This is a genomic window from Streptococcus devriesei DSM 19639, from assembly GCF_000423725.1.
In the GTDB taxonomy this organism is placed as follows: Bacteria; Bacillota; Bacilli; order Lactobacillales; family Streptococcaceae; genus Streptococcus; species Streptococcus devriesei.
The window spans coordinates 57672-110186 of record NZ_AUIN01000019.1; the positions used below are offsets into that span (position 1 = coordinate 57672).

41 protein-coding genes and 1 pseudogene (1 of these 42 cut by a window edge) are annotated in these 52515 nt (G+C 43.2%); 31 read left to right on the plus strand and 11 right to left on the minus strand.

All coding sequences use genetic code 11. The features are described 5' to 3' along the window. From G573_RS0105000 to G573_RS0105030, 7 genes are all read left to right on the plus strand, one after another. Nucleotides 1–510, plus strand: partial view of a F0F1 ATP synthase subunit gamma gene (locus G573_RS0105000; protein ID WP_027975682.1) — the 3' portion only. Its footprint begins 369 nt before the window's first position; the window shows 510 of its 879 coding nt (coding positions 370–879); its start codon lies beyond the left edge, outside the window; the stop codon is at nt 508–510. Nucleotides 511–884: 374 nt separating this feature from the next. Beyond that, nucleotides 885–2291, plus strand: coding sequence for a F0F1 ATP synthase subunit beta (gene atpD / locus G573_RS0105005; RefSeq protein WP_027975683.1), 1407 nt, complete (start codon nt 885–887; stop codon nt 2289–2291). A gap of 12 nt (nt 2292–2303) precedes the next feature. Further along, complete coding sequence (locus G573_RS0105010; RefSeq protein ID WP_027975684.1) at nt 2304–2720, plus strand: F0F1 ATP synthase subunit epsilon; 417 nt, start codon at nt 2304–2306, stop codon at nt 2718–2720. Between the two features lie 208 nt (nt 2721–2928). Continuing rightward, nucleotides 2929–3162, plus strand: coding sequence for a DUF1146 family protein (locus G573_RS0105015; RefSeq protein ID WP_037586774.1), 234 nt, complete (start codon nt 2929–2931; stop codon nt 3160–3162). Nucleotides 3163–3229: 67 nt separating this feature from the next. Then, on the plus strand, nt 3230–4501 hold the full coding sequence (gene murA / locus G573_RS0105020) for a UDP-N-acetylglucosamine 1-carboxyvinyltransferase (RefSeq protein WP_027975686.1): 1272 nt from the start codon (nt 3230–3232) through the stop codon (nt 4499–4501). 2 nt (nt 4502–4503) lie between these two features. Beyond that, nucleotides 4504–4692, plus strand: a complete 189-nt coding sequence (locus tag G573_RS0105025; RefSeq protein WP_027975687.1) for a DNA-directed RNA polymerase subunit beta — start codon at nt 4504–4506, stop codon at nt 4690–4692. 48 nt (nt 4693–4740) lie between these two features. Continuing rightward, entirely contained in the window at nt 4741–5622 is an 882-nt protein-coding gene (locus G573_RS0105030) for a DNA/RNA non-specific endonuclease (RefSeq protein WP_027975688.1), read from the plus strand. An 85-nt stretch (nt 5623–5707) separates the two neighbouring features. Here the strand turns inward: G573_RS0105030 and G573_RS0105035 are convergent, their stop codons facing one another. The 4 genes from G573_RS0105035 to G573_RS0105050 all read right to left on the minus strand — a co-directional run bounded on the left by G573_RS0105035 (nt 5708) and on the right by G573_RS0105050 (nt 8993). Next, nucleotides 5708–6358, minus strand: coding sequence for an amino acid ABC transporter permease (locus tag G573_RS0105035; protein WP_027975689.1), 651 nt, complete (start codon nt 6356–6358; stop codon nt 5708–5710). A gap of 13 nt (nt 6359–6371) precedes the next feature. Beyond that, nucleotides 6372–7076, minus strand: coding sequence for an amino acid ABC transporter permease (locus tag G573_RS0105040; protein WP_027975690.1), 705 nt, complete (start codon nt 7074–7076; stop codon nt 6372–6374). Between the two features lie 310 nt (nt 7077–7386). Beyond that, nucleotides 7387–8205 carry a transporter substrate-binding domain-containing protein gene (locus G573_RS0105045; RefSeq protein ID WP_027975691.1) on the minus strand — a complete coding sequence of 273 codons (819 nt, stop codon included), beginning with the start codon at nt 8203–8205 and terminating at the stop codon, nt 7387–7389. Nucleotides 8206–8225: 20 nt separating this feature from the next. Continuing rightward, nucleotides 8226–8993, minus strand: coding sequence for an amino acid ABC transporter ATP-binding protein (locus G573_RS0105050; protein WP_027975692.1), 768 nt, complete (start codon nt 8991–8993; stop codon nt 8226–8228). A 349-nt stretch (nt 8994–9342) separates the two neighbouring features. On the opposite strand from G573_RS0105050, the gene yycF reads away from it, so the two are divergent. The 10 genes from yycF to pheT all read left to right on the plus strand — a co-directional run bounded on the left by yycF (nt 9343) and on the right by pheT (nt 21421). Next, nucleotides 9343–10050: a response regulator YycF gene (gene yycF, locus G573_RS0105055; RefSeq protein ID WP_027975693.1), complete on the plus strand. Its 708-nt coding sequence runs from the start codon at nt 9343–9345 to the stop codon at nt 10048–10050. Further along, nucleotides 10043–11395 (plus strand): cell wall metabolism sensor histidine kinase VicK, encoded by a 1353-nt coding sequence (gene vicK / locus G573_RS0105060; protein ID WP_027975694.1) that lies wholly within the window; start codon nt 10043–10045, stop codon nt 11393–11395. Before yycF ends, vicK begins: the two co-directional genes overlap by 8 nt. Then, nucleotides 11392–12195, plus strand: coding sequence for an MBL fold metallo-hydrolase (locus G573_RS0105065; RefSeq protein ID WP_027975695.1), 804 nt, complete (start codon nt 11392–11394; stop codon nt 12193–12195). The genes vicK and G573_RS0105065 overlap by 4 nt, the downstream gene beginning before the upstream one ends. Before the next feature lie 11 nt (nt 12196–12206). Next, on the plus strand, nt 12207–12572 hold the full coding sequence (locus tag G573_RS0105070) for a YbaN family protein (protein WP_027975696.1): 366 nt from the start codon (nt 12207–12209) through the stop codon (nt 12570–12572). 85 nt (nt 12573–12657) lie between these two features. After that, entirely contained in the window at nt 12658–13353 is a 696-nt protein-coding gene (rnc, locus tag G573_RS0105075) for a ribonuclease III (RefSeq protein WP_027975697.1), read from the plus strand. After that, nucleotides 13353–16889, plus strand: a complete 3537-nt coding sequence (smc, locus tag G573_RS0105080) for a chromosome segregation protein SMC (protein WP_027975698.1) — start codon at nt 13353–13355, stop codon at nt 16887–16889. The genes rnc and smc overlap by 1 nt, the downstream gene beginning before the upstream one ends. A 173-nt stretch (nt 16890–17062) precedes the next feature. Further along, entirely contained in the window at nt 17063–17185 is a 123-nt protein-coding gene (locus tag G573_RS11705; protein ID WP_281168696.1) for a hypothetical protein, read from the plus strand. Nucleotides 17186–17290: 105 nt separating this feature from the next. After that, on the plus strand, nt 17291–18334 hold the full coding sequence (gene pheS / locus G573_RS0105090; protein WP_027975699.1) for a phenylalanine--tRNA ligase subunit alpha: 1044 nt from the start codon (nt 17291–17293) through the stop codon (nt 18332–18334). Further along, nucleotides 18331–18846 carry a GNAT family N-acetyltransferase gene (locus G573_RS0105095; RefSeq protein WP_037586777.1) on the plus strand — a complete coding sequence of 172 codons (516 nt, stop codon included), beginning with the start codon at nt 18331–18333 and terminating at the stop codon, nt 18844–18846. The genes pheS and G573_RS0105095 overlap by 4 nt, the downstream gene beginning before the upstream one ends. Before the next feature lie 169 nt (nt 18847–19015). Next, nucleotides 19016–21421: a phenylalanine--tRNA ligase subunit beta gene (gene pheT / locus G573_RS0105100; RefSeq protein ID WP_027975701.1), complete on the plus strand. Its 2406-nt coding sequence runs from the start codon at nt 19016–19018 to the stop codon at nt 21419–21421. A gap of 108 nt (nt 21422–21529) precedes the next feature. On the opposite strand, the gene G573_RS0105105 is transcribed toward pheT, so the two are convergent. Further along, on the minus strand, nt 21530–24079 hold the full coding sequence (locus G573_RS0105105; protein WP_027975702.1) for a bifunctional 2',3'-cyclic-nucleotide 2'-phosphodiesterase/3'-nucleotidase: 2550 nt from the start codon (nt 24077–24079) through the stop codon (nt 21530–21532). Nucleotides 24080–24336: 257 nt separating this feature from the next. Continuing rightward, nucleotides 24337–24885, minus strand: coding sequence for a TetR/AcrR family transcriptional regulator (locus tag G573_RS0105110; RefSeq protein ID WP_027975703.1), 549 nt, complete (start codon nt 24883–24885; stop codon nt 24337–24339). 274 nt (nt 24886–25159) lie between these two features. Between G573_RS0105110 and G573_RS0105115 the strand changes: the two genes are divergently transcribed. Beyond that, nucleotides 25160–25861, plus strand: coding sequence for an ABC transporter ATP-binding protein (locus tag G573_RS0105115; protein ID WP_027975704.1), 702 nt, complete (start codon nt 25160–25162; stop codon nt 25859–25861). 13 nt (nt 25862–25874) lie between these two features. Then, nucleotides 25875–28511: an ABC transporter permease gene (locus tag G573_RS0105120; RefSeq protein ID WP_037586779.1), complete on the plus strand. Its 2637-nt coding sequence runs from the start codon at nt 25875–25877 to the stop codon at nt 28509–28511. A gap of 88 nt (nt 28512–28599) precedes the next feature. Here G573_RS0105120 and ypfJ read toward each other — a convergent pair whose 3' ends face one another. The 3 genes and pseudogenes from ypfJ to G573_RS0105135 all read right to left on the minus strand — a co-directional run bounded on the left by ypfJ (nt 28600) and on the right by G573_RS0105135 (nt 30305). Next, a complete protein-coding gene (gene ypfJ / locus G573_RS0105125) occupies nt 28600–29517 on the minus strand; it encodes a KPN_02809 family neutral zinc metallopeptidase (RefSeq protein ID WP_027975706.1) in 918 nt (305 codons plus the stop codon). 238 nt (nt 29518–29755) lie between these two features. After that, nucleotides 29756–30032 (minus strand): annotated as a pseudogene (locus G573_RS10920) (type II toxin-antitoxin system YafQ family toxin). Then, nucleotides 30033–30305, minus strand: a complete 273-nt coding sequence (locus G573_RS0105135; RefSeq protein WP_027975707.1) for a type II toxin-antitoxin system RelB/DinJ family antitoxin — start codon at nt 30303–30305, stop codon at nt 30033–30035. Between the two features lie 350 nt (nt 30306–30655). Between G573_RS0105135 and rexB the strand changes: the two genes are divergently transcribed. The 4 genes from rexB to G573_RS0105155 all read left to right on the plus strand — a co-directional run bounded on the left by rexB (nt 30656) and on the right by G573_RS0105155 (nt 40057). After that, nucleotides 30656–33895 carry an ATP-dependent nuclease subunit B gene (gene rexB / locus G573_RS0105140; RefSeq protein ID WP_027975708.1) on the plus strand — a complete coding sequence of 1080 codons (3240 nt, stop codon included), beginning with the start codon at nt 30656–30658 and terminating at the stop codon, nt 33893–33895. Then, entirely contained in the window at nt 33885–37517 is a 3633-nt protein-coding gene (gene addA / locus G573_RS0105145) for a helicase-exonuclease AddAB subunit AddA (RefSeq protein WP_027975709.1), read from the plus strand. The genes rexB and addA overlap by 11 nt, the downstream gene beginning before the upstream one ends. Nucleotides 37518–37756: 239 nt before the next feature. Continuing rightward, nucleotides 37757–38713, plus strand: a complete 957-nt coding sequence (locus tag G573_RS0105150) for an alpha/beta hydrolase (protein WP_084522376.1) — start codon at nt 37757–37759, stop codon at nt 38711–38713. 27 nt (nt 38714–38740) lie between these two features. Continuing rightward, a complete protein-coding gene (locus G573_RS0105155; protein ID WP_027975711.1) occupies nt 38741–40057 on the plus strand; it encodes an SLC13 family permease in 1317 nt (438 codons plus the stop codon). Between the two features lie 211 nt (nt 40058–40268). Here G573_RS0105155 and G573_RS0105165 read toward each other — a convergent pair whose 3' ends face one another. Beyond that, entirely contained in the window at nt 40269–41267 is a 999-nt protein-coding gene (locus tag G573_RS0105165) for a LacI family DNA-binding transcriptional regulator (protein ID WP_027975712.1), read from the minus strand. A gap of 272 nt (nt 41268–41539) precedes the next feature. Between G573_RS0105165 and G573_RS0105170 the strand changes: the two genes are divergently transcribed. The 3 genes from G573_RS0105170 (at nt 41540) to galE (ending at nt 45375) form a co-directional block, all read left to right on the plus strand. Continuing rightward, nucleotides 41540–42712: a galactokinase gene (locus G573_RS0105170; RefSeq protein ID WP_027975713.1), complete on the plus strand. Its 1173-nt coding sequence runs from the start codon at nt 41540–41542 to the stop codon at nt 42710–42712. 4 nt (nt 42713–42716) lie between these two features. After that, complete coding sequence (gene galT / locus G573_RS0105175) at nt 42717–44186, plus strand: UDP-glucose--hexose-1-phosphate uridylyltransferase (protein WP_027975714.1); 1470 nt, start codon at nt 42717–42719, stop codon at nt 44184–44186. 193 nt (nt 44187–44379) lie between these two features. Beyond that, nucleotides 44380–45375, plus strand: coding sequence for a UDP-glucose 4-epimerase GalE (gene galE, locus G573_RS0105185; protein WP_027975715.1), 996 nt, complete (start codon nt 44380–44382; stop codon nt 45373–45375). Nucleotides 45376–45920: 545 nt separating this feature from the next. On the opposite strand, the gene G573_RS0105190 is transcribed toward galE, so the two are convergent. Beyond that, nucleotides 45921–46745 carry an AraC family transcriptional regulator gene (locus tag G573_RS0105190; protein WP_027975716.1) on the minus strand — a complete coding sequence of 275 codons (825 nt, stop codon included), beginning with the start codon at nt 46743–46745 and terminating at the stop codon, nt 45921–45923. A gap of 110 nt (nt 46746–46855) precedes the next feature. On the opposite strand from G573_RS0105190, the gene G573_RS0105195 reads away from it, so the two are divergent. From G573_RS0105195 to G573_RS0105215, 5 genes are all read left to right on the plus strand, one after another. Next, a complete protein-coding gene (locus tag G573_RS0105195; RefSeq protein ID WP_027975717.1) occupies nt 46856–49018 on the plus strand; it encodes an alpha-galactosidase in 2163 nt (720 codons plus the stop codon). Between the two features lie 13 nt (nt 49019–49031). Continuing rightward, on the plus strand, nt 49032–50285 hold the full coding sequence (locus tag G573_RS0105200; protein WP_027975718.1) for an extracellular solute-binding protein: 1254 nt from the start codon (nt 49032–49034) through the stop codon (nt 50283–50285). Nucleotides 50286–50296: 11 nt separating this feature from the next. Continuing rightward, nucleotides 50297–51169 carry a carbohydrate ABC transporter permease gene (locus G573_RS0105205; RefSeq protein WP_027975719.1) on the plus strand — a complete coding sequence of 291 codons (873 nt, stop codon included), beginning with the start codon at nt 50297–50299 and terminating at the stop codon, nt 51167–51169. A 16-nt stretch (nt 51170–51185) separates the two neighbouring features. Further along, the gene (locus tag G573_RS0105210) at nt 51186–52019 is read left to right on the plus strand and encodes a carbohydrate ABC transporter permease (protein ID WP_027975720.1); all 834 of its coding nucleotides are present in this window, start codon (nt 51186–51188) and stop codon (nt 52017–52019) included. 60 nt (nt 52020–52079) lie between these two features. After that, a partial coding sequence (locus tag G573_RS0105215; protein WP_027975721.1) for an alpha-amylase family glycosyl hydrolase occupies nt 52080–52515 on the plus strand: 436 nt, incomplete at its 3' end.

The window sequence follows — 52515 nt, forward strand, 5'->3', positions numbered from 1 at the left end:
ATGGGCTCTGATTTTTTCAAGGCTCGCAATATTCCCGTTGCTTTTGAACTGCGCGGATTGGAAGACAATCCCAGTTTTGAAGAAGTTAACCGGATTATCTCAAAGTCGGTTGAAATGTACAAAAATGAAATCTTTGATGAACTCTATGTCTGTTACACACACCATATTAACAGTTTGACCAGTCAAGTGCGTGTTGAAAAAATGCTTCCTATTTCAGATTTAGACGCAGACGAAGCCAGCGAAGGCAATGTCACAGGATTTGAATTAGAACCCAATCGGGAAGCTATTTTGGAACAGCTTTTGCCCCAGTATGCTGAAAGTCTGATTTACGGTGCCATTATTGATGCTAAGACAGCAGAGCATGCAGCAGGTATGACAGCTATGCAGACAGCGACAGATAATGCTGATAAGGTCATTAAAGATTTGACGAAATTATACAATCGTGTGCGTCAGGCCGCGATTACACAAGAAATTACAGAGATTGTCGCGGGTGCCAACGCCTTAGATTAATCTCTCTGCAAAATAGAACAGGGGCTAAAATCCTAGTAAAAAAGATAAACGTTCTTGTGTCTTAGCGACACAGCGTCCGTTTCTTATTTTTATACGGATTTGACACGCCCTTTGCGACACTTCGTTTGGTTAGTCGATTTTACTAAGCAAACGACGTTAGCGGGAGAGGCAGCCAAATCACTATGGTGATTGGCGTTTGTTATCAAGTGCATAGCACTTAGATAACAATCCTCTGCCGTATCTTAGTAATAGAACAGGGGCTAAAATCCTAGTAAAAAAGATAAACGTCCTTGTGTCTTGGAGACACAGCGTCCGTTTCCTATTTTTATACGGATTTCTTCACGCCCTTAGTATCTTAATTAAAGGAGAAGAAAATGAGCACAGGCAAAATTGCTCAGGTGGTCGGTCCTGTTGTCGATGTTGCATTTGCAGCAGATGATAAACTTCCTGAGATTAATAATGCATTGATTGTTTATAAAGATGGCGATAAAAAACAAAGAATCGTTCTCGAAGTGGCTCTTGAACTTGGCGATGGCCTTGTGCGTACCATTGCCATGGAGTCAACGGACGGTCTGACACGCGGTCTTGAGGTCCTTGACACAGGCCGTGCCATCAGTGTCCCGGTTGGTAAGGAAACGCTGGGCCGTGTCTTTAATGTTCTTGGAGATACAATTGACCTTGACAGGCCGTTTCCAGAAGATGCTGAGCGGCAGCCCATTCATAAAAAGGCTCCTTCATTTGATGACCTGTCTACCTCAACTGAAATTTTAGAAACAGGTATCAAGGTAATTGACCTCTTGGCCCCTTATCTTAAAGGCGGGAAGGTCGGCCTCTTTGGCGGTGCCGGGGTCGGCAAGACCGTTTTGATTCAGGAGCTAATCCACAATATTGCCCAAGAGCACGGAGGGATTTCAGTCTTTACCGGTGTGGGTGAACGTACGCGTGAAGGTAATGACCTCTACTGGGAAATGAAGGAATCCGGTGTCATCGAAAAGACTGCCATGGTCTTTGGTCAGATGAATGAACCGCCCGGAGCACGGATGCGGGTTGCTCTTACCGGCCTTACCATCGCCGAATATTTCCGTGATGTTGAAGGTCAGGATGTGCTGCTCTTTATTGATAATATCTTCCGCTTTACTCAAGCGGGTTCTGAAGTTTCAGCCCTCCTTGGCCGTATGCCTTCAGCCGTTGGTTATCAGCCGACGCTGGCAACAGAAATGGGGCAGCTGCAGGAACGGATTACATCAACGAAAAAGGGTTCTGTTACCTCTATTCAGGCCATCTATGTGCCTGCCGATGACTACACTGACCCGGCACCGGCAACAGCCTTTGCTCACTTGGACTCAACCACCAATCTTGAACGCCGTCTGACTCAGATGGGGATTTATCCGGCAGTTGACCCTTTGGCATCAAGTTCTCGTGCGCTTTCTCCGGAAATTGTCGGTCAGGAGCACTATGATGTGGCAACAGAAGTGCAGCATGTGCTGCAGCGCTATCGTGAATTACAGGACATCATCGCTATTTTGGGGATGGATGAACTGTCTGATGAAGAAAAGACCTTGGTTGGCCGTGCCCGCCGTATTCAATTTTTCCTTTCGCAAAACTTTAACGTTGCGGAACAATTTACCGGTCAGCCTGGTTCTTATGTACCGGTTGCCGAAACAGTCCGCGGCTTTAAAGAAATTCTTGAAGGAAAATACGATGACCTTCCGGAAGATGCCTTCCGCAGTGTCGGCGCTATTGAGGATGTTGTTGAAAAAGCGAAAAAGATGGGCTTTTAATGAGGTGACCAAATGGCAGAAATGACTGTACAAATCGTGACACCTGACGGTTTAAAATACGACCATCATGCTAAATTTATTCTGGTCAAGACGCCCGATGGGGAAATGGGTATCTTAGCTAACCATGAAAATTTGATGGCACCGCTGGAAGTTCACGAAATGAAAATCCGGCGCATTGATGATGATAAGCATGTGGACTGGGTAGCGGTTAATGGCGGCATTATTGAGATTAAGAATAATCTTGTGACCATTGTTGCTGACTCAGCTGAGCGTGAACGTGATATTGATGTGTCTCGGGCTGAGCGGGCTAAAATCCGGGCTGAAAAAGAAATCGAAAAAGCTAAAGAAGAACATCGCATTGATGAAGTACAGCGTGCACAGGTTGCTCTTAGACGAGCCCTTAATCGTATCAATGTCGGTTCCAAATAGCAGCATGAAACGTATAAAGGACAGCTATTATGGCTGTCTTTTCTGCTTTTTGCCGAAGTAACAGGGCACTAAGAGACAGTGCTTTAATCCCTTTTTTGACCTTCGCAAGAGTGCAAAATTCAACTGTTCTTGGTGAAACTTGAGTGTGACTCCAAAATCTTTATTTTTCTAAGTACAGTCCAATCCTCTTTTTTGGTATAATAGATTCATGGATATTTTAAATAATGCTGTCATGCTGACAAGCCACTTGATTTTCATTGCTATTTTTTATCATTTGCTCATCAATCTGTTTGATTGGGGAAAAATTATTAAAAACAGCTCTGAGAATGTGAGCCGCTTAAAGTTATTTTTATTATTTGTCAGTATTGCCGTTGGTTATATGACCAGCAGCTTTATCTGGTCTGTGATTTCCTTGAGTCAGGATCTCTTTTTTGCGGTTTAATTAATTCGTCCTGATGGGTTTATTATGGTATAATGCAAGAATAACAATACAGTGAATGGAGAAATTCGTGGATAAAATTATTATTGAAGGCGGAAAAACGCAGCTTAAGGGTGACGTTATTATTGAGGGGGCTAAAAATGCTGTTTTGCCCCTTTTAGCAGCTGCTATTTTGCCGACAGAAGGACAGACTCTGCTGGAAAATGTTCCGATTCTGTCAGATGTGTTTACAATGAATAATGTGGTACGCGGCCTCAATGTCAAAGTGGATTTTAACGAGGCTAACAACCAGGTCTCGCTTGATGCGACGGGAGATATTCTTGATGTGGCGCCTTATGAATATGTCAGCCAAATGCGTGCCTCAATTGTTGTTTTGGGGCCTATTTTGGCCAGAAACGGTCATGCTAAAGTTTCTATGCCGGGCGGCTGTACCATCGGAAGCCGTCCTATTGATCTGCATCTTAAAGGCTTGGAGGCCATGGGAGCTAAGATTGAGCAGGCTGGCGGCGATATTACGGCAACAGCTGAGCGTCTCAAGGGAGCCAATATCTACATGGACTTTCCAAGTGTCGGTGCAACGCAGAATCTGATGATGGCTGCTACCTTGGCAGAAGGAACGACCATTATTGAAAATGCTGCGCGTGAACCTGAGATTGTTGATTTGGCCAATCTCCTCAATAAAATGGGAGCAAGGGTCATCGGTGCGGGGACCGAAACTTTGACTATTATTGGTGTTGACAAGATGCACGGTGCTAAGCACAGTGTTGTTCAAGACCGGATTGAAGCCGGAACTTTTATGGTGGCAGCTGCTATGACCAGCGGCAATGTCTTAATCAGAGATGCTGTCTGGGAGCATAACCGCCCGCTCATTTCTAAGTTAAGAGAAATGGGAGTGCAGGTTACGGAAGAAGACGAAGGGATTCGTGTGGTTTCTGATGTGACTAAATTAAAACCAGTTACTGTTAAAACCATGCCGCATCCCGGTTTCCCAACAGATATGCAGGCCCAGTTTACAGCCTTGATGGCTGTTGTTCAAGGGGAGTCTACTATGATTGAGACTGTCTTTGAAAATCGTTTCCAGCATTTGGAAGAAATGCGCCGCATGGGACTGACATCAGAGATCTTAAGAGATACTGCTATGATTCACGGCGGCCGCCGGCTTCAGGGAGCACAGGTGATGTCAACCGATCTGCGTGCCAGTGCTGCGCTTATCTTGACAGGCATGGTAGCAGATGGCCGTACGATTGTTGGCAATTTGAATCATTTGGATCGCGGTTATTTTCAATTTCATGAAAAATTAGCTAAATTAGGTGCAAGTATTCAGCGTGTTAATGGAGACTGACAATGAACAGCGGATGGAAATATGTTCGTAATCAATTAGCTTTTGTTATTCTGATAGCTATTTTATGCCTTATCTTTTTAGCGGTCGGGCTGATGTTTGGCTACAGTTTCATCGGCGAAGGCAAGGATCCTTTGTCTGTTTTATCTTGGGATAAGTGGCAGTCGCTGATTGATAAATTTACAGGAAAGTAGGGGTTCCCTGCTTTTTTGCTGACATATTTAGGATAATGAGGAAACTTTATGGCGAGAAAGACTTATAGAACTAAGAAACAGACCAAACTGCTGATCTCTGTACTCGCTGCCTTGCTCTTGCTGCTTTTGACCTATATTGCAACGGATGAGCGGATTGCCGACAGCAATCCGATAAAGCAGGCGGCTCAGCTGGTGACAGGGAAAAAAGAAACTCCGGAAATTCCCTCAAATGGCTCCCAAAGCAATCAGGTTGCTCCCAGTCAAGAGCTGGCTAATACAGTCCTAACGGCTTCTGTTAAAAAAGCATTGGGTTCTCATATTGAATGGAATGGTGCGGGTGCTTTTATCATTAATCATAATAAGACCGCCCTTAAGGCTGATGTTGCCAGTCTCCCTTATGCCAACAATAAAACAAAGACAGTGCAGGGGGAGACCGTTCCGACAGTAGCCAATGCACTGTTGACCAAGGCAACACGTCAATACAGAAATCGCGCAGAGACAGGAAATGGGACAACTGACTGGCAGCCTGCGGGCTGGCATCAGCTGTATCGCCTGAGCGGCGATTATGATCATGCGGTTGACCGCGGACATTTACTGGGGTATGCTTTGGTTGGCGGTCTAAAAAGCTTTGATGCATCAACAAGTAATCCTCGGAATGTAGCGACACAAACAGCCTGGTCCAATCAAGCCAGCCGTTCGGATTCAACCGGGCAAAATTATTATGAGACAATAATCAGAAGAGCTCTGGACAGCCGTAAGCGTGTTCGCTACCGCGTAACTCTTCTCTATGAAGGCAATAATATTTTGGCGAGCGGCAGCCATTTAGAGGCTAAATCTTCTGATGGCAGCTTAGAATTTAATGTTTTCATTCCAAACGTTCAAAGCGGTCTGACCTTTGATTATGCCACGGGTCAGGTTAGAACCAATTGAAAATCAAAAAAGTGCTGGATTAACAGAGGTTATCACTGTGAGTCCGGCACTTTTTAGTGTATTTGAAAATGAAAAATTTATATTTTTAGTCAGCAGCCTGTTCCCACCGTTTAGCAAGGCGGCGTGAGAAGCTTGAAATGATAAAGTTGATAACAAAATAGGTTGCTGCAACGATACCATAAAGCGTAAAGACTTGATCAGCTTCAAAATACTGCCCCATGAGAATCTGGCTCTTGCCAAACAGCTCTTGGAGAGCGATAACAGAATAAAGGAAGGAAGTATCCTTAATCACAGTAACGAACTGAGAAATGATAGCAGGCAGCATCTTTCGGACAGCTTGCGGGAAAACGATGTAAATGAAAATCTGGAAATGCGTGAATCCCTGAGCCAGACCTGCTTCTGTCTGTCCATTATCAATAGCGTTTAAACCGCCGCGGACAATTTCTGCCAAAGCAGCAGAGGTAAATACAGTAAAAGCAGTAATACCGGCAGGTGTTGATTTCATCTGAAAGACTAAGAAAACAATGAATATCCACAAAAGATTGGGAACATTTCTGACAAATTCGATGTAAATGCTGGCTATCCATCTGAGCAGTTTATTTTTACCATTGCGCATAACGGCTAAAATAGTGCCGAAAATCGTTGACAGGACAATAGAAATAAAGGAGATATAAAGCGTTAACCATAAACCCTGAAGTAAGAAATTAATATTTGTTGATGTTAAGAGTTCTTTCATGTGTTAACCTCCTTTATAAATTGTAAGCCTTTTTGTTGGCCTCTTCTTTGCGGCGTGCCCAAGTTGCAAGCGGGAAACACATGATAAAGTAAAGAAGAGCGGCACCGGCAAAGGCCGGAACATAGTTGGTGGTATCATAGGCCCAGGCCTTGGCTGTAAACATAATATCTGCACCGGAGATGATGGCCACCGTTGATGTGTTCTTGATGAGATTGACCACTTGGTTTGTCATCGGCGGTAAAATGGTGCGAATAGCCTGTGGCAGAATAATCAGACTCATTGTTTCACGATAGCTGAAACCTTGAGACAGAGCTGCTTCTGTCTGTCCTTTAGGAACAGACTCAATGCCGGAACGAATGACTTCTGCGATGTAGGCACCATGGTAAATGCCCACACAGAGAACGGCGGTGAAAAAGGCAGAAATCATAAGAGCTCCGCTTGTTAGAATGGCTAAGCCATAATAAACAAAAACAAACTGCACCAGCAAGGGGGTATTTTGAAAAACTTCAACATAGATACGAGCCAGTCCTTTAAGGACCTTACTTTTAGAAGATCCCATTGCCCCGAAGATAATGCCTAAAAGCAAAGACAGAAGCAGGGCAAGAATTGACATTTCAAGGGTATAAAGGAAACCTTTTAAGAATTCTCCAAAGTTGGCAAAGAAGGCTCCCCAGCGGCTCAAAGCAAAAGGCCCAGAGGCGGTTGTGAGTAATATCATAATGTCTCCTTTAATTAAGATACAAAGAGCGTGAAGAAATCCGTATAAAAATAGGAAACGGACGCCGTGTCGTTAAGACACAAGGACGTTTATCTTTTTTACTAGGATTTTAGCTCGTGTTCAATTAACAAGATACGGCAGAGGATTGTTATCTAAGTGCTTTGCACTTGATAACAAACGCCAATCACCATAGTGAATTGGCTGCCTCTCCCGCTAACGTCGTTTGGTTAGTAAGATCGACCAACTAAACGACGTGTCGCAAAGGGCGTTTCACATTCGTATAAAAATAGGAAATGGACGCCGTGTTCAGTTACTTCTGAGTGTCCGGCTCGGCAGATTCAAGATTGTATTTGTCATAAATCTTTTCCAGACTCTTGTCAGCAGACCATTTATCAAGTAATTGATTGACGTATTTAGTCAATCCGGTGTTTGATTTTTTAGTAGCAATTCCATACTCTTGTGTGTTGAAACCTGCCTTAAGCAGCCGTGACTGCTTGCTGACATAGCCGGTCAGGATTGACTTGTCAACCGAGAAGGCATTGATACGCTTAGAGTAAAGAGAAATGGCTAATTCCGGAAAACTTCCCAGCTGAACATATTTAAATTTTAAATGATGTTCCTTAGCATAGACCTCAAGACTGGCCTTGGTCGTTGCTCCCTGAGAAACACCGATAGTCAGACCGTCCAGATCAGAGATTTTTGAGATTTTGCTGGATTTGCGAACCAAAAAACCAATCTGGTCGTAATAATACGGCTTAGATATACTGTAAGAAGCCTGACGCTCCGGCGTGATGGTATAAGTGGCGATTACCAGATCAACCTGCCCATTATCCATAAGCGGTTCACGCGTCTGTGTGGTAACAGGGACAAGCTCCAGTTTAACGCCGATTGATTTGGCAATCTTGCGGGCAACATCAATCTCCATTCCTTCATACTTGCCAGTTTCAGCACTGTAGTATCCAAAATTAGGTACATCTTGCTTAACACCGACTTTTAGGACGCCGGCTTTTTTAATTTTCTGGACTTCTTTCACAGAAGATGTGTCCGCAGAAACCTTTGAGACACCTGCAAAGCTGACAAACAAGATGAGAAGGAGACTGATTGCAGCTATTATTTTTTTAACATTCATAGACTTTCTCCTTAAATACCCTAATCTTTAGTAGTCACACGGTCGCTGGTGTGGTTGATGACCTTGCTTAGGAATTGTTTGGCACGCGGATCTTTTGGATCTTCAAAGAAACCTTTGACATCCGTTGTGTCTTCCAGAATTTCTCCGTCTGCCATGAAGATAATGCGGTCGGCAACCTCCCGGGCAAATCCCATTTCGTGGGTTACCACAATCATATTCATGCCTTCCAAAGCGAGATTTTTCATAACGGCCAGAACATCACCAATCGTTTCAGGGTCAAGGGCAGAAGTCGGCTCATCAAAGAGCAGAAGCTCTGGGTTCATGGCAAGTCCGCGGGCAATAGCAATCCGCTGTTTTTGTCCGCCGGAGAGCATACCCGGATAGGAATCCTTGCGATCCCACATATTAACATAGGTTAAATATTTTTCAGCGATAGCATTGGCCTTATCCTTGTTCATGCCTAATACTTTTATAGGAGCCAATGTAACATTTTCTAGCACAGTTTTGTGAGGATAGAGGTTGAAATGCTGGAATACCATGCCAACTTCCTTACGCAGCTGAACCAAATCTTTATTAGAAGCGTTAGTGAGTTCATGCCCGTTAACAATGAGTTCACCAGAGTTAATCGATTCGAGGGCGTTTATGGTGCGAATCAGCGTGGACTTGCCGGAACCAGACGGCCCAAGCAAAACGACGACCTGCCCTTTTTCAATTTCTAGGTTAATGTTGCGAAGGGCGTGGTAATCCCCGTAATATTTTTCGACATTTTTGAAGGTAATCAGCGCCATAGTCTTCTCCTTGTTTAACATAAATTCATTGTTAGCTTTTCTAACATTGTATAAATATACTACCATACAAATTTTTTCTTGTCAAATGTTATCAGAAAATTCAGTAAGATAACTTTTTATAATATTTGAAATAAACTTGTTGGTTTTCATTTGTTAGTGATTTTGGTATAATCGAATGGAGATTACTTTGAACAATAAGGTTTGAAGTAAAATAAGAATGGTTCTGATGCCGGGAGAATTCTAATCAGTTTGAAATAAAAGTCAGATAATTATTAAAAAGTATTCTGATTTCTGAAATTTCTTACTTATTTAATGAAGCCTGGTTAGAACCATAAGTGAGGTATTCATAATGAAGAAAATTTTAATCGTTGATGATGAAAAACCAATTTCTGATATTATCAAGTTTAACTTAGCCAAGGAAGGTTACGATACGATTACGGCCTTTGACGGGCGTGAAGCGCTGAGTAAGTATGAAGAGGAAAATCCTGATTTGATTATTCTTGATTTGATGCTGCCGGAATTAGACGGCCTGGAAGTGGCCAAAGAAGTTAGAAAAAGCAGCCATGTGCCGATTATCATGCTTTCGGCCAAGGACAGCGAGTTTGACAAGGTCATCGGACTGGAAATCGGTGCGGATGACTATGTGACAAAACCTTTCTCAAACCGTGAGCTGCTGGCTCGCATCAAAGCTCATCTTCGCAGAACGGAAAATATTGAAACAGCTGTGGCTGAAGAAAATGCTTCAGGTATGCCAGAGATTGTTATCGGTGATTTGCAGATTTTGCCGGATGCCTTTGTTGCTAAAAAGCATGGTGAAGAAGTAGAACTGACGCATCGGGAGTTTGAACTTCTGCATCATCTGGCAACCCATACGGGTCAGGTGATGACGCGTGAGCATTTGCTGGAAACAGTTTGGGGATATGACTACTTTGGCGACGTCAGAACTGTTGATGTGACTGTCCGCCGCCTGCGTGAAAAAATTGAAGATACACCGAGCCGTCCGGAATATATCCTGACGAGACGCGGTGTTGGTTATTATATGAAATCATATGACTAATACGTTTGACTCAAGTCCTTTATTTTTACGAATATTATTAGCAGTTTTACTCATTCTGCTTTTTATTTATTTTGTCTTTTTAAATTACAGAGAGTATAAGAACAACAATCACATTAAGCTGTTAAATGCTAAGGTCCGTTCTTTGATTGCCGGGGATTATACCGAAAAGTTAAAGATCAAGGCCAATCCGGAATTATCGGAGCTGGTCAGAAATGTCAATGATTTGTCTGAGGTTTTTCGTTTGACCCATGAAAATCTGGCTCAGGAAAAAAACCGTCTGACTAGTATTTTGGCCTATATGACGGATGGTGTGCTGGCGACAGACCGCAGCGGAAAAATCACCATGATTAACGATATGGCTCAAAAGCAGCTCAACTTAACCCGTGAACAGGCTTTGGAATACAATATTCTTGATATCCTGGATGATGACAGCTATACTTATAATGATCTGATTACTAAAACGCCGGAGATTGTTTTGAACCGCCGCGATGAGTATGATGAATTTATTACCCTGCGGATTCGCTTTGCCCTCAATCGGCGTGAGAGCGGCTTTATTTCGGGTTTGATTGCTGTTTTGCACGATGCTACTGAACAGGAAAAAGAAGAGCGTGAACGCCGCCTCTTTGTTTCCAATGTCAGCCATGAACTGCGCACACCGCTGACTTCTGTAAAATCATACTTGGAAGCCTTGGATGACGGTGCGCTGACCGAATCGGTCGCTCCCAGTTTCATCAAAGTTTCACTGGATGAGACTAATCGAATGATGCGGATGATTACCGACCTGCTCAGTCTGTCGCGTATTGATAACCAAACCAGCCGCTTGGATGTTGAGCTGACTAATTTTACGGCTTTTATGGACTATATTCTCGATCGTTTTGATCAAATTCAAAGCCAGCAGTCCGGCGGTAAGGTCTATGAGATTGTCAGAGATTATTCTGACAGCTCTGTCTGGATTGAAATTGATACCGACAAGATGACTCAGGTGGTTGATAACATTTTGAACAATGCTATTAAATACTCTCCTGACGGCGGTAAGATTACGGTCAATATGAAGACAACCGATACACAGGTCATTCTCTCCATATCGGATCAGGGTCTGGGAATTCCTAAGAAAGACCTTCCTCTTATTTTTGATCGTTTTTATCGAGTTGATAAAGCGAGAAGCCGGGCACAGGGCGGCAGCGGTTTGGGACTTGCGATTGCCAAAGAAATTATTAAACAGCATAACGGCTTTATTTGGGCCAACAGTGAAGAAGGCAAGGGCTCAACATTTACCATTGTTCTGCCTTATGAAAGTGATAATGGTACAATTGATGAATGGGAGGAAGATGAAGACGAATCATGACAGAAACAGGTTTTAAATACAGTATTCTGGCTTCTGGCTCAAGCGGCAATAGTTTTTATCTTGAAACTCCTCAGAAAAAAATATTAGTGGATGCAGGGCTCTCCGGTAAAAAAATCAGTCAGCTGATGGCGGGGATTGACCGAAAATTAGATGATGTCGATGCTATCTTGATTACGCACGAACACAAGGATCATATCCATGGTGTCGGTGTTTTGGCCAGAAAATACGGCTTGGATATTTATGCCAATGAAGAAACCTGGCAGGCGATGGACGGCCTCATCGGCAAGGTTGATACCAGTCAAAAGCATCTTTTTGAAATGGGGAAAACACTGACCTTTGGCGATATTGATATTGAGAGTTTTGGTGTCAGCCATGATGCGGTTAAACCGCAGTTTTACCGTTTTATGAAAGATGGAAAGAGCTTTGTCATGCTGACAGATACCGGTTATGTCAGTGACCGAATGGCAGGTCTTATTGAAAATGCTGACGGTTATCTGATCGAGTCCAATCATGATATTGAAATTTTACGCTCCGGTGTTTATCCATGGCGGCTGAAACAGCGGATTTTGTCAGATAAGGGCCACCTTTCAAACGATGACGGTGCAGAAACCATGATCAGAACGCTGGGCAATAAAACGAAGAAAATCTATTTGGGCCACCTCAGTAAGGAAAATAATATTAAGGAACTTGCTCATATGACAATGGAAAATGCTCTCATGCAGGCGGATTTGGCTGTGGGTCACGATTTTAAAATTTATGATACCTCGCCTGATACACCTCTGCCTTTAACCAAAATTTAGACAGACAGGCTATGAAAAGTTTATTTTATTTAATTGCAGGCTGTATGAGTTTTGCTGCAGGTTTGATCGGTATAGTGCTCCCTGTCATTCCGACAACACCTCTTTTGCTGTTAGCCGGTTTTTGCTTTGCCAGAAGTTCCAAGCGGTTTGAAAAATGGCTGCGTTCCAGCAACATTTATCAATTCTATGTAGCTGATTATGCAGAAAGTAAAAGTATTTCTGCTAGCCGTAAGAAAAAGATTGTCCTGCAAATTTATCTGCTGATGGGCATTTCCATTTATTTTGCCCCTCTCATCTGGGTGAAAATAGGCCTCTTTTGCTTAACCCTATTTATCACCTACTATCTTTTCAGGGTCATTCCTGATAAGGAAGAATAAAGAAAGAGGATTACTCAGAATTAGCCGTTCTGGGTAATTTTTGCTATAATAGAATGGTCTAACGACAAGAAGAGAAAGGAATTATATGAAAGCATTAGAAAAAAAATTAGCCAAAGATTTTAATATCATCTTTGCTGATAAGGAACTGCTGGGAACTGCTTTTACGCATACCAGCTACGCTAACGAACATCGCCTCCTAAACATTTCACACAATGAACGCTTGGAATTTTTAGGAGACGCCGTTCTGCAACTGACGATTTCGCGTTACCTGTTTGAAAGATATCCGCAAAAGGCAGAAGGGGACTTATCTAAAATGCGTTCAATGATTGTCCGTGAAGAAAGTCTGGCCGGTTTTTCCCGAGACTGTGAATTTGATCGCTACATCAAATTGGGCAGGGGTGAAGAAAAATCAGGCGGCCGTAAGCGCGATACCATCTTAGGTGATCTATTCGAAGCCTTTTTGGGTGCACTTTTATTGGATGCAGGCATTGAAGCTGTTGAGGCTTTCCTCAATCAGGTAGTCATTCCGCAGGTTGAAAACGGCAATTATGAGCGTGTTACCGATTATAAGACAGCCTTGCAGGAACTTTTGCAGGTAGATGGTGATGTTTTCATTGATTATGAAGTCTTAAAAGAATCAGGGCCGGCTCATGCCAAGTATTTCGAGGTCGCTGTTGCTGTCAATCATGAACAATTAAGCAGCGGGTCAGGCCGTTCTAAAAAGTTAGCAGAGCAAGAAGCAGCCAAAAATGCGCTTGAAAAACTTCAACGAGGTTCCTAATGTTTTTAAAAGAAATTGAAATGCAGGGATTTAAGTCTTTTGCTGACAAGACCAAGGTTGAATTCGACAGAGGCGTAACGGCCGTTGTCGGTCCCAATGGTTCCGGCAAAAGCAATATTACCGAAAGTCTGCGCTGGGCTTTGGGGGAGTCAAGTGCCAAGAGTCTGCGCGGCGGTAAAATGCCGGATGTTATTTTTGCCGGGACTGAAAACCGCAAGCCTCTCAACTATGCCCAGGTAACGGTTGTCTTAGACAACAGCGATGCCTTTATCAAGAACGCTCAGGAAGAAATTCGGGTGGAGCGTCATATTTACCGCAACGGAGACAGTGATTATCTGATTGACGGTAAAAAGGTCCGTCTGCGTGATATTCATGATTTATTTATGGATACCGGCTTAGGCCGGGATTCTTTTTCAATTATTTCGCAAGGGCGGGTTGAAGAGATCTTCAACAGTAAGCCTGAAGAACGCCGTGCTATTTTTGAAGAGGCAGCCGGTGTTTTAAAATACAAAACACGTAAAAAAGAAACCGAGTCTAAACTCAATCAAACCCAAGACAATCTAGACCGTCTGGATGATATTATCTATGAGCTGGAAACACAGATTAAGCCGCTGGAGAAACAGGCTAAAACGGCCAAGGAATTTTTAGTCTTAGAAGCAGAGCGTAAGGAAAAGCAGCTGGATTTACTGGTTTATCAGATTTTACATCATAAAGAGCAGCTGAATGATCATCAAGACCGCCTAACAGCGATCAAACAAGCTCTTCAGACCTATTACCAAGAGCGCGAGCAGCTGGAGGCTGGGAACCAGCAGTTAAAAGGAAAACGCCATAATCTATCCCAGCAGATCGACCAAAAACAAAGCGAACTTCTTGAAGTGACCCGCCTCATCAGTGATTATGAACGTCAGATTGAGCTTATCAAGCTTGAATCCAGTCAAAAGGCAGAAAAGAAACAATCCACTCAGGAAGCACTGTCTCAGCTGCTTAGTCAAAAGGATGCTCTTAAAAGTGAAGTTGCTGAGAAAGAGCGTGCTTTAGCTGATTTGGAAATGCAAGGTCAGCAAAAGAAACAGGCTATCGAGGATTTAGAGGCTGAATTGTCGCGTTTTTCAGCGGATCCTGATCAGATGATTGAAAACCTGCGTGAAGATTTTGTCAAGCTCATGCAGGAAGAAGCAGATGTGTCCAATCAGCTGACTATTTTAACAACGGAAATTGAAAGTCAAAAGCAGGAGTCAGAAACTAAGACTGCTGAAGTCAAGCAGTTAAAAGCAGACTTAGATAAGACCAATCGGCAGGCGGAGAAAGAGGCAGAGACCCTAAAAGCTGCCAAGGACAAAGTCCAAAAACTGCTGGCAGATTATCAAGAAAAAGCTCAGCTCGTCCAAAATCTGGAAACTGATTACAACAAACAGCAGGATCTGATGTTTGCCCTGCTGGATGAGCTGAAAGAAAAAAGAGCTCGTCAGCACAGTTTAGAGTCCATTCTAAAAAGTCATAGTAATTTTTACGCCGGGGTCAGGTCAGTCTTGCAGCAGGCAGATCACATTCAAGGTATTATCGGTGCGGTCAGTGAGCACCTGACCTTTGACAAAAAATATCAGACGGCTCTGGAAATTGCTCTGGGGGGCAGCAGCCAGAATATCATTGTAGAAGATGAGGCGGCAGCTAAACGTTCCATCAATTTCTTGAAGCAAAACCGTCAGGGCCGTGCAACCTTTTTGCCCCTGACAACGATTAAGCCGCGGCGGCTGTCTGAACAAAATCAAAGCATTTTGACATCCAGCCAAGGTTTTCTTGGTTTAGCCCGTGACTTGGTGAGTTTTGATGCGCGTCTGGCCGGTATTTTTGGCAACTTGCTGGGAGTTACGGCTATCTTTGACAGTGTCGATCATGCTAATCAGGCTGCGCGAAAACTGCGTTATCAGGTGCGCCTTGTGACACTGGACGGGACAGAAATTCGTCCGGGAGGTTCATTTTCAGGAGGTGCTAACCGTCACAATAACAGCACTTTTATCAAACCTGAATTAGACAGTCTGACCAAAGAATTAACGGCTTTAGAAGACAAGCAGAGCCGACAGGAAAAAAAGGTCAGCCAGCTTAAGCAAGACTTAGACGGTCAAAGAGCCGGGCTTTTGGAGCTCCGGGAAGAGGGAAACCAAGCCAGATTGTCTGAACAAAAAGCCGATTTGGAATACCAGCAGCTAAAAGCCCGCTTAGAGGAGCAAAGTCTCCTTTATCAGCAGCTGACGCAGGCTGACAGGCTGGATTCTGCACTCAATTTAGAAAAAGAAAAAGAAGAGCTGGAAGCAAGTCTTCAAAAAATAACTGACGCTAAGGAAAAGCTCAGCCAAGAAATTGCCCGGTTCAAGGAAGACAAGGACAGCATTCAGCAAAAGACTGCTGATCTTAGTCAGCAATTATCTGCACTGCGTCTGTCCGAACGCGATTTAGCCAATACACAGAGATTTGAAAAAAGCAATTTAAACCGACTGCTTACGAACTTATCTGAGCTGGAAAACCAGGAAACTACCATGGCTCAGCTTCTCAGCAGTCAGGAAGAAGACTTGGATGAACAGCGCCTGCCAAGGCTCAAAGACCAGCTGGCAGCCAGTCAGGCTAAAAAAGAAGACAATGAAAAAGCTTTGGTTCGCCATCGTTTTGAATTGGAAGACTGTGAAGCGCAGCTGGAAGAAGTTGAAACCAGTCTCCTTAAGGCCAACCAAAAAAATGAAGAACTCATCCGCAGCCAAACTCAGCTGGAAGCTAAAATTGATCAGATATCCGATCAGCTGCGCCGCTTTGCAGGCAGTTTGGCTGAGGATTATCAGCTGAGTTTAGATGAGGCGAAAAAGCAGGCTCAGGCGGTAGACAATCCAGAAGCAGCCAAGGCTCATTTAAGGCAGCTAGAAAAACAAATTAAGCAGCTGGGTCCGGTGAATCTGGATGCCATTGATCAGTATGAGGAAGTTTTCGAGCGCTTGAACTTTTTGAATGGGCAAAAGGATGACTTGGTTCGTGCCAAAGATCTTTTGCTGAGCACGATTCATGACATGGATAATGAGGTGAAGGCGCGCTTTAAGACGACTTTTGAGGCCATTCGGGAGAGCTTTAAGATGACCTTTACGCAGATGTTTGGCGGCGGAAGTGCCGATTTGCTGCTGACTGACGGCGATTTGCTGACAGCTGGTATTGATATTTCGGTGCAGCCGCCCGGCAAGAAAATTCAATCCCTCAATCTGATGTCAGGGGGGGAGAAAGCTCTGTCAGCCTTAGCCCTTTTGTTTGCCATTATCCGCGTGAAGACGATTCCTTTTGTGATTTTGGATGAGGTTGAGGCGGCCCTTGATGAAGCCAATGTCAAACGCTTTGGCGATTACCTCAATCGTTTTGACAAATCCAGCCAGTTCATCGTTGTTACTCACCGCAAAGGAACCATGTCTGCGGCTGACAGCATCTACGGAGTAACCATGCAGGAATCGGGCGTTTCAAAGATTGTCTCGGTTAAACTTAAAGACGTTGATACCGTTTCTTAAGCAGGACCATGGATTTTTTGCTGAAGGAGCGTACCTGATTTTTGTTCTTTGCTGAGCAATAATTTTAAGGCGGCTATTGTGAAAGTCTTTGAAATTTGATAAAATGATAACAATTGAATAAAAAAGTCTATGAGATTAGTAACTTTATGGCAGTCTGACAGGGAATGCGAGCCGTGACTGGAAGCTCGCTGGATGAAAGTTTAGTGAATTCACTCAGGCATAAAGACTTGGAAATTAAGGTCTGGCAGATGCTGGATAAAAAACGGATGGTACCGCGTGTCAACGCTCCGATGTGAGCAGTGACAGGCGGTTTTTTAATGGATCGGCAAAGCCGGTATATCATTAAAAATTCCTTACAGCCAGTTCAGAACCGCTTATTTATACCTTATACGGAGGGAAGTATGGATTTACAAGAACAGTTAGAAGAATTACGAACGAGCACACAGGCGCAGCTGCAGGCCATTAAGGCTGAAAATGCCAAGGAACTGCAGGATCTGCGGGTCAAGGTTCTGGGGAAAAAAGGCTCCCTGACCGAACTTTTAAAAGGTCTCAAAGATCTGCCCAATGAACTGCGTCCGGTTGTTGGTAAACAAGTGAATGAAGTTCGCGATGTCTTGACCAAGGCCTTTGAAGAGCAGGGCAGGATTCTTGAGCAAGCTCAGATTCAAGCTCAATTGGAGTCGGAGTCTCTGGATGTCACCCTGCCGGGGCGTCAGATTTCGATTGGCAACAGGCACGTGCTCAGTCAGACCAGCCAAGAGATTGAAGATATATTCTTAGGTATGGGCTATCAGGTTGTTGATGGGCTTGAAGTGGAGCAGGACTACTATAACTTTGAACGGATGAATCTGCCTAAAGACCATCCGGCGCGTGATATGCAGGATACTTTCTATATTTCTGAAGATATTTTGCTTCGGACGCACACCAGTCCTGTGCAGGCTCGTACTCTGGATAAGCATGATTTTTCAAAAGGTCCGCTTAAGATGATTTCACCGGGGCGTGTTTTCCGCCGCGATACTGATGATGCGACCCACTCACATCAGTTTCATCAGATTGAAGGCTTAGTCGTCGGGAAAAATATTTCTATGGGCGACCTTAAGGGAACGCTTGAGCTGATTAGTAAAAAGATGTTTGGTGAGGACCGCAGTATTCGTCTGCGTCCGTCTTATTTCCCATTCACGGAACCTTCTGTGGAAGTGGATGTTTCCTGCTTTAAGTGCGGGGGCGAAGGCTGCAATGTCTGCAAGAAAACCGGCTGGATTGAAATTCTGGGCGCCGGCATGGTTCACCCAAGGGTTTTGGAGATGGCAGGTGTGGACGCTGAAGAATACTCAGGCTTTGCCTTTGGTCTCGGTCAGGAGCGGATCGCCATGCTCCGCTACGGTATCAATGATATCCGCGGTTTCTACCAAGGCGACAGCCGCTTTACGGAGCAGTTTAAATGATAACAATTGAACCGATTTTATTAGAAGAAGTTGAGACTTTAAGAGAGCTTGCCATAAAAACCTTTCGTGAAACCTTTGAGCACGATAATACGGAGGAGCAGCTGCAAGCACTTTTTGATTCGGATTTTTCAATTGATGTTTTGTCTAAAGAGCTGGTGAATCCTGAATCTCATAACTATTTTCTTAAAGTAGACGGCAGTATTGCTGGTTTTATCAAGATGAATCAAGGATCAGCTCAGACAGAACAGAAGCTTGATAATGCTATTGAAATTCAGCGAGTCTACATTCTCAAAGCTTTTCAAGGGCAGGGTCTTGGAAAGAAACTTCTGGAATTTGCTCTTGAGAAAGCCTATGCTTCAGGCTGTGACTGGGCTTGGCTGGGCGTTTGGGAATATAATTTTAAGGCTCAGGCCTTATACAAGAAATACGGTTTTGAGCGTTTCAGTCAGCACACTTTTATGGTCGGTGATAAGGCCGATACGGATTGGCTGCTGAAAAAAAGTCTCAAATAAGCATCAATCTGCCAATCAGATTTCAAAACTAAGAAGGAAGGAAGAAAAAAACCTCTTGCGGAAAGTTGACTGTTAAAAACTTTCTTGCTTGACATGGAGCTGTCTTTATCACTAAAGATGGACTATTTTCGCCTTGTCACAAGGCAGGAGGTTTTTTAACGTTTTTATTATGTTAGTAAGTTATAAATGGTTAAAAAAATTGGTTGACATTGATGTTCCCAGTCAGGAATTGGCTGAGAAGATGTCAACAACAGGTATTGAAGTTGAGGGGGTTGAAGTACCGGCACAAGGGCTTTCTAAGCTTGTTGTCGGTCAGGTGCTTTCTTGTGAGGATGTTCCCGAGACCCATCTGCACCTTTGTCAGGTAGATACCGGCGATGAGGAACCTCGGCAAATTGTTTGCGGGGCTCCTAATATAAGAGCTGGCATCAAGGTAATCGTAGCACTGCCGGGAGCGCGCATTGCGGATAATTACAAGATCAAAAAGGGTAAGATCCGCGGCATGGAATCGCTCGGCATGATCTGCTCTCTCCAAGAGCTGGGACTGCCTGATTCCATTATTCCTAAGGAATTTGCGGACGGTATTCAAATTTTGCCGGATGAGGCTGCAGCTGGAGACAGTATTTTCCCTTATCTTGATTTGGATGATGAAATTATTGAGCTGTCCATTACGCCTAACAGAGCAGATGCCCTGTCCATGCGCGGTGTCGCCCACGAAGTGGCTGCTATCTATGATAAAACCGTTCATTTTGAAGAGAAGACGCTGCATGAAAGCGAGCAAAAGGCAGCTGACCGTATCAAGGTGGCTATTGAATCTGATGGTGTTCTGACCTATAAGGCTCGTGTCCTTGAAAATGTTACGATCAAACCAAGTCCCCAGTGGCTGCAAAATGTATTGATGAATGCCGGTATCCGTCCAATTAATAATGTTGTTGATGTGACCAATTATGTTTTGCTGTATTTTGGTCAGCCCATGCATGCCTTTGATCTGGATAAGTTTGAGGCTGATACGATTACTGCCCGTCAGGCGCGTGAGGGTGAAAAACTCGTGACCCTTGACGGTGAAGAGCGCGACTTAATTGATGAAGACCTTGTTATCACCGTAGCAGACAAGCCGGTCGCTCTGGCAGGTGTCATGGGCGGTGCCTCAACTGAAATTAGCGCTGCTTCTAAAAATGTGGTTCTTGAGGCTGCTGTCTTTGACGGTAAGGCTGTCCGCAAGACCAGCAGCCGCCTAAATTTGCGCTCTGAGAGTTCATCGCGGTTTGAAAAGGGTGTTAACTACAGTGATGTCGCCAAGGCTCTTGATTTTGCGGCTGCCATGATTGCTGAATTAGCTGACGCTCAAGTTCTGTCCGGTCAAGTGAGCGCAGGTTCTGTACCAACAGACGATGTGGAAGTGTCAACAACCCTTGATTATGTTAATGTTCGTCTGGGAACAGAATTGACTTTTTCTGATATCGAAACCATCTTTGCCCGTTTAGGATTTAGCCTTAGCGGAAATGAGACAGCTTTTAGCGTTTCTGTTCCGCGCCGCCGCTGGGATATCAGCATTCAGGCAGATTTGGTTGAGGAAATTGCTCGGATTTACGGCTACGATAACTTACCAACAACACTGCCAAAAGCTGACGGAACCGTGGGGGAACTGACCCAGGCACAAAAACTCCGCCGCAAGGTAAGAAGTCTGGCGGAGAGTGCCGGACTGTCAGAAATGATTTCTTATGCTCTGACAACTCCGGAAAAGGCGGTAGCTTTCACACCCCATCCGACAAAACTAACAGAACTGCTCTGGCCGATGACGGTTGAACGCTCAGTCCTGCGTCAAAACATGGTCTCGGGTATGCTTGACACCATTGCCTATAATGCAGCCCGTAAGAGCAGCAATCTTGCTCTCTATGAGATTGGTAAGGTATTTGAACAGACGGCTGATCCTAAAAGGGATCTGCCTAAGGAAGTTGATACCTTTGCCATGGCTCTGACAGGCTTGACTGCGGCAAAAGATTTTCAAACACAGGCGACCCCAGTTGATTTCTTCTATGCCAAGGGTATTGTTGAAGCCATTTTGGACAAACTTGGTGTCAGCGCCCAATTTACAGCGACAAAAGAAATGGCTAATATGCATCCGGGCCGCACAGCCCTGATTGAACTTGACGGACAGGTTATTGGCTATCTGGGCCAAGTTCACCCGCAGGCCGCTAAAGATTACAATGTTCCTGAAACTTATGTGGCAGAACTGAATCTAGGTGCTCTGCAAGCAGCTCTGAAAACAGATATCGTCTTTGAAGATATCAGTAAATTCCCGGCTGTTTCCCGTGATATTGCCTTGCTGCTGGATGAAGCTGTCAGCCATCAAGAAATTGTTGATGCTATCCAATCAGCAGGTGTGAAACGCTTGAGTGCTATCAAACTCTTTGATGTGTACGCCGGCATCAATCTTGGACAGGGTAAAAAATCCATGGCTTACAGCCTGACCTTCCAAAATCCTGAAGCCAGTCTAACCGACGAAGAAGTTGCCAACTATATGGCTAAAATCACTAAATCTCTGACAGAAGTGCTCGGGGCAGAAGTACGCTAAAGTAAACTAACTGATGCTGATAATGAAAAAAGGGTGGAGAAGAACCTGCAACATTGTGGTTCTTCTCCACCCTTTATCATGTTTTATCTCGCTTGTAAGGACTAGGGGTTAGTCTTTCTTATTTTTCTTAATAAAGAGGCCTGCCAAAGCGACGAAAGTGCAGCCGAATAAACTGTATAAAACACTGCTAGATGAGCTTGTGTGCGGCAAAGATGATTTGCTTGCTGCTTGGAGACCGCTGGTTTGAGCCGGGTCTGCTGTTCTCAAGGATGTATCAGTACTGATAGGTTTAGCAGCGGCTGCTTGGGTTTGCGCGTAAGCCTTGGCAACCAGATTGTAGATGTCTTGCTGTCTGTCCGGAGTAAGAGAAATCGTCATTTCCGGCTTAGTATTTGCTGGAGCGGGTACTTTAGGCTCCATGTAGGTATAGCGATATTCTCCGAAACCTTGAGAAGCTGACGAGCCGACATAGGAAATATCAGCATGGTCTGCTAGGTATTTGCGGGCATTCTCAGACGAGAGAAAACGGATATCTAAGCCTTTGATACTGTCCGTAAATGACCAGTTGTTATCAGCCGATGGATTGATGGTTTTTTCAGAGACAATATAGTCAATGATGACTTGGCGGTTTTCCAGATTGAGCAGGCGTTTTTCTGCAGCATCTCTGACACCTGGGAAATTGCCTGTTGCCCGGTAGTTATTGCTGATGACGATAAAGGTTTGGTTAGGGTCAATAGGCTGCCCTTTATACTTGAGTTCACGGACACGGCTGGCAGCAGGATTGATTAGCTTACCCTCCTCATCATATTTGTTGGGCTGCGTGACATCAAATTGATAGGTCAGCCCGTCAATCACGTCAAAGTTATAGGAGCGGTAGTTACTGTTAATCAGCTGCTGCGGTTCGCTCTTATTAGGATCAATTTGATTAAATTGTCCGGCAGACATTTCCAGCCATTCCTTAATCTGAGCCCCTGTCAGTTTAATAATGGCAGTGACATTATCGTAGAGGTAGAGATCGGCAACGTTTTTAATAGCAAGCGCCCCGGCTGGAATATCGGTATAGTAGCTTGCATCTCCGCGTGTACCGGCTTTAAATGGTGCAGCGGCTGAGAGGATTGGAAGGTTGGCATCAGCAGTGCCGGCTAATTCTTTCTTACCGTACCAGAGCTGTGCATTATTGACAATTTGAATAGACGGATCATCAAGCACTTGAGCAAAGTAGCTGTTAATTGGTGCAGTTGTTTGGCCAACTTTTTGACGGACATAGTCGATGGTGCCTTGGTGCTCTTCTTTGACCATATCAATTAATTCTTGATCTGCAATAGGAGAAGCCGTATCAATTTTGCGGAGCTTAGATTTGCTGCTTGTTACCTGCCACTTACCCTCTTTATAAGTGAGGGTCAAGTCCATAATGCCAAGGTGGTCGCCAAATTTTCCGGCCATGACCACCGGTTTGCCGTTAATGAGGCCGTTGATATCATCAACGCCGCTGTATTTAGCATAAAAGCTTGTTCCGTCACCATTAGGGAAATCAGCGTGCGAATGTCCGGTAGCAACAGCGTCAACACCATCGATACCCGCAAGGAAATAGCCTTCATTTTCTTCGCCGTTTTCATACTGGTCATCACCAATACCGGAATGCGCCAGAACCAAAACGATATCAGCGCCAGCGTCTTTCATGCTTGGGACAATAGCTCTAACAGCTTCAACCGGGTCATCAACAGTCACCTTGCCTTCAAGATTGGCCTTATCCCAGACCAAAATCTGCCTTGGCAGAACGCCCGTAATCCCGACTTTAACGGTCGTTTGCCGGCCTGCTGTGTCTGTAAAGACTTTGTTGAGAATGATATAAGGCTGGAAATAATACTGGCCTGTTCGCGCATCACGGACATTGGCGTTGATGATAGGGACGTCTGACGTATTGACCATGCGGTTAAGAAAATCAAGTCCGTAGTTAAACTCGTGGTTGCCCAGAGTTTCGGCATCGTAGCCCAGTTTTTCAAAAGCCTCATACATAGGGTGGGTCTGGCCCTCTTTAACCGGATTGATGAGAGCCTTGTAGGTACCAAAAGGTGTTCCTTGAATGGTATCCCCGCTGTCAACGAGGACGATGTTGCTGTTTTCCTTGCGGGCTTCTTCAATAAGTATGGCTGTCTTAGCAAGCCCCACCGTCTGAGAGACCTTATCCTGATAATAGTCGTAGTTGACCAGATTGGTGTGGAGGTCAGTTGTTGAGAGGATGCGCATGTCAACGGTTTGCCCTTCAACCGGATCAGGGGTTTTAACAGCTTCTTTGACCGGAGCAGCTGCGGTAACCGGTGTACTTACTTTAGGCGCAGGCTCAGCAGCTTCATTTGTCGCAGTTTCTGCGCTCTTTTCAGCTGAGGGAAGAGGCTCGGCAGCGGAGGTTTCAGCTGTTTGGGCTTGTACAGGAGTTGGGGATGCCTGTGCAGGTGCACTGTCAGGAACTTCCGGAGCCGGTAAAGCAGTGTTTCCCTGATTATCTGCAACGGCTGTGTTGCTGCTTGCTGCCGGTGAAGCAGCACTGATGTCATTGGCAGCAGGTGTTTCATCGGCTTTAGCGATGAGGCCTGCACCGCTGGCTGCAGCAAAGAGAGAAAGCACTAAGACGCTCTTAGACAAATAATGTTTCGACATAGTAATCTCCTTTATTTAAAAATGATCCTTTGCTTTTTATTATACAAAAAGAAAACCCTCTCAGAAAGATGAAAAGCGAAAAAAGGTGTAAAAAATAGGTAAAAGCCGGATTTCTGTCCAAATTTTTGGAAGGTCAAGATAGAGATTAGTGTTTTGCGGAAATAAAAATTAAACTAGGAAGACCAAACAAAAAGGCTGAAAGCAAAACCATCAGCCCTTTCATTTGTCATCAGAGGATTCTCAATTTTTAGTACTGTCTAATAAAGGCCGAAGATATGATCAATTTTGGTAATCATTGCGGCAATGTCTTCCGGTGCTTCGCGGACGCCATTTCTTATCCAGAGGACAACAATGCTCTCAATAGCTGCGCACAGGCTGCTGATCGCATAGGTTTCAGGCAGATGAATGCCGTTTTGAAGTCTTTTGACCGAAGATGGATTGCTGCGAATAACTTCTTCTAAAAAATGGCGAACCTTCTTGGGAAAATCAATAAAAGACAGGTGGGAAACAATTTTGAAGAAACCTTCATAATCTTCTTTGACATGATACAGAGCTTTGATGATGGACTCTTGGTCGGCGAAACTGTTGTTGGTGAAAATAGCAGCGAAACGGTGGGTGACCTCCTGAGCGATGGAATTTGTCAGATCGTTTTTATCTAAGTAATGCAGGTAAAAAGTACCGCGGTTAATGCCGGCCAGATCTGTAATGTCACTGATGGTAATTTCAGCTAAACTTTTTTTCTCAAGCAGGGTAATAAAAGCTGCTTTTATTTTTTCTTCACTTTGCGTTTGACGCGCTTGGCTCATTGATGACTCCTTTTAACTAAGATACTAAGGCGTAACCGGCACAAAGCAAAATAGGAGGTTCGACGAAGCGTCACAGGACGCTAGGAGAAGCTGTCTTTTTGCACAGTGTCGTAGCCGTGTTCGATTACATAAGAAATGCAGGACTTGAAAAAATAATTTCTTAAATCAACAGAATGTTTATTTTTGTTCTTGTCATTTTGTCACGAGCATTATACAATAAGCACCGTATTAAATCAACAGGCTGTTCAGCCTGACTATTGGAAAGGAAATTCCTATGGCTTATATCGAAGTGAAAAATACTTATAAACGCTATCAAACAGGCGATACAGAGATTATGGCTAATAACAATGTTAATTTTACAATTGAAAAAGGCGAGCTGGTTATCATTTTAGGCGCTTCAGGCGCCGGCAAGTCAACAGTGCTGAATATTTTAGGAGGCATGGATACCAGTGATGAAGGGCAGGTTATCATTGATGGCAAAGACATTGCCGGCTACAATGCCAAACAGCGCACAAGCTATCGCCGCACAGATGTCGGTTTTGTTTTTCAGTTTTACAATCTGGTGCCCAATTTAACAGCTAAAGAAAATGTGGAGCTTGCTTCAGAAATTGTCTCTCATGCGCGTGATGCTGCAGCTACACTTGAGAGTGTGGGTCTGGGAAAACGTCTCAATAATTTTCCGGCGCAGCTCTCTGGCGGTGAGCAGCAGCGTGTAGCTATTGCACGGGCTGTGGCTAAAAATCCTAAGATTCTGCTCTGCGATGAACCGACAGGAGCACTTGACTACAAGACAGGCAAGCAAGTGTTAAAAATTTTGCAGGATATGTCGCGCAAACAAGGCGCAACGGTCATTATCGTTACGCATAACAGCTCGCTTGCGCCGATTGCTGACCGTGTCATTTATATGCATGATGCCCAAGTGACGGACGTTAAAACGAATCCCTCTCCGCAGGATATTGACCTGATTGAATATTAGGAGGCAGGAAACGATGAAGAAAACTTACTGGAAAGATATTTGGCAGTCAATTCGAAAATCCAAGGGCCGTTTTCTGTCTATCTTGCTTTTGCTGATGCTGGGCTCCTTTGCCCTCGTAGGTCTCAAGGTGACCGGTCCTGATATGAAACAATCAGCAATTGGCTATTTAGATAAGCATAAAACTCTGGATTTAGCGGTTATTGCTGATTACGGACTGAGTAAGGACGACGAGCAGGAATTAAACCGCCTGAAACAGGCTCAGGTGAGCTATGGTTTCATGACTGATGTAACCATTAAAGATACTGATTCTGCCGTCCGTGTCTGCTCTAAGGCTGATAAGATATCAACTTACACCGTCAATTCAGGGCGTCTGCCTAAAAGCAGCGATGAAATTGCGCTGGATATAACACTGAAAAAGGACTATAAAATCGGTGACAGCATTTCCTTTACACAATCTGAAAAAGGTCTGTTAAAGAAGACGGTTTACCGAGTTGTCGGATTCGTGACCTCATCTGAAATCTGGTCCCGAACCAATATGGGAACATCAACGGCTGGAGACGGTTCTCTGTCCAACTATGCTGTAGTAGCTGATACGGCTTTTAACAGTGATATTCCGACGATTGCCCGTATCCGCTATGACGATTTAAAGAAGCTTAATCCTTTTTCGGATGCCCACAGCAAAAAACTGAGAGCGCATCAGGATGATTTGGACCGCATTCTTAGTGATAATGGCCAACAGCGCTTAGAAAAGATGCAGGCAGCTGCTCAGAAAAAAGTTGATGACAGTCAAAAACAGCTAAAAACAGCTAAAGATCAGCTGATGCTTCAAAAAAGTGCTCTTTCTTATTTGTCCGGCAGTCCATTAGCCGCTGCGCAAAAAGCTGTTGCAGAAGCGGAAAAGAAAATTAGCAAGAGTGAGGCTGACATCAAGAAGGCTAAAGCCGATATTGCTGCCATGCCCGAGCCGTCATATCATACTTACAACCGCTCGACTCTGCCGGGAGGAGGAGGCTATCAGACTTTTTCTTCCAGCTCTGACAATGTCAGTGCAATCGGCAATCTTTTTCCGGTTGTCCTCTATCTTGTCGCTGTTTTGGTAACTCTTACGACGATGACGCGTTTTGTGGATGAGGAGCGAACAAATTCAGGTGTTCTGAAAGCTTTGGGTTACTCAGATAAGGATATTATCAGAAAGTTTGTCATCTATGGGGCCATAGCCGGCTTGATTGGTACGGTTTTAGGCATCTTAGCAGGTCACTATGTTTTAGCGCCCATTGTTGCCAACACGACAACCAGCAGCCTGACGTTTAATCAGATGCATTACTATTTTTACTGGAATTATAGTTTGCTGGCGCTTGCAGTCGCTTTCTTAAGTACTGTTTTGCCGGCTTTCTTGGTCGCCAAAAGAGAACTGACAGAAAATCCTGCTCAGCTCTTGCTGCCTAAACCGCCTGCTAAGGGGGCTAAAATTTTATTGGAAAGACTTCCTTTTATCTGGAATCGTCTGAGCTTTACCTATAAAGTAACCGTCAGAAATATTTTCCGCTACAAACAGCGTATGTTCATGACAGTGTTCGGAGTTGCCGGCTCAGTTGCCCTGCTCTTTGCCGGACTGGGGATTCAGTCTTCTTTAGGAAAGGTGATCGATAATCAATTTAAGCAGATTACGCCTTATAATTTATTACTTGTAAAGAACAGTAGAGCGGCAGAAACAAAGGAAAAAGCTCTTGCTGAGGCTTTGGATGATAAAGCTATTTCACAAAAGATGGCTGTTTTCTATAAACAAATTGATGAGGAGATTTCAGGGCTTACTGACAAACAGACCGTTTCTCTGGAAGTGACTGACCGTAACAATCTGGACGGTTTCATTAATCTCAAAAATGTAACAAACGATCAAAAACTCAATCTGACTGACAGCGGGGTCGTTATAACGGAACTTTTAGCCAGATATTATCATGTTCAGGCCGGTGACAGCTTCAACTTCAGAGATGAAAACGGGAAAAAGATTCGTTTGAAAGTTTCAGCAGTAGCCAAGATGAATGTCGGACATTATCTCTTTATGACAGACGATTACTACCAAAAGAAGTTTGGTGAAAGAGCTGAGAAGAACGCCTGCCTTATCAATCTCAAAGATGATCGTCCAGCCAATATTTCCGATCAGGCAACAAAACTGCTGGCTATGGAGGGTGTCGCTGCAGTTTCCCAAAACTTATCCATTATTGACACCGTTGAGGTAGTTGTGATGTCTCTCAATGGGGCTATGACCGTTTTGGTTGTGACATCCATGCTGTTAGCTATAGTGATTCTCTATAATTTGACTAACATCAATGTAGCTGAGCGTATTCGTGAACTCTCAACCATCAAGGTGCTTGGTTTTTATAATCAAGAGGTTACCATGTATATTTACCGGGAGACGGTATCTCTGTCCTTCATCGGTATTTTGCTGGGGCTGTTGGCCGGTCACTATCTTCACCAAGTTATTATGCGCATGATTGGCAATGATAATATTATGTTTAGCAATATTATTGACGGTTACATTTACGCTGTTCCGGTGCTTACCGTTGCTTTCATTCTGCTGGCTTTGGGATTGTTAGTCAACCGCCGCTTAAAGCATCTGGATATGCTGGAAGCACTGAAATCAGTTGACTAGAAAGGGCAAAAATAGCAGTAAAAAAGGGGTTAGTATGCTATTCTAACCTCTTTTTATGTTTATTAAGAAATACTGGAAAGAACTGCTTTTATAAGCTGTTCACAGCGAAAGTATCGCCATGTTCAATATCACCAAAGTTGTAGCCGCGGTCAAACCACTTTTGACGTTGCTGGGAGGTACCGTGAGTGAAGCTGTCAGGTACCGTTCTGCCGTAGGCTTCTTTTTGCAGTGTGTCATCTCCGACAGCATGGGCAGCTCTCATAGCTTCTTCAATATCGCCGGTATCAAGGAGCCCTTCTCCCTCAACATATTTAGCCCAGGCACCGGCATAATAATCAGCCTGCAGTTCCAAGCGGACATTTAGAGCATTGGCCTGAGTTTCTGACAGTCCCTGCCGTTTTTGATTGTAATCGGCCATGGTGCCCAGCTCATTTTGAACATGGTGGCCGACTTCATGCGAAATAACATAGGCCATGGCAAAATCACCTGCAGCCTTATATTTGCTGGAGAGTTCCTGATAAAAGGAAATATCCAGATAAATCTTGCGGTCAGCCGAGCAGTAAAAGGGTCCCGAAGACGCCTGACCTTGTCCGCATCCGGTCCGAATGTGATCCGTATAAAAAACAAGAGTCGGTTTCTTATAGGTCAGCCCTTCTTTTTTAAAGGCTTCGGTCCAAAAGGCCTCTGTACTTGCCAGAACCTTACTGACAAATTTCGTTTCTTCGCTGGAAACGTCTGTCCCTTTTTTTCTAGTGACCTGAGTTGACTGATAAGAATTGGAGCTGCCAGTATTATCGCCTGTCAAAATACTTCCTAAGCCCGAAGCTCCGCCAATAAAAAGCAGGATAATAATAATGACAAGCTTTGATTTCCAGCTGCCCCTGGAAAAGAGCAGCTGCAGGAGGAGATTGCCGCCTATAGAACTGTTGCCACCGCCATAAGCGCCGGACTCTTCTCCGCGGCGGTCTTCGATATTACTGCTTTCCTTTAACTTGTCTGTTTTCATTTTTTAACCTCATTATTTTAATACTTCTATTATAAATGATTTCCAGCAGAAAAAGCTATCCTTTTATGCCAATTTTTGAAGTATTTCCAAATGTATAACTTTTTAAAGAGCAGCTTATTAAATAAATTTTATTTTTTAAGTGACTGCATGGTATAATTTTACCCGCACACGCAGGAGGAGTCTGGCTGTAATGTATTCCTTAATCCAACAAAAAAGACAACTGGTTAAAGTCGTCTTTTTACATATTAAATAAATCTGCATGACTGCCTGTCAACCAGAGTTAAAGTTAGAGTATCATCCTCTAATAGGTAAATTAATAACCAATCAGGTTTAATATGACATTCTCTAAAACCAACAAAGTTTCTTTTGAGTTCATGGTCGCGGTATTTTTCTTCTAGTATTTGCCCCAGACGAAGCTTTTCAATGATTTCATCTAAGAGTGAAACATCTAATCCTCGCTTTTTAATCCGTTTATAGCTTTTTTTGAAAGCCGAGGTAAACTTAACTTGGTACATTTAAGCTTCCAATGCTTTCTTTAAATCTGCCAAATTGTCATAAGAAGCAACAGCTTCATTACGAGAAATTCGTTTGGCTTCTGCCATAGCTTCTAAAGTTTTTTGGCTATAGTTTGGAACTTCTACCGCAAAAGGAAGGCCGCCACGCAATAGACATTGACGAAGAAAAATATTGACTGCACTAGACATATCCATTCCCAAATCATTAAATAATGAAGTTGCTTGGGCTTTTACAGTTTCATCAATTCTAATTTGAGTTGGTACAGTTGCCATAAATATCACTCCTCTCATCATCTATTTTACTACAAACAGTTTACATCGTCAATTATTTGTAACATTTTTCCAATATTGAAGATAAAAAGGAAGTCATATAGATTAAACGAGGCACTTATTTATATTCCGGATTATTTCTGAATGTATCAATCGAATTGCTCCCAAAAAAATGCCATCTGAAGTCTCATAGTCTTTTTGGTGTAAGCAAAAAAGTATTTTTAGATACTAATTACAGTAAAGCAAAACAGTGACAAGAAAAGTAAAATATTAGATAATAGATTTAAGCATTAATCTTCATAAAAGAATTAAATTAACACTTATCTTGTGAAGAAGTTTATAGAGGATTATTTATGAAACTTTTATACACCGACATTCAATACGATATGACAGAGATTTTGGCGGCTGAGGCCAGACAGGCTGCTAAAGAGGGCAAGCGTGTTTTTTACATTGCTCCCAGCTCTTTGTCTTTTGAAAAAGAGCGGGCGGTTTTGGAAGCCCTGCCTGAGGAGGCTTCTTTTGCCATTACCGTTACGCGTTTTGCGCAGATGGCCCGCTATTTTGTTTTAAATGAACCTCATCAAAGAGAGGTCATTGATGACAATGGTTTGGCTATGATTTTTTATCGGGCATTGGCCAGCTTTTCTGAACAGGATCTGCGCGTGTTTGGCCGTTTGAAACAGGACACGAACTTTATCAGTCAATTGGTGGATTTGTATAAGGAGCTCAAGGCTTCAAATATGACCGTTTTGGAATTGACAGAGCTTAATTCTCCGGAAAAGCAAGAAGACCTGATTAAGATTTTTAACAAGGCTGAAGCTATTTTAATGGCCGGCAATTTTGACACTCAGAGTAAAACGGCATTTTTTGCCCAGCAGCTTAAATCGGGCCATTTGGACAGTGAGCTTGAAAATTTGCTGATTATTGTAGATGGTTTTACCCGTTTTTCTGCCGAAGAAGAAAACCTGATTACCCTCCTTCATGAAAAGGGTGTGGCTGTTACCATCGGGACTTACATCAGCCAAAAGGCCTACCGTGCAGCATTTTCAAACGGCAATGTCTATCAGGCCAGTCTGGATTTTATGCGGGGTCTGGCTGCTAAATTCCAAACAAAGCCGGAATATGTCCGCTCAAAGCAAAAGGGACTGCAGGCCTTTGCCAACCTCTCCAGTATTTTTGAGAGCCGTCATGATTTTTCCGCCGATGGACGAACCCTGACAAAAGAGGATAAAGAGCACCTTGCTATTTGGGACGTTATTAATCAAAAAGAAGAGGTTGAGCATGTCGCCAGAGCCATACGCCGGAAACTTTATCAAGGCTACCGCTACAAGGATATTTTAGTTTTGCTGGGCGATACAGACGCTTACCGCCTGCAGGTGGGTAAAATTTTTGATAAGTATGAGATTCCTTATTATTTCGGCCGGGCTGAATCCATGAGTTCTCACCCTTTGGTGCATTTTGTCGATAGTCTGGAACGGGTAAAGCGCTATAATTTTCGTGCCGAAGATGTCATGAATCTGCTTAAGTCAGGCTTATACGGCCGATTACGGCAGGAAGAACTGGATAAATTAGAATACTATATCATGTATGCGGACATCAAGGGACAAAGCAAGTTTTTTAAGGATTTTACTCTGGATAAGCAGGGACAGTTTGATCTGAAACAGATAAACCGGTGGCGAACTGAGCTCATGGCTCCCTTGCAGCAGCTGGTTAAAGCGCAAAAGCAGCTGGGAAAAAGTCTTTTGAAAAAATTGACCGGCTTTTTAGAAGCAATTCACCTGCCGGAAAATTTTGCTCTGCTGACAGCAGAAAGCGGGGAAATCGAAGAGGAACAGCACCAGCAAGTCTGGAAGACATTTACAGCTATTTTAGAGCAGTTTCAGAGTATTTTCGGTCAGGAAAAGCTGACGCTGGATGAGTTTTTGTCCTTGCTTCGTGCCAGCATGCTGGCTGCTGATTACCGTATGATTCCTGCCACAGTTGATGTTGTAACGGTTAAATCTTATGATTTGGTAGAGCCGCACACCAATAAAATTGTTTTTGCCATGGGCATGACACAATCCAACTTTCCTAAAATTGTTCAAAACAAAAGCCTGATTTCGGATGAGGAGCGTTCACGAATCAATGAAGTAACACCGGATAATCGCCGCTTTGATATTGTCAGCAGCGAAAATCTCAAAAAAAATCATTTTGCAGCCCTGTCGCTCTTTAATGCTGCGACTGAGGAATTAACTCTCAGCCTGCCGCAAATTTTAAATGAAGCAGAAGACACTACCTCATCTTATTTACTGGAATTAGCAGAAATTGGCGTGCCGGTAGTGGAAAAGGGCCGGAGCCGCCAATTGGCTGACCCGGAAGACATTGGCAACTATAAAGCGCTCCTGTCGCGCGTGATTGAACTGGAACGTGCTGCCATTGATCAGGAAATGTCCAAGGAAGAGCAGACCTTCTGGTCGGTAGCTGTGCGCTATCTGCGCAAAAAACTTAATGAGCAGGGGATTGTGATCCCTGAGATTAATGACAGCATGCAGACCAAGCCGCTGACTCCTTCGGTGATAAAAGCGCGCTTTCCGGCAGATGAGCCCTTAAATCTGTCATCATCCGCCCTAACTGCCTTTTACAACAATCAGTATCTTTATTTCCTGCAGTACGTGCTTGGCTTGCAGGAACTGGAGACCATTCACCCCGATGACAGAAATCACGGAAGCTACCTGCACCGGATTTTTGAATTGGTGATGCAGGATACGGCAGCTTCTGATTTTGATGGCCGCTTAAATCAGGCAATAGCCAAGGCCAATCAGGAAAACAGCTTTAAAATGCTTTATGAAGAAGATGAGGAAAGCCGCTATTCCTTAGATGTTTTAGAAGACATTGCCAGAAGCACAGCCAGCATTTTGCGTGATGATGCCCACATTCAGGTGGAAAGCGAAGAAGAAGCTTTTGAACTAATGCTGGGAAATGCAGTGAAAATCCGCGGTTTTATTGACCGCATTGACCGTCTGTCCGACGGCAGTCTGGGGATTGTTGACTACAAATCTAGCCGAAATACCTTTGATATCCAGAAATTTTACAATGGCCTCAGTCCGCAGCTGCTGACCTATATGGAGGCAGTCAAAAATAAAGAAGCTGTGCCTAGCGGCCAGAAGATTTTTGGCGCCATGTATCTGCACATGCAAGAGCCAAAATTAGATTTAAGCAAGGTCAAATCCCTAGATAAGATTCCTGAGGCAGTCCATAAGGAGTTGACTTACAGAGGGCTTTTCTTGGATGAAGAAAAGGAGCATTTAACCAGCGGCAAGTATCAGTTAAATGACTCAGTCTACAGTCAGGAAGAAATCGATTTGTTGCTTGCCTATAATCGAGAGCTTTATCAAAAAGCCGCCCAGCAAATTCGAAGCGGCTATTTCCTGATTAATCCTTATACTGAGGACGGCAAATCGGTGCAGGGAGAGCAGCTTAAAGCAATTACAGGTTTTGAAGCTGACCGCCACATGCCTTATGCGCGCAAGCTCTATCAGCTGCCGCGCAAAGAAAAACGCCAGAGCTTCCTGCAGCTGATGCAGGGAAAAGAGGAGGAAAACAATGACCTTTAAAAACTTTTTAAATGCTCAAGAGATCGCCTCCCTGCAGCTTGAAGAGGCCGGATCTGACAAGCAGCAAAAACGCACTCCTGAACAAATTGAAGCGATCTACAGTTACGGCAATAATATTTTGGTCTCTGCCTCGGCAGGTTCTGGGAAGACTTTTGTCATGATTGAGCGTATTATGGATAAGCTCTTGCGCGGCGTCAAAATTGATCAGCTCTTCATCTCAACCTTCACTGTCAAGGCGGCAGGAGAGCTAAAAGAGCGCTTGGAAAAAAAGCTGATTGAACAGCTGCAAACAAAAGACGAACCCGAACTCAAACAGTTCTTGGCTGAACAGCTGGCCGGTGTTCAGACGGCTGATATTGGCACGATGGACGCCTTCACGCAAAAATTGGTCAACCAATACGGCTATACGCTGGGGATTTCGCCCAGCTTTCGGATTATGCAGGATAAGAGTGAGCAGGACATTCTAAAAAATGATGTTTTTGCAGATCTTTTTGCGGATTATATGCGCTCTGAGAACAGGCCGGTGTTTATCAAGCTGGTCAAGAATTTTGCCGGCAGCCGTAAGGATTCAGATCCTTTTAAGCAATTGGTTTATAAGATTTATGATTTCAGCCAGGCGACAGACAATCCTAAAAGCTGGCTGACAGGCAGTTTTTTAAAGGGGGCTGAGACCTACACAGATTTTTCAGCCATTCCAGACCAGGAAGTTGCAGCATTTTTGGCAAGCATGGAGGATACGGCCAAGGCTTTGCGTGATGTAACCGATTTGGAAGACTATAAGCAGCTCACTGGCAAGGGTGCTCCGACAGCCAACTATAAAAAGCACCTCAATATGATTGACAAGCTGCAAGACTGGGCTTGGCATTTTGAAACGCTCTACGGCCGTGATGGTCTTGGAAAGCTGGCCAATGACCTTGCCCAACTCCTTCCGTCCGGAGACAGTGTCACGGTTGCTAAGGTCAAATACCCTGTTTTCAAACCCCTGCAGAGCCGCTTGGCTGACTTGAAGCATTTAGAGACGATCTTTGCCTACCAAGCTGAAAGCCTGCCCTTGCTTAGGATTTTGCAACAGTTTGTCATCGATTTTTCCGACCAATACCTGCAGGCAAAAATGCAGGAGAATGCTTTTGAGTTCTCGGATATTGCGCATTTTGCTATTGATATTTTAGAAAAAAATCCCTCCATCAGACAGCTCTATCAAGACAGATACCATGAAGTCATGGTCGATGAGTATCAGGATAACAACCATACACAGGAACGCATGCTGGAGCTTTTGTCTAATGGGCACAATCGCTTTATGGTAGGAGATATCAAGCAGTCGATTTACCGCTTCCGTCAGGCAGACCCGCAGATTTTTAATGCGAAATTTAAGGATTTTCAAGAACATCCTGAACATGGCAAGCTGATTTTGCTTAAGGAAAATTTCCGCAGCCAGTCAGAAGTTTTAGCAACAGCAAACAGTGTTTTTCGTCATCTGATGGATGAAACTGTCGGCGAGATTGTCTATGATGACAGCCACGAGCTGCTGGCAGGAAGCGACCGTCAAAAAGAAGTGCATCCCGAAAATGAAACTCAGGTATTACTGTATGATACAGATGAAAATGATGACTCTCTGCCTGATGATGACAGCGGGCAAATCAGCCCTGCTGAGGTTAAATTAGTGGCCAAAGAAATTATTCGTCTCCATAATGAAGAAAAGGTTCCTTTTGAAGAGATTACCCTGCTAGTAGCTTCAAGAACCCGCAATGACGGCATAATACAGACCTTTGAGCAATATGGGATTCCTTTGGTAACAGACGGCGGTGAGCAAAATTATCTCAAGTCAGTTGAGGTTATGGTTATGCTGGATACCTTACGTTCTATCGACAATCCGCTCAATGACTACGCTTTGACGGCGCTTTTGCGCTCGCCCATGTTTGCCTTTGATGAAGATGAGCTGACGCGCTTAGCGCTGCAAAAGACCATAAACAGCCATAAGGAAAATCTCTATGAAAAACTGCAGAACGCTAAGAATAAGCGAGGACAGCATCCAGAGCTCATCACACGAGATTTAGCTGCCAAGCTGCAGGATTTCTTAGATGTCTTTAACAGCTGGCGCCGCTTTGCCAAACTGCATTCGCTCTATGATTTGATTTGGAAAATTTATAATGAAAGGTTTTACTACGATTATGTAGGGCGTCTGCCGAGAGCAGAGCAGCGGCAGGCCAATCTCTATGCGCTGGCTCTGCGTGCCAATAATTTCGAGCGGACCGGATTTAAGGGACTGTCACGTTTCATTGGGATGATTGACCGTATTTTAGACAGTCAGAATGATTTAGCTGATGTTGAGGTTGCTCTCCCTAAAAACGCTGTTACGCTCATGACTATCCATAAGAGTAAGGGCTTAGAGTTCAAATATGTCTTTATTCTTAATATTGACAAGAAATTCAGCATTCAGGATATGACCTCACCGCTCATTTTATCGCGTCAAAATGGTGTAGGAATCAAGTATCTGGCTGATATGAAAGAGGAGCTGCAGGAAAAACTGCTGCCGGCTGTCAAGGTTAATATGGCAACTCTGCCCTATCAGCTCAACAAACGTGAATTGCGCTTAGCGACCTTATCAGAACAGATGCGGCTGCTTTATGTCGCTATGACACGAGCTGAAAAAAGACTGTATCTGGTCGGAAAGGGAAGCGCGGAAAAGCTGGCGGACAAGTACAGCGGAAAATCTGAAAACAATCATCTGCCGGCCGCGGAGCGCGAAAGTTATCTAACCTTTCAAGACTGGCTTTTGGCCATTCAGCAAGCCTACAGCAGTGAAAATCTGCATTTTAAAACTATTTTTGTGACCGATGACGACCTGACCGAAGAAAAAATAGGAAAGGTCAGACGAGAGCATCTCTATAATCCTGATGATCTCAAGGATAACCGTCAGTCAGAAGATATTGCGCGTGCTTTGGATATGCTGGAGGCTGTTGAGAAGCTTAACCAAGATTATCAGCCAGCCATCACTTTGCCGACTGTCCGCACACCCAGTCAGGTCAAGAAATTCTATGAACCTGTCATGGATACTGAGGGCGTTGAGATTATGGAAAAGGCTTTTGCGGCTAAGCTGAAATTTAAACTTCCTGATTTTTCTGGGAAAAAGGCTCCTGAACCTTCAGCTGTTGGCTCCAGTCTGCACGAATTGATGCAGCGCCTGCACCTGAGTGAAGTAGTCAGCATGGCTGACATTTTGCAGGCCTTAGAAGAACTGCCGGCCGAAGCTGAAGTAAAAAAAGCTATCCAGACGGACAAAATCCTAGCTTTCTTTCAGACGACAGATTTAGGAAAGCTGATTCAGAAAAATGTTGATAAAGTTCGCCGTGAAGCACCTTTTGCCATGCTGAAAAAAGATCCGGAAAGCGGAGAAAACTTCGTTGTCCGCGGTATTATTGACGGCTATATTCTTTTGGACGATCGCATCATTCTCTTTGACTATAAAACCGATAAATTTACCAACAGTCAGGAGATTAAGCAGCGCTACCAAGGTCAGATGGCACTGTATGCTCAGGCCTTGAGCAAATCCTATGCTATTTCGGCCGTTGAAAAATATTTGATCCTGCTGGGCGGCGAGCAGCTGGAAGTTGTACCAGTGTAGATACGTTGAATATCATGAATACAGGCGGGAAAAATAGTGCCTGCAGTCAAAATTTTTCACAAAAAGGAGCAGATTTTTATGGCTTTTGCCACTAATAGATCTGCTCCTTTGCTTTTAAATCAAAGAATTTTAAGATGATAAGAAATTTTATCAAAAAACTATGTGAAAACGTTATCAAAGTATGGTAGAATAGAAGCAGTATTACATGATGAGCAGTCGTGAAAGAAAGGGGTTATATAATGGATATTAAACCATTCCCGGGTTATGAAGACCATCTGTTTAGCAATCTTGCTGAACAAAGCGAAGAAGTCAAGCGCCGTAAAGAAGCACAGGCCGGAGCTATGCTTGCCTATGAACTGCCGCAAGGCATGACAATGGAGGACCGCTTTATTCCGACTGAGGAAGACGCTCAGGAACTGCAGATCCGTATTTTTACTCCGGCCGATCTTCCTGAAAAAGCACCAATCATTTTGGATATTCACGGCGGTGCCTTTGTTGCCGGCAGTGTTGCTATTGATAATGCCCGCTGTATCGCCATTGCTCAGCGAGTGCCCGCTATCGTGGTTTCTGTTGAATACCGTTTGGCAGGAGCTGATGGCGTTAGTTTTCCGATGCCACTGGAGGATTGCCATGCAGCCTATAGGTATTTGCATGAACATGCTGAGGAATTAGGCGGTGATCCTGAAAGAATGGGACTTCATGGATCGAGTGCAGGGGCAACTATTGCTGAAGGCCTTGCGCTTTATCTCCGTGACAGAAATGAGCCTCAGCCGGCGTTAACGGTTCTCAATTGTCCGGCTCTGAGTTTGGCTTTGGAGGAAAGTCATTCTTATCATCAGCTCTATCAGCTGCGTATGGGCCCGGCTAATAAAGCGCTGGGAGCCGAATCAGCCTATCTTGGCGGCTATAATGGCAAAACACCGTCTTATTATGCTTTTCCGGCTTGTGCTCCTGATTTAGGAGGTCTTAAGGCACATATGGTTATTGTCGGTGAATATGACACCTTGCGCGATACAGGACTTGACTATGCCTTGCGTCTTTTGCGAACAGGAGTGCCATGTGAAATCTATCAGGCTCCTCGTTTAGGGCACTGCTATACTTCGGCGCCGCATCCATTTACTGACTTTACTCATGATATGATGGCTTGGTCTTTCAAACGTGAATTTGGAATGTTGGATGACTTGATTAAAAAGTAAATGAGCTAAAGAGATAGGAGAAAGATTATGAGTCCAGCCATACTTGCCATTATGATGTTGGTAATTGTTGTTACCTTTATTCTTTGGAATAAAGTCCCCTTGAATTTTGTCATGTTTGTTGTCCCGGTTGTATTTAGTTTTTTGATGGGATATAACCTGAAACAAACCAGTGACTTTATCATGAATCAAATTAATGTTGTGATGACCCAGTCCGGCTACATGCTTCTATTTGGGCTGATCTATTTTGGCATGCTGACAGAGTCAGGCTTGTTTGATACGATGATAAACGGTGTCATGAAAATTATCGGAAATCGCATCAATGTTGTCGGCGTTATGATTTTGACAACCGTTTTAAGTGCTATTGCCTATTTGACAGCACAGATGTCCACGACTTACCTTGTTGTTTTTCCCATTGTGATTCCATTTTTCAAGAAATTTAAGATGGATCGCAACTTTGCTTTTATCATCTGTCAGACTGCTATCGGAGCCATGTGCTGGCTGCCATGGGGAATTGGTCTGGTCATGTCAGCGACCATGGCCAATACCAATGCTGAAACGCTTGCCGTTGCTTCTATTCCTTGGGGTCTGTGCTTTATTCCGGCCATTATCCTGCAGTATGTCTATTTTGCCCGTAAACATAAAAAAGAGCACGGCACTCTGGGACTGCCTGAAGATGCACAGGGCGGTGCCGCACATAAAATTGAAGAACGGGAAAATGCAAGGCCAAAATTGTTTTGGGTCAATATGTTTATCTTTTTGATTGTCGTTCTTGCCCTGGCTGTCTTTAAGGTGCCGTCTTATCTAGTGTTTATCATGGCTTCGGTTGTTACGGCTTTAATCAACTATCCAAAGGATTTTGGAGCTATTTGGAATAAGCAGGCAGCGATGTTCTTTAACGTATTAGTTATGCTTATTGCTATCTGTTTTTACTTGGCTGTCTTTAATGCCAAGGACGCATCACATGCCTCAATGGTAGAAAGTCTTGCGAAGTTATTGGAAGCACATTTCCCAAGTTTCTTAATGCGCTACATCCATATCATTTTCCTTTTGCTTTGTGTGCCTATCATTTACTTTGTTCCTTATCAGTTGTATAATGCCCTTTATCCGCTTTTTATCTCAATTGGTGCTTCATTTGGAATTTCACCAATTGCCATCATCGCTCCATTCGTATGTAACCTAGCTTTGGCAACTTCGGTGACACCGATGAACTCATCTACCTATGTCGGCGCAACGCTTTGTGAAATTGAAGCAGAGCCCTTTACCAAGAAAGCAGCACCTATCATGTTTGTCACCAATGCAGTTGTAGTAGCAGTGGCCGCCATTTTTGGGGTCTTACATTTCTAAATAAAAGAATTCATGTTTGACAGTAGCTTCTCGTTTAATATTGTTATCTTTGATTCTAAGCAGGTCTGTGGTATGATAAAGATGTTCCATAAGTTTCTTTCTGATGATAGTTTGTTTAGAAACCTTATGGGACTTTTTTCATACCCAAAAAGCTCTATGATTTCTGTGGAATGCCTACTATAGAAATTATAGATTTAGAATTTTTCAGAGACTACAGACTACTATCTCTTAAGGTGAGGTTCGTTGCTAATCGGGTCATAGTCGGTACAGTATGGGGATTTAAAATTTGTCGGTTGAGAATGTCAACGGCAATACGCCCCATTTCCTGAGTGTAAACGGTAATGCTGCTGAGCGTAGGAAAGACTTGTCTGGTTAAAGAGGTATCGTTGAAGGAGATGAGGCTGACGCGCTGAGGTACGGCGATGGCGGCTTTTTGCAAGGCACGCAGGGCACCGATAGCCAAGGTATCATTGGCAACAAAGAAAGCCTGTGGCAGGTCATCTCCTAAATCATGGATCGCCTTGGTCATCAATTCATAGCCTGCCTGACTGGAAAATTCTCCGACATAAACATAATTGCTGTGGTAAATCCTCTTTTCAGAGGCGTAGTTTTTGAAGACACTAAAACGCTGATCAATGAGACTTTCCTTGCCGTCAGTCGTTTTTTCTTTACCCGCAATCATTCCGATTTTAGAGAGCCCTTTTTGCAGAAAATGATCTAAAACCTGAATGACAGCATGATCAAAATCGGTGGTCACACAGGGATGTCCTGCTGTCAGAGTATCACTGTCAACAAAGACCAATTTATTAGAATACCTTTCTAATTCTACAATCTGCTCGCTGCTGAATTTGCCAATGGCAATTATTCCGACAACTTCTTCTGTTAGGGTTAAAATATCGTTGTTAAAGAAGCGCAAAACTTCATAATCCAGCTCTTGAGCCCTTTTTTCAAGACCGATTCGGATGTTGTAATAGTAAAGGTCATTGAGTTCTTCTTGTTCACTGTACCATTGGACAATGGCGATTTTTCGGCGAATTCTGGTAAAGTTGCCGCTTTTTTGATGTTTGGTATAGCCGAGTTCGTCGGCAATGCTGAGAATGCGGTGTCTGGTTTTTTCGCTGACAGAAAGTGTTTCATCCCGGTTGAGGACGCGGGAAACTGTAGCAAGGGAGACCTTTGCTAGTTTTGCGATATCTTTTAAAGTAGCCATAATGATGGTAAACAGGGTCTAAAAAGTAACTGGAAGTAAAATCATTTAGACAGCCGCTGCTGATGGTAACAGAATAAACAGACTTAGTCCTTTTTGCTTATCATCTGAAGCAGGACTTGCCTTTTCAGATAACTTTTAACCCTATGATTCCCTTTCTGATGATATTAGTAAATTTAGTATAACATAATTAGTAAAACTTTAGTAAAATTATTGACGGAGACTTTTTCAAGATTTACAATAAGACTAATAAAAGATTCTAAAGGAGCAACTATATGAAGACTGAAGAACTCAATCAAGCTTTCAAGGAAATATTTGGTCAAAAGGCTGATGCCACTTTCTTTTCACCTGGCCGCATCAATTTGATTGGCGAGCATACGGACTACAATGGCGGTCATGTTTTTCCTGCAGCCATTACGCTGGGGACATACGGAGCTGCACGCAGACGCAGTGATAAAAAGCTGCGTTTCTATTCGGCTAACTTTAAAAATGCTGGGATTATTGATGTTGAACTTGATAGCCTTGTTTTTAATGAGGCTGATGCTTGGGCCAATTATCCTAAAGGTGTGATTAAGTTTTTAAAAGAAGCCGGCCATACGATTGACAGCGGCTTAGAGCTTTATGTCTATGGCGATATCCCAAACGGATCGGGTCTGTCCTCCTCAGCTTCGCTGGAACTACTTGCAGGAATTGTGCTTGAAGAGCTGTTTGAACTGAAGCTGGAGCGCTTAGATTTAGTAAAAATCGGAAAGCAAACAGAAAATGATTTTATCGGAGTCAATTCTGGGATTATGGATCAGTTTGCTATCGGTATGGGGGCTGATAAACGAGCTATTTATCTAGATACCAACACCTTGGAATATGACCTTGTACCGCTTGATCTTAGTGATAACGTTATTGTCATCATGAATACCAATAAACGCCGGGAATTAGCGGATTCTAAGTACAATGAACGCCGGTCTGAATGTGAAAAAGCTGTTGAAGAACTGAGTCAATTGATGACAATCAAAACTTTAGGTGAGTTGGATGAAGCAAGCTTTGATGAATATGCCTATGCTATTAAGGATGGGAATCGTTTAAAGCGTGCTCGTCATGCAGTGTTTGAAAATAAACGAACCTTGAAAGCAAAAAATGCGCTGGTATCGGGTAATTTGAAACGTTTTGGTCGCTTGATGAATGCATCACATGTCTCACTCGAGCATGATTATGAGGTGACAGGTCTTGAGTTAGATACCCTAGTTCATGCTGCTTGGCAGCAAGAAGGCGTCCTTGGTGCTCGCATGACAGGAGCAGGCTTTGGAGGCTGTAGTATTGCTATTGTTCATAAGGATAAAATAAAGACTTTTAAAGATAATGTTGGCAAAACTTATCAAGAAGTTGTCGGTTATGCCCCAGAGTTTTACATTGCTGAGATTGCTAGTGGTAGCCGTGTGCTCACAAGGAAGTGATAGAATGAGTGTGATAGATCAATTTGTAAAAGGTATCATAGCAATCAGTTGCTATACCGAAGAAGATGCAACTTATCTTAAAAATCGTGTGATGGCTCTGGTTGGTGAAGAGGGGGTTGATGAAAAAGTGCCCGTTCTGTCCATGATAGCCTTGAAAGAGCGGTTAATTGATATTGGAGTGTCTAATGGTAAGATTGGTTCTTTGGTAGGGGAAAGAGATATTTTGGGGGCTGAGTTGATGAATTTTATCACCCCGATGCCAAGTGTTGTTAATCGGGAATTTTGGGAAACTTATCAGAGTAGTCCTGAAAAGGCTATTGCTAATTTCTACGCCTTGAGTCAATGCAATGATTATATTAAAATGCAGGCCATTTCTAAAAATATTGCATTTAAAACTTCGTCTCAATATGGAGATATAGAGATCACGATCAATCTGTCAAAACCAGAAAAAGATCCGAAAGCAATTGCGGCTGCTAAGCTTGCTAAGTCTTCTAGCTATCCTAGATGTCAGCTTTGTATGGAAAATGAGGGATATCAAGGACGTATAAATTACCCAGCTAGGGCTAACCATAGAATTATTCGGTTGCAACTGTGTGGTGAAGAGTGGGGCTTCCAATATTCTCCATATGCTTATTTTAACGAACATAGTATTGTGCTCAATATACAGCATGTCCCTATGGTTATTTGTCGGAAAACATTCGAGCAGTTGTTAACTATTGTAGATACTTTTCCAGGCTATTTTGTTGGTTCAAACTCAGATCTTCCTATTGTCGGTGGCTCTATCTTAAGCCATAATCACTATCAAGCCGGTCGACATACTTTTCCTATGGAAAGGGCAGAAGTAGTTCAATCATTTATCGTTAAAGGATTTGAAGATGTTGATACTGGGATTGTGAAATGGCCCATGTCTGTTATCCGCTTGAATTCTGCATCTAAAAAATCCTTGGTCGCATTAGCAGAGAAAATTCGCTTGGCTTGGAAGGACTACTCAGATGATTCCGCTGATATTATAGCTTATACTGGTGGAACTTCTCATCATACTGTTACTCCTATTGCCAGAAAGCGCAATGGTAGGTATGAGTTAGATATTGTTCTTCGTGATAATCATACTAGTGATAAGTATCCTGATGGAGTTTATCATCCACATAAGGATGTCCAACATATCAAAAAGGAAAATATCGGACTTATTGAGGTTATGGGTTTGGCGATTTTACCGCCACGCCTTAAAGACGAGCTGTATGAAGTTGAAAAATACCTCTTAAACCAGTATAATGAAATTGCAGACTATCATAAGACTTGGGCTGATGAAATTAAAAAAGGCTCAGACATTACTGAGGACACTGTACACAAGATTGTACAAGACGCTGTTGGGCAGGTCTTTGTCCGTGTTTTGGAAGATGCAGGTGTCTATAAGACGGATGCTAAGGGATGTGCAGCTTTCAAGCGATTTATCGAAAGTCTTGGTGCCAATTAGAGGATAGCTGCTTTTAGATTATTAGCATTTTTCTTTTTTGCAGTGTGACTGCAGTTTATAAAAATCTAGAAAGGAAGAGGTTGTGGGTTTATTGGATATGAGCTCAGCCGGAAAGCTCAGTTTTGAGACAGCAGGATTTCTTGTGAGTTTCTCAGCGGCTGTTGCTTTCTTGTCAACCTGAATATATTTAGTTATGGCAATTTTAGTTTTAGGAGGAGCCGGCTACATCGGTTCTCACATGGTGGATCGTTTGGCTGAAGAGGGCAAAGAAAAGGTCGTTGTCGTTGACAGCCTGGTGACCGGTCATCGTGCAGCGGTTCATCCTGCCGCAAAATTTTATCAGGGAGACTTGGCGAACCAAGACTTTATGCGTCACGTTTTTCGTGAAAATCCTGATATTGATGCGGTGATTCACTTTGCGGCCTATTCTTTAGTCGCAGAATCCATGGAAAACCCGCTTAAATATTTTGATAACAATACAGCCGGCATGATTAAACTGCTGGAAGTAATGAATGAATGCGCTGTTAAATACATTGTCTTCTCATCAACTGCCGCAACCTACGGCATTCCTGATGAAATTCCCATTAAGGAAAACGCACCGCAGCGCCCCATCAATCCTTACGGTGAAAGCAAGCTCATGATGGAAACCATCATGAAATGGTCCGATCAAGCTTATGGCATTAAGTTTGTTCCGCTTCGCTATTTCAATGTTGCCGGTGCTAAACCAGACGGTTCAATCGGTGAGGATCACGGTCCTGAAACCCATCTGCTGCCGATTGTGCTGCAGGTAGCTCAGGGGACGCGCGAGAAGATTATGATTTTCGGTGATGATTATGATACGCCGGACGGAACAAATGTTCGGGACTATGTGCACCCCTTTGATTTGGCTGATGCGCACCTGCTTGCTGTTCAGTACCTGCGCCAAGGCAATGAATCAACAGCTTTTAATCTTGGTTCCTCAACAGGATTTTCAAATCTGCAAATTTTAGAAGCAGCCCGCAAGGTCACCGGTAAGGAAATTCCGGCTGAGAAGGCAGCCCGCCGTCCCGGAGATCCGGATACGCTGGTAGCCAGTTCAAACAAGGCGCGTGAGATTTTAGGCTGGAAACCGCAGTTTGATGATATTGAAAAAATTATAGAAACCGCTTGGGCTTGGCACTCCAGTCATCCAAGAGGATATGAAGACTAAATCAATTTTCAACAAAAAAATGAGAGGCAGCACAGTGTTTGATTGAAGCAGCGGCTGCCTTTAACAATCGAGAAAAAACAAGAAGAGTAAGATTACTAACCTTACTCTTCTTTTAGTTTTGACTATTTTATACCTTGTTAAGGGATGATACTCTCCCTTACAGGGGACAGTGAAAAAATAAAAATTTCACTAGAAGCTATAAGGGGGGGAGTTTTCGCATGTCTGAACGAAGTCAAGTATCTATAGAAGATAAATTAGAAATTGTTTAGATATATCTCAAGCATAGAATTTCTATTAGTCAATTAGTGAGATAATACAGTATCAGTCAGGACTTTAGAGGAATTAGCCACTGCTATTAATGCTTATATCTATTCTTACAACAACCACTGTTATCAGGAGAAGCACAATAGCTTTGCCCCTCTTGAGATGAGGAACAAGGACATTACCTAATATTTTATTAGTTGATTATCCATTTGATAGGGAGCTTTTCAAAATTTGCTCGGCTCACTCTTTTTCTCTTTTGCTATCTTTCGGGGGAGAGGCATTTAGGCATGGTTCTTGCGGTATTGACTAGGACTTATTTGAAAATATTTCTTAAAAATCTTGCTGAAAGCAAGCGGATCCGAAAAGCCAACAGAGTGTGCTATTTCAGTGATGCTTAAGGCTGGATTTTGCAGAAGTTTAGAACTTTTTTCCATTCGAACCTGAAGGATGTAATCCTTGATAGAGTATCCCGTTTGCTCCTTAAAAATTTTGTACAAATAGCTGCGGTTTAGATTCATTTTGTCTGCAATTGCAGATACTCGCAAGGGTTTATCATATTGACTGTGAATCATTTTCAAAACCTGCCGGATATAGTTTTTTGTTTGCTGGCTGCTGGTGTTTTGGTTTGGAAAAGCAGCAATCAGATAGGCAAGGAGTTGGTAAAATTTACTGATAAGCTGCAGCTCACCAGCTATGTTAAAAGGCTGCTTGTCAGAATCAATAATCTTAATCATCTGCTTTACAATAGGAGAGTGGATAGACGAGTGGCAGTAAAAATTGTCCAACAGATTGGTCTGCCGGAGAATATTATCTGCGCGTGAACCGCTGAATCCCACCCAAAGGTAGCTCCACGGGTCATCTTGATCAGCTTGATAAAAGGTCAGTTTGTCTTTAGGAAGTAAAAAGATATCTCCAGTCTGTAAAAAAACTGTCTTTCCATTGATGGTGAAACGTCCACAGCCGCTGAGGATAAAATGCAAGACATAATTGTGGCGAACACTGGGGCCAAAAGAATAACCGCTATCACAAACCTCAGCACCATAGTGATCCACATTAAGATCAAAATGACTGCCGTCAAATTCACTGTAGGCGTTTAAAACATTCATACTATACTCCTTTCTATTAAACAACATTATACCATATAAAGGAAACAAAGAGCTATTTTTAAAAGCGCTTTCAAGTATTATAATAATATCATGAAAGGAGAAAGTACTTAATGGGCATTAAAATTGAAGATAATCTTTTTTACATACAAACAAAGGATTCCTCAATGATTATTGAGAGAAGAAACAATGATTTACTGCTGAAACATTTAGGTAAAAAAATTTCGCAGTATCATTTTTCCAATACGATGTTTGAAAGGGATCACGCTTTTTCCGGGAACCCCAGCCCTGATGTCAGAACCTACAGTTATGATACACAGCGGCAGATAGTAGGAGTACATGGATTTGGTGATTTTAGACATCCGTCTTTTAAGATTCAGCATGATAACAATGAGTTGACGCAGTTTAAGTTTAAAAGAGCCAGAGTTATTGATGGAGTAAAGGAAGCTAAGGGCCTACCCAACCCTTATTCCACGGTAGGCGCTGAAACTCTAGAATTCACCTTGGAAGACAGCTTAGCGCAGATTGAGCTGAAGCTCTACTATACAGCTTATGCAGATAACGCCACAATTTCAGCCTTTGCCCGTCTTGTGAACCATTCAGAAAAAACCGTCATTGTGCATCGAGCACTTTCAGCCATGTTTGATTTTCCGAATGACAGTTATGATCTTATCAGTCTGCAAGGAGCCTATGCACGTGAGAAAACGGTTCGGCGACAGCCAGTAGAACAAGGAACTTTTTTGATTGCTTCTAACCGCGGGGCGTCTGGACATGCTCAGACACCAGCGCTAATCCTCTGTCAGCATGAAGCTAGTGAATACTACGGTGAAGCTTTGGCTTTACAGCTGATGTACAGCGGTAATTTTCAGGCTTTTGTACAAAAAAATCAGTTAAATGAAGTGCGGCTGGGTATCGGTTTGAATGATGATAATTTTGCATGGAAATTAAAAGCTAAGGAGCAGTTTGACACCCCAGTTGCCTTGCTCACCTATACAGATAAGGGACTGACGGCTCTGACTCAGGAAAGTCAGGATTTTGTGAAGCAGCATATTATTCCTGCCAACTTTACGCATCAGGAGCGTCCAATTCTGATTAATAACTGGGAGGCGACTTATTTTGATTTTAAGAAAGAACAGCTACTTGATTTGGCAGATGAAGCCAGTCAATTGGGTATGGAGCTGTTTGTGCTGGATGATGGTTGGTTCGGCAGGCGCTTTGATGATAATCGATCTCTGGGAGATTGGTCTGTCAATGAAGAAAAATTAGGCGGCAGTCTGCCGCAGCTGATTAAAGCCATTCATGAGAAAGGCTTAAAATTTGGTCTTTGGGTAGAACCAGAAATGGTCTCAGAAGACAGTGACCTCTATCGGGCACATCCTGATTGGGTTATTCAGGCTGAAGGACGAGGGCATACCTACTCGCGCAATCAGTTGGTCCTTAACTATGCCAATCCTCAGGTAGTAGCCCATATGAAGCATGTCTTTGATGAGCTCTTGACTAAGAATGCCATTGATTATATTAAATGGGACTATAATCGCAACATAACAAATATCGGTAATGGTTCAACCTATCTTGAAACCCAGATGCAGTCTCATGCCTATATGCTGGGGCTTTATGAACTTGTCAGTTTTTTGATCCAAAAACATCCTCATGTTTTATTTGAGAGCTGCTCGGGTGGCGGCGGCCGTAATGATTTGGGCATGATGCGCTACTTTCCGCAGGTATGGGCTAGTGATAATACGGATGCCATTGCACGTTTGTCCATTCAATATGGGTCATCTTATCTCTATCCGACGATTTCTGTTGGGGCGCACGTCTCTGCTGCTCCAAATCACCAGATGGGGCGGTTAACTCCGCTCTCAACACGCGGTCATGTCGCTATGATGGGAAATCTTGGCTATGAATTGGATCTAACAACCTTATCTGAAAATGAAAAGCGAGAGATTGCTCAGCAGGTCAAAACCTATAAGCAGATTCGGCCTATTGTTCAATTTGGCAAGCAATATCGGCTCTTAAATCCAAATGAACACTCTAATGAAGCAGCTGTCCAATTCAGTCACGAAAAAGGTATAGTAGTCACTTACGTGCGGATTTTGTCAACCATTGAAAGCATTGAAACAACATTGAAACTAAAAGGTTTGGAGCCAGATGCTTTTTATGAACTTGTCGGTGAAGGCAAGATTTATTCGGGAGCAGAGCTCATGTATGCGGGTCTGACCATGACCTTACCGCAAGGAGATTATCTCAGCCAGCAACTTTACCTAATCAAAAAATAAAGGAGGTTATTTGATGAAATGGTATAAAAAAGTCACTTTATTTGCTGTGCTTGTAGTTACAAGTTTAGCCTTAGCAGCTTGTCAGAGTAGTAGTTCCAAAGGCAGCAAAGTAACGCTTGAGTACTTCAATCAAAAAAAGGAAATGTCGGGTGTTTTAAAAGAAATTGCCAAAGATTTTGAAAAAGAAAATCCTGATATTCACGTTAAAGTGGTTGATGTTCCAAGTCCTGGAGAAGTTTTAAAATCGCGTATGCTGTCGGGCGATATTCCTGATGTTATCAATATTTATCCGCAAAACGTTGATTTTCAGGAATGGGCCAAGGCTGGTTATTTTGAAGACATGACAAATAAAGCCTATGTCAAAAACATCAAAAATAATTATGCCAGAAAGTATGCCATTAAAAAGAAAATTTACAATGTTCCTTTGTCAGCCAACGCTTACGGTTTTTTCTACAATAAAACAGCCTTTGATAAATTAGGACTCAAAGTTCCCCAAACTTGGGATGAGTTTGAGAAACTGGTTGATACGATTATTCAAAAGAAAGAAACGCCGTTTGCCATTGCTGGTTCTGAGAGCTGGACACTTAACGGTTACAACCAGCTGTCCTTTGCCACTGTTGCAGGAAGCGGCAAAGCCGTTAATAATTATTTACGCTTTTCAAAACCTGGCTCTATTAAAACCAGTGATACCATCTTAAAGGGAGACTTAAGACGTCTTAATCTGTTGCGTAAAAAGAAAGCCTTGCAGCCTAACTGGCAGGGAGCCAGTTACAATGATGCCTTGGTAAGTTTTGCAAAAGGTGATGCCCTAATAACACCTAATGGTTCTTGGGCTCTGCCTATTATTAAACAGCAGGAGCCAAACTTTAAGGTTGCCACTTTTGCCTTTCCAGGAAAGAACAAAGGAGAAGAGTTGACGGTAGGTGCCGGAGACCTAGCCTTATCGATTTCCTCTAAAACTAAGCATAAAACTGAAGCTAATAAATTTGTAGCCTATATGACAAGTGCTAAAGCGATGCAAAAATATTACAATGCTGATGGATCGCCTGTCGCAGTTAAAGGGGTTAAAGAAAAGACGAATTCAGAATTAGCTGGGCTCAGCCGTTTGGCCTTCACAGATAAGCATATGGTCTGGCTGGCACAAGATTGGACCAGTGAAAATGATTTCTTTACCCTGACGACCAATTACCTTATGACAGGAAACAAAAAGGATTATGCAGATGATTTGAACGCTTTCTTTAATCCTATGAAAGCAGATGTAGATTAAGGGAGGAAAAGATGAAACTTAGAAAAGTTTTTAATAAATACTGGGGCTGGACATTTTTGATTATCCCCATGGTTTTACAGATTATTTTCTTCTATTTTCCAATGGTACAGGGAGCTTTTTATAGCCTTACTGACTGGACCGGCTTGACCTATCATTTTAATTTTGTTGGTTTGAACAACTATAAGATTTTAGCAACAGACGGTAAATTTTTATCAGCTATTGGCTTTACGGTGATTTTGACCCTGTGTCTCATTATTGGAGAAATCAGTCTCGGCATTTTGGTAGCAAGAGCTCTCAACTCTAAAATTAAGGCTAAAACTTTTTTTAGAGCTTGGTTTTTCTTTCCGGCAGTTTTATCTGGCTTGACGGTATCCTTGATTTTCAAACAGGTTTTCAACTACGGTCTGCCTGCTATTGGTAATGCGCTTAATATTGATTTTTTAAAGGTCAGTTTATTAGGAACCAATGCAGGATCCATTTTCTCGGTAATCTTTGTTCTTTTGTGGCAGGGCGTTGCTATGCCGGTTATCATCTTTCTCTCAGGCCTTCAGAGTATTCCAATAGAGATTATTGAAGCTGCTGAAATTGATGGGGCATCCAGTAGACAGACTTTTTGGAAAGTAGAGCTGCCTTACTTGCTGCCTAGCATTTCCATGGTATTCATTATGGCCCTGAAAGCAGGCTTGACAGCTTTTGATCAAATCTTCGCCTTGACTGGCGGTGGCCCTAATGATGCCACAACATCACTGGGACTTTTGGTTTACAATTATGCTTTTAAGAACAATCAGTATGGGTATGCCAATGCGATTGCCCTTGTTTTATTTGTTATTATCGGACTTATTTCTGTCTTACAAATCAGACTCTCCAAAAAGTTTGAAATCTAGCAGGAGGTTTTCAGCTATGAAAAAAGAAGAAGCAGTTAATAATTTTTGGAAATATGTTCTCCTTGCAGTCGGAGGGTTTCTCATTCTGATTCCCCTCTTGGTAACGGTCTTTAGTTCTTTTAAAACGACTAAAGATATCATGAATAATTTTTTCTCCTTTCCTAATCCTTTCACCTTTAATAATTACCAGCAGTTACTCTCAGACGGCATTGGCGATTATTTTTGGAATTCAGCTGTCATCACAGTTCTGTCAGTTCTTTTAGTGACACTATTTATTCCTGAAGCAGCTTATTCTATTGCTCGAAATATGTCGCGCAAAAAAGCATTTGCCATCATGTACAGCCTTTTAATACTGGGAATTTTTGTTCCTTTTCAGGTTATTATGATTCCTATCACTGTTATGATGAATCGGCTGGGGCTGGCTAATATGTGGGGACTTATATTGCTTTATTTGACTTATGCAATTCCGCAGACCCTCTTTCTATATGTTGGTTATATCAAAATGAGTGTCCCTGATAGTTTGGATGAAGCAGCTGAAATTGATGGAGCAGATAAATTTACGACTTACTTTAAAGTAATCTTTCCAATGTTAAAACCTATGCATGCAACAGTCCTCATTATTAATGCCTTATGGTTTTGGAATGACTTCATGCTGCCTCTTTTAATTTTAAACAAGGATTCAAAAATGTGGACCCTGCCGCTCTTTCAATATAACTATACCGGCCAGTATTTTAACGATTACGGTCCAAGCTTTGCCTCCTATGTCGTTGGGATTGTCACTATCACCATTGTCTACCTCATTTTCCAAAAGAATATCATTTCTGGTATGAGCAATGGTGCGGTCAAATGAGAACTAAGAAAAAGAGTATCAGTGAAAATTGTATGTTTACAATAAAGAAAGAGTAATACTATGTCCATAAAAAATCAAACCATGCTCATTACTTACTCAGACAGTCTGGGTAAGAACTTAAAAGAATTAGAAGACAATCTGGAGCGCTACTTTGGTGCCGCAGTCGGCGGGGTGCACCTGCTGCCTTTCTTTCCCTCAACCGGTGACCGCGGCTTTGCTCCCATTGCCTACGATGAGGTGGATCCCGCCTTTGGCGATTGGACTGACGTTAAGCGCTTAGGAGAGAAGTACTACCTCATGTTTGACTTTATGATCAATCATATCTCGCGTCAGTCTAAGTACTATAAAGATTTTCAAGCGAAAAAAGAAGCTTCGGCCTATGCGGATTTGTTTTTGCGCTGGGAAAAATTCTGGCCGCAAGGCCGGCCCACTCAGGCCGATGTGGATCTGATTTATAAGCGTAAAGACCGCGCGCCCATGCAGGAAATTGTCTTTG

What these genes read in the sequence shown, in the direction of transcription:
- atpD (WP_027975683.1), top strand. Translation starts at nt 885, where the DNA reads ATGAGCACAGGCAAAATTGCTCAGGTGGTCGGTCCTGTTGTCGATGTT.
- G573_RS0105010 (WP_027975684.1), top strand. Translation starts at nt 2,304, where the DNA reads ATGGCAGAAATGACTGTACAAATCGTGACACCTGACGGTTTAAAATAC.
- G573_RS0105015 (WP_037586774.1), top strand. Translation starts at nt 2,929, where the DNA reads ATGGATATTTTAAATAATGCTGTCATGCTGACAAGCCACTTGATTTTC.
- G573_RS0105025 (WP_027975687.1), top strand. Translation starts at nt 4,504, where the DNA reads ATGAACAGCGGATGGAAATATGTTCGTAATCAATTAGCTTTTGTTATT.
- G573_RS0105030 (WP_027975688.1), top strand. Translation starts at nt 4,741, where the DNA reads ATGGCGAGAAAGACTTATAGAACTAAGAAACAGACCAAACTGCTGATC.
- G573_RS0105035 (WP_027975689.1), bottom strand. Translation starts at nt 6,358, where the DNA reads ATGAAAGAACTCTTAACATCAACAAATATTAATTTCTTACTTCAGGGT.
- G573_RS0105040 (WP_027975690.1), bottom strand. Translation starts at nt 7,076, where the DNA reads ATGATATTACTCACAACCGCCTCTGGGCCTTTTGCTTTGAGCCGCTGG.
- G573_RS0105045 (WP_027975691.1), bottom strand. Translation starts at nt 8,205, where the DNA reads ATGAATGTTAAAAAAATAATAGCTGCAATCAGTCTCCTTCTCATCTTG.
- G573_RS0105050 (WP_027975692.1), bottom strand. Translation starts at nt 8,993, where the DNA reads ATGGCGCTGATTACCTTCAAAAATGTCGAAAAATATTACGGGGATTAC.
- yycF (WP_027975693.1), top strand. Translation starts at nt 9,343, where the DNA reads ATGAAGAAAATTTTAATCGTTGATGATGAAAAACCAATTTCTGATATT.
- vicK (WP_027975694.1), top strand. Translation starts at nt 10,043, where the DNA reads ATGACTAATACGTTTGACTCAAGTCCTTTATTTTTACGAATATTATTA.
- G573_RS0105065 (WP_027975695.1), top strand. Translation starts at nt 11,392, where the DNA reads ATGACAGAAACAGGTTTTAAATACAGTATTCTGGCTTCTGGCTCAAGC.
- G573_RS0105070 (WP_027975696.1), top strand. Translation starts at nt 12,207, where the DNA reads ATGAAAAGTTTATTTTATTTAATTGCAGGCTGTATGAGTTTTGCTGCA.
- rnc (WP_027975697.1), top strand. Translation starts at nt 12,658, where the DNA reads ATGAAAGCATTAGAAAAAAAATTAGCCAAAGATTTTAATATCATCTTT.
- smc (WP_027975698.1), top strand. Translation starts at nt 13,353, where the DNA reads ATGTTTTTAAAAGAAATTGAAATGCAGGGATTTAAGTCTTTTGCTGAC.
- pheS (WP_027975699.1), top strand. Translation starts at nt 17,291, where the DNA reads ATGGATTTACAAGAACAGTTAGAAGAATTACGAACGAGCACACAGGCG.
- G573_RS0105095 (WP_037586777.1), top strand. Translation starts at nt 18,331, where the DNA reads ATGATAACAATTGAACCGATTTTATTAGAAGAAGTTGAGACTTTAAGA.
- pheT (WP_027975701.1), top strand. Translation starts at nt 19,016, where the DNA reads ATGTTAGTAAGTTATAAATGGTTAAAAAAATTGGTTGACATTGATGTT.
- G573_RS0105105 (WP_027975702.1), bottom strand. Translation starts at nt 24,079, where the DNA reads ATGTCGAAACATTATTTGTCTAAGAGCGTCTTAGTGCTTTCTCTCTTT.
- G573_RS0105110 (WP_027975703.1), bottom strand. Translation starts at nt 24,885, where the DNA reads ATGAGCCAAGCGCGTCAAACGCAAAGTGAAGAAAAAATAAAAGCAGCT.
- G573_RS0105115 (WP_027975704.1), top strand. Translation starts at nt 25,160, where the DNA reads ATGGCTTATATCGAAGTGAAAAATACTTATAAACGCTATCAAACAGGC.
- G573_RS0105120 (WP_037586779.1), top strand. Translation starts at nt 25,875, where the DNA reads ATGAAGAAAACTTACTGGAAAGATATTTGGCAGTCAATTCGAAAATCC.
- ypfJ (WP_027975706.1), bottom strand. Translation starts at nt 29,517, where the DNA reads ATGAAAACAGACAAGTTAAAGGAAAGCAGTAATATCGAAGACCGCCGC.
- G573_RS0105135 (WP_027975707.1), bottom strand. Translation starts at nt 30,305, where the DNA reads ATGGCAACTGTACCAACTCAAATTAGAATTGATGAAACTGTAAAAGCC.
- rexB (WP_027975708.1), top strand. Translation starts at nt 30,656, where the DNA reads ATGAAACTTTTATACACCGACATTCAATACGATATGACAGAGATTTTG.
- addA (WP_027975709.1), top strand. Translation starts at nt 33,885, where the DNA reads ATGACCTTTAAAAACTTTTTAAATGCTCAAGAGATCGCCTCCCTGCAG.
- G573_RS0105150 (WP_084522376.1), top strand. Translation starts at nt 37,757, where the DNA reads ATGGATATTAAACCATTCCCGGGTTATGAAGACCATCTGTTTAGCAAT.
- G573_RS0105155 (WP_027975711.1), top strand. Translation starts at nt 38,741, where the DNA reads ATGAGTCCAGCCATACTTGCCATTATGATGTTGGTAATTGTTGTTACC.
- G573_RS0105165 (WP_027975712.1), bottom strand. Translation starts at nt 41,267, where the DNA reads ATGGCTACTTTAAAAGATATCGCAAAACTAGCAAAGGTCTCCCTTGCT.
- G573_RS0105170 (WP_027975713.1), top strand. Translation starts at nt 41,540, where the DNA reads ATGAAGACTGAAGAACTCAATCAAGCTTTCAAGGAAATATTTGGTCAA.
- galT (WP_027975714.1), top strand. Translation starts at nt 42,717, where the DNA reads ATGAGTGTGATAGATCAATTTGTAAAAGGTATCATAGCAATCAGTTGC.
- galE (WP_027975715.1), top strand. Translation starts at nt 44,380, where the DNA reads ATGGCAATTTTAGTTTTAGGAGGAGCCGGCTACATCGGTTCTCACATG.
- G573_RS0105190 (WP_027975716.1), bottom strand. Translation starts at nt 46,745, where the DNA reads ATGAATGTTTTAAACGCCTACAGTGAATTTGACGGCAGTCATTTTGAT.
- G573_RS0105195 (WP_027975717.1), top strand. Translation starts at nt 46,856, where the DNA reads ATGGGCATTAAAATTGAAGATAATCTTTTTTACATACAAACAAAGGAT.
- G573_RS0105200 (WP_027975718.1), top strand. Translation starts at nt 49,032, where the DNA reads ATGAAATGGTATAAAAAAGTCACTTTATTTGCTGTGCTTGTAGTTACA.
- G573_RS0105205 (WP_027975719.1), top strand. Translation starts at nt 50,297, where the DNA reads ATGAAACTTAGAAAAGTTTTTAATAAATACTGGGGCTGGACATTTTTG.
- G573_RS0105210 (WP_027975720.1), top strand. Translation starts at nt 51,186, where the DNA reads ATGAAAAAAGAAGAAGCAGTTAATAATTTTTGGAAATATGTTCTCCTT.